Origin of the sequence: Nostoc sp. UHCC 0251 (genome assembly GCF_034932245.1) — a bacterium.
GTDB lineage: Bacteria > Cyanobacteriota > Cyanobacteriia > Cyanobacteriales > Nostocaceae > Nostoc.
This window is the reverse complement of record NZ_JAYGHD010000299.1, coordinates 1-49,493: the sequence shown is the minus strand read 5'-3', so window position 1 is coordinate 49,493 and position 49,493 is coordinate 1. Positions and strand designations below refer to the sequence as shown.

The following is a 49,493-nucleotide window of genomic DNA, read 5'->3' as shown; positions in this document are numbered from 1 at the left end:
TAACACACCCTACATATACTTAGATTTTTTCATAAATCAAATACTAGTCCTATATCAGCTACAAATTTGCTTTTGATACTTTTTCAATTTGCCCAGTAAAGTATGCTACTTCATGTTTAAGTTGTTGCGCTATTTCTAATCCTTTTTGAAAAGCTGTTAGTGCTTGAGGAAATTCTTTGCGTTCTACATACAATTGCCCAATTTGGTCATAAGCTTGCATCAGCCCGTAAAAGTTGGCGGCTTGCGTCTCTGTCTCCACAAGAATTTGGCTAGCCTGCAAAGCCTCGTCTGTTTGTCCTTGAGAACGGTACAGCCCAATTAACTTCTGCAAAGCTTCACCAGCCCGAACGTACTCTTTTAATTGCCAAGCAGTGGTATAAGCTTCTTGATAATTGTTAAAAGCTTCTAGCAGTAAGTTAGGATCTTCCTTTGCAAGCGATTCGTAATTTGAAGCGATCGCTAGCTTTAATTCTGGTATTTCAGTAAGATTATTTTCATTAACGTAAATTTCTGATAATTTATTAAGTACATTCAATGACTGCTGCGGTTGTTTTGTCTGCTCGTAAATGTAAGCCAGCCGTTTCAGATATGTTACCTCGTTTACACGGTCGCCTTGGGAAGTAGCTAAACTCAACAATTCTTCGTAGATTGGGGCGGCTTTGGGATAATCAAACCAACTCAAATGTAGTTCCCCAATTGTCCTGAGGTTTTCTAGTACTGCTGTTGTATTTTTTTGCTCTCGCACCACTAACAAAACTTGGTTGTAAGCTTCAACAGCTAGTTTAGGCGATCGCACATTTTGGTAAGCTTGACCTAGCGATCGCCACAATTCTAAATCTATTTGGGCAGTTGTTTTCTGAGATTGTGCCTGCTTTTGAATTGCCTGCAATCGCTGCGTAATATATTGTACTTCTTGTCCATCATTTTGCCTCCAAGCGATCGCCCCAACTCGTGATAGTGCTTGCACCTCTGCTAATGAACCTAAAAAGCGCCGCAAGCGAAGTTCCCGATTCCAAATTTCAAACGCCGCCACCTGATCTCCTGCTTGCAGTTTCGCTGCTGCTTCTTGATTTAATGCATCCAGCGCTGGTTCTAACTTTTGCTGTTCTTGGAGAGTTAACGACTGTTTATCCTTGGGCAAACGTGGTAGCAGTGGATCAGGTGTGGTAATTTCTAAGGGACTAGGAGGAAATTTATCCGTTGGCTTGGGCTTGTTAGTCTGTGCCAGGGTCAAAGAACTGCTAAAGAGTATAGCGGCAGTAACAATCACAATTAAGCGCCTGAGCATGGGTACTTTACCTTGCCTTGAGTTAGTTGCATGAGTTAATTATCCCCATGCCCTATTATTTTTACCTTATTCCAACAATTCTGAAGCGTCACTGATTGAAGAAAGCAGGGGAAGAAAGTAAAACCCTCCCCAATACGGTTTAGATAAGCTTTTATTCTCACCCCCTGCTCACCTACATTGCTTTATGTCTCTATCTAGTCTACGTATTCTATAAGTCAATCTAATATCAAGTTAATACAATCAAAGCTTTTTAAGTGCAATTACCGAGGTGACATATCATATTTATATGGTTTATGCAAGCGAGAATTTCTTGAAGATCCCTGAGGAATATACTGAATAATTTAATAAAAATTTTTATTTGCGTTCCTATGAGTCAGAAAATATACGCTCCCAATAATTACCTAATTATAGATATCCTTTATTAGAGCTAGTAGTCTGCCAACCCAAAAATGCTGGGTGAGGGCTGGGGAAAGGGGAAGGGTAAAGGGGTAAGGGATTTAAAACTTTCCCCCTTCCCCTTTACCCTTTACCCCGCCAAGTTCACTTGGCGAACTACTAGTTTGCTCTGAAAGTTAAGAAACTTGGTATGAGTTAGCACGACTATGACGAGTAGTACCGTGAAAAAGTTTTGGCGTTGCTGAATAAAAAGTGTGAATCAAGAGGTAGAGAAGCGATATCTCGTATCTCTACATGGGTTTTGACATTAAACAAAATCATTTTCATAGTTCTTATTTAGCAAACCAATTTTTTCATGGGTGCTGTTTGGTGGAACGAAGATATAGCCGCTTGGACTGAGGCTGCCAGTAGAGAGCGACTTTTACCCGTCTACAGTACTGAGTCTCCGTTTTTACTAATTTAGTCAGAAGCTACTTTTTCAACTAGGAAGGTAAAAAATGAAATGGGCTATTTACAAAAAGAATACAGGCAGTTTTGTAATAGCAGTGGCAATTATGGCTGGTGTTGGCGTAGTCTCATATCTTAGTTTGCTTCAGTATAGAGAAAACGCTCAATTGGTCACACATACGCGCGAGGTGTTGGAAAAGACTAAAGAAGTAATGTCACAGATCAAAGATGCAGAGACTGGACAACGGGGCTATCTTCTCACAGGCAAAGAACGGTATCTGGAACCGTATCGCGCTGCAACTGGCGAGATTGCTCAGAAACTTAAGGTTCTGCGCCAATTGACTGCGGATAACCCCAATCAACAACGGCGGCTCGATCGTCTAGAACCCATGATTGCCAAAAAACTGGTTTTGATCGAACAGGCGATTAACGCCAGGAGCAAAGATTTAGAGTCTGCGCTGCAAGTGCTTCAGACAGATCAGAGTCAGCAGATCATGGAGGATATCCGAATGCTGACTACAGCTATGGAGAAGGAAGAGAATGAGTTGTTGAAACAGCGCTCAATAGAGGCGAACGCCAGCGCTCATCAAACAACTTTGCTGACTATTTTTGGCAGCATTATAGCTTCTGTTATCGTCGGTTTAGCAGCCATGATTACCAATCAGGAACTTGCCAAACGCAAGCAGATAGAAAATTCTCTGCAAAAAGCTCGTGATGAGTTAGAAATAGAGGTTAACAAACGGACTGCCGAACTTAGAAACACTAACGAAGAATTGCAAACTGAAATTAATGAGCGCACAAAGGCGGAGTCCGAGATTCTGCGCCTGAACGTCCAGCTTGAGGGGCGAGTTGCAGAACGCACAGCACAACTCGAAGCCACTAACAAAGAGATGGAAGCATTTAGTTATTCTGTGTCTCACGATCTGCGGGCCCCCTTGCGGAGTATTGACGGCTTTAGCCAAGCACTACTAGAAGATTATGCTGACAAGCTGGACGCACTAGGCCAAAACTACCTTCAGAGAGTGCGTGCAGCTACCCAGCGAATGGCACAACTGATCGACGATTTATTGAATCTGTCACGATTGACGCGCAGTGAGATGCGATATGAAAAGGTTGATCTAAGCGCCCTAGTGGAGGCGATCGCTACAGAGTTACAGAAAACACAACCAGAACGCCAAGTAGAGTTTGCGATCGCACCGGGATTAGTTACCAATGGTGATACTCATTTGTTACGGATCGTACTAGAAAACCTGCTGGGTAATGCGTGGAAGTTTACAGGAAAACATCAAAAAGCACGGATAGAATTTGGGCTTTTGCAGCAAGATGACACCAATGTGTATTTTGTCCGTGATGATGGCACAGGCTTTGACATGGCCTATGTTGAGAAACTCTTTGGTGCTTTTCAACGCCTGCACGCCATGACTGAGTTTGAAGGCACTGGCATCGGACTAGCTACTGTACAGAGGATCATTCACCGTCATGGTGGCCGTGTCTGGGCTGAAAGTGCAGTAGAGCAAGGTGCAACATTTTACTTCACCCTTTAACTAGAGGAAAATATACAACATGATTTTACTTGTAGAAGATAATCCTGACGATGAAGCGCTAACCCTACGCGCACTCAAGAAAAACAATATTATGAACGAGGTAGTAGTGGCACGCGATGGGGTAGAAGCGCTAGATTTTCTCTTTGGTAAAGGTGGGTACACTGATCGCGACATGAGTGTTATGCCGAATCTCATCCTCCTAGATTTGAAGTTGCCTAAAATGGATGGTCTGGAAGTTTTGCGACAGCTGCGAACCGACGATAGGACAAAAATCCTTCCCGTTGTGATTCTCACTTCATCCAAGGAAGAGCAAGACTTAATCAATGGTTACAGCTTGGGTGCCAACAGCTATGTTCGCAAACCAGTAGATTTTTCCCAATTCAGTGAAGCAGTGCGACAACTAGGGTTGTATTGGTTTGTCTTAAACGAATCACCGCCAAGAGTATAAGCAGGGGGCAGGAGAAAGAAGTATGAATGAAAACTTTAGTTCTGGAAAATAAGAATTGTATCAAAGCTCAAGTGCCAGGAGATGCAAAGCTGACTTTCTTAATTACGAATTACGAATTACGAATTACGAATTACATGGGTACACCTCTGCGCGTATTACTTGTTGAGGATTCAGAAGATGACGCTTTGTTGGTGCTGCGTGAACTGCAACGTGGTGGCTATGAAGTAACATTTGAACGGGTTGATACACCCACAGCCATGAAAGCTGCGATGGGCGTTGGCGGGGCTTCTCTCCGAGAGGCTTCGCCAACGCCCAACGCAGGGCAAACATGGGATATCGTTATTTGCGATTATTCCATGCCCACCTTTAGCGCCCCTGCTGCATTGAAGCAGGTCAAGGAAAGTGGACTTGATCTGCCATTCATTATCGTCTCAGGCACTATAGGAGAAGATACCGCAGTCGCCGCCATGAAAGCTGGTGCTCATGACTACATCATCAAAGGTAATCTAGCGCGACTTATCCCTGCTGTTGCCCGCGAGTTGCGTGAGGCACTAGTGAGACGGGAGCGAAAACAAGCAGAGGAGCAAATTAAAGCATCGCTGCAAGAAAAAGAGGTGCTATTGAAAGAAATTCATCACCGGGTAAAAAATAATTTGCAGATTATTTCTAGTCTGCTCAATCTACAAGCAGAGTATCTCAAGGACAATCAAGCCCTTGAAGTATTCAAAGATAGCCAGAACCGGATTGAATCAATGGCTTTGATCCACGAGAAACTATATCAATCTCAAGACTTGGCAAGGATTAATTTTGCTGACTATATCCAAGATTTAGTAACTAATTTATTTTATTCATATAACGTTAATTCCAGCGCGATTACTTTGAAAATGAACGTTGAGGAGGTTTTTCTAGCTATTGATGCAGCTATTCCTTGCGGCTTGATTATCAATGAACTTATTTCAAATTCCCTAAAATATGCTTTTCCCGAAAGAGAACCGGGAGAAATTTGTATTGAATTTTGTTCTATAGAAGCAAATTTATTTACACTTACTATCAGCGATAATGGTGTCGGTTTTACCCAAGATTTTGACTTTCAAGCTACAGAATCATTAGGTCTGCGATTAGTAAAAGGTCTAACATATCAACTACAAGGCAATATCGATTTTATCAGCGATAACGGAGTGAAGTATAAAATTACATTTCCGGCTAAAGATTTATAAAATTATAAGTTAAAAATCATGAAACCAGTAAATATATTAATTGTTGAAGATGAAATCATCGTGGCAATGGATATACAAAATCGGCTAAGGAAATTTGGGTACACTGTTATGGGACTTGCCGATTCTGGAGAAGAAGCAATTAAGAAGGCGGCAGATGATTCTCTAGATTTAGTTTTAATGGATATTCATCTCAAAGGAAAGATGGACGGTGTGGAGGCTGCTCAGATAATTCATAATATTTTTCATATTCCAATAATATATCTTACCGCTAATGCAGATGAATCAACATTGGAGCGAGCAAAGGTAACAGAACCGTTTGGCTACATTCTCAAGCCTTTCAAAGAAAAGGAATTAAAGTTCACTATTGAAATTACCCTTTCCAAACATCAGACGGAAAAAAAATTAAAGCAAAATGAACAATGGTTGACTACTGTACTGAAAAGTATTGGAGATGCTGTGATTACTAGCGACGCATCTGGAACTGTGACTTTTATGAATCCGATCGCGGAGGTAATGACGGGTTGGAATTATTCAGATGCGTTTGGTAAAGAAGCAACAGAAGTATTCAATATTGCTCATGGAGAAACTCGTACAATAATTGAAAGTCCTGTAATGCAAGTCCTTCGGTCAGGTGTTACTGTCGGTCTACCAGAACAGACTATACTTATTGCTAAAAACGGTACAGAAACACCAATTGATGATAGCGTTGCACCTATTAAAGACGATAACGGTAACATTACAGGTGCAGTTTTGGTCTTTCAAGATATCACTGAGCGTAAGCAGATATTGGAGGCGTTAGCACGTCGCCAGCAAGAATTTAGAGCACTAGTTGAAAATGCACCTGATATTATTTCCAGATTTAACACTCAATTGCGCTACGTTTATGTTAATCCAGCTATTGAAGAGGTTACAGGCATATCAGCCGAAACATTTATCGACAAAACAAACACAGAGTTAAGTCTGCCAGAAGAATTTTGCTGGATATGCGATCGCAAGCTTCAACAAGTTTTCCAAACAAAGCAAGAAACCGAGTTTGAATGCAGTTTAGCGATCGCTTCTCAAACAAGACATTACCATATCCGTCTTGTGCCTGAATTGACTAGTGATGGTTCAGTATATTTTGTTTTGAGTATTGCTCGTAACGTTACTGCTCTAAAACTTGCGGAGGCACAATTAATTCATGATGCCTTTCACGATATACTAACCAGTTTGCCAAACCGCGCCTTATTTATGGAACGGCTACAACGTGCGCTTATGCTGGCAAAGCGACGTGCGGACTACACATTTGCTGTTCTCTTTCTAGACCTAGATCGCTTCAAAGTTGTCAACGACAGTCTCGGCCACATGATTGGCGATCAACTACTAACTGCCCTTGCTCGTAGGCTGGAGAACTGTCTGCGAGCTGGAGACACAGTTGCCCGTCTAGGGGGAGATGAGTTTACAATTCTGCTTGAGGATCTCAACAACATCAATGAGGTAACAGGCGTAGTAGAGCAAATACACGAGGCTCTAACATCTGCGTTCCAACTCAGCGGGTATGAAGTATTTACCACCGTCAGCATTGGCATCGCCCTGAGCAAGGATAGTTACAACCATCCAGAAGAACTCCTGCGCGATGCTGACATTGCAATGTATCGCGCTAAGGCATTGGGTAAGGCACGCCATGAGATATTTGACTTAACCATGTATGCCCAAGTCACGAAGCTATTAGAGTTAGAGATGGATCTACGGCGAGCAATTGAACGCCAGGAGTTCCAAGTTTACTACCAGCCAATTGTGTTGTTAGAAACTTACAAAATTATTGGCTTCGAGGCTCTCGTTCGCTGGCAGCACCCACAACACGGATTAGTTTCTCCAGACAACTTTATTCCACTAGCAGAAGAAACTGGGCTGATTATCCCTATAGGTTATTGGGTACTAAGCGAGGCTTGTCGGCAGATGCGGGCTTGGCAAATACAATATCCTAGTGACCCACCCTTGACAATCAGTGTAAATCTTTCTACGAAACAGTTCTCACAACCCGGACTCATTGAGCAAATTACCCAAATTATCCAAGCGACTGGTCTGGAAGCCAGTAGTTTAAAGCTGGAGATTACCGAAAGCGTACTGATGGAAAATATTCAATCAGCAACTTTTATGCTTTTGCAACTGCAACAGATGAATATCCAATTACACTTAGATGATTTTGGCATAGGCTATTCATCCTTGAGTTACCTGCACCGCTTTCCAAGTCATGCCTTGAAGATTGATCGTTCTTTTATTGCCAAGATTGGTGCTCACGGGGAAAACTTGGAGATTATTCAGGCGATCATCACCTTAGCAAAGAGTCTAAATATAGATGTAATCGGAGAAGGTGTAGAAACAGTAGAGCAACTGGCACAACTTAGAGCGATGAAATGCAAATACGCACAGGGATATTTTTTCTCCCAACCTCTGGATAGCAATTCGATAGAGACATTAATTGCATCTGGCATTCAGCCGAGATAAGGATAGCGTTACCTATACCACACTCAATATGGTTCGGTTAAGGTTTTTTTATGAAAATCAAAAATCACAAAGACGGCGATTTATCGCGTCTCTTCCTTTTCCCCATCTTAGTCGTGATCTCAATACCTAAAAACTGCTGTAAAAATTTAAAATCAACGAAATTCACGCGAGCTATTGACTCTCTTTTTCTCCTCTGGCTCGTTCCCGTGTCAAGCTATCAATAGCATCACCCAAGGCAGTAGTAAGGCTGTTGCGGGATTGAGCGTGGTTATCCTGCTCAGTTTTCAAAGCTTGCAAAAGGCGATCGCGTTCTTTGATTACAGCGATGAGTTTAGCTTGCAAGTCCTCCACAGATTTTAGTTGTTCTATTTCTTGTTGAATCGCTGTTACTGATGTTTCAGAAGCCAGTGTCTCGACCTCAAGACCCTGGAGTTTATGCAGATTTGCCTTGAGGGATGCGATCGCCTGTTGAGACAGTTGGGCATCTGTGCGCCGTTGTTCTGCTTCTGTGTTGTAGAGTTGACGCCATTTTTGGGCACTTTCCCAAGCCGCATCACGATCGCTCTGAAGTTCCACCATCTGTTCTTTAAGCACCCGGATTTCTGTCAACCACTCTTGTGTTAAATCTTGATTCATAAATAAATAGTCATTAGTCATTAGTCAATGGTCATTAGTCAATGGTCATTAGTCAAGAGTCATTGGGCATTGGGGACAAGGGGTGAGAACTTGAAACAAGTCTTTCCTCTTGTCCCCTTGTCCCCCTACTCCCCACTCCCCACGCGGTAAAAAGATAAATGCGATCGCTACGCAAAAATTTGGCACAGTAGTTAATAAACCAAACCAGTTTTAACTCTAAGTCATGGTAAATCCTCGTTTTTTCCGTTTCTTTCGCCACCTTAATTGGGGCACACTCAAAAAAACTTTTGCCAGGACAACCGAAAGACGACTTTTGGGACTTGCCTCGGAAATTGCCTTCAATGCTATGTTATCGCTGTTTCCAGCGATTCTTGCTGTCCTCACAGCCATCGGCTTATTGGCAGAATCTTTACAAGCGACCTTTAAACAGCTAGCAGCACAACTCAGTCAAGTCCTACCTGAAGAAGCCTTGGTTCTAATTCGTGATTTTGCTACCACAGAAATTACCAATTCTAGAAACAGTGGTTTATTTTCTCTAAGCTTTGTATTAGCAATTTGGACTGCTTCTGGGGCGATAAGTACTGCTATGACTGCCTTCGACCAAATCCATCAAATTCCTCCAGAAAAGATCCGCCCCTTTTGGAAAGCCAAACTTGTCTCTCTGGGATTAACAGTCGGTACTATGTTGCTTTTAGTGTTGGCTTCTTTCTTAGTGTTTATCAGCGACGTACTGTTGGGAATGGTAGTGCGCGGAAATGGTTCTTTGATTTTCTTGGTGCATCTTTGGCAGCTTTTACGTTGGCCTTTAGCGTTAAGTATTGTTGCTGTCGCCTTTAGCTTTGTCTATCGCTATGGGCCAAGCCAGTGGAACCCAGGTACGCCAATGATGCCTGGAGCAATTTTAGCAGCTGTTTCCTGGGCAATATTGTCTGCCCTATTTCGGCTTTATGTGGCGAATTTTGGTAATTATAATAAAGTATATGGTGCTGTAGGGGCTGTGATAGTTTTAATGCTCTGGCTGTCAATGAGCGCTGCTGTTCTGTTAATCGGCGATCAGTTGAACGTAACTGTCGGCGAAGATATGCGCCCAAAAGCACGTCAAAAACTTGTAGAAAATATTAATTTGTAAATATCGTGATCAATCCCTGAGGAAATTTTTGCAAAAGTTCAGTAGGGGAGTAGAATATCTAACGATTCAAGACAAAATTAGCGATCGCCTTCATGCCTGATTCTCCTCCTCGATTTCCGATGATTGAACCTGATGCCAAAGCACCCACCTTGAAGCGCCTGCGTCAGTTAAGTCGGCTTCTGGATAATGTTATTACCATTCCTGGCACAAAGATTGGTTTTGGTTTAGATCCAATTTTAGGATTAATACCTATTGGTGGTGATTTTTTGGGAATCATGTTTTCTAGCTACATTATTCTAGAAGCAGCACGGCTAGGCGTATCTAGAGCCACCTTAGGCAAAATGATTGTGAATGTGATCATTGATGGCTTGGTAGGCGCTGTCCCAGTTTTAGGAGACTTTTTTGATTTTGCCTGGAGAGCTAACACTAATAATATCAAGCTTTTGGAAGAATACTTAAAGTTTCCCAGCGAGCAAAAGAGTGCAGACAGATGGTTTATCTTTGCCGTTTTGGTTGGATTATTGCTAATCTCCATTGTCTTAGTAGCATTGCCTGTGATACTAATTAGAATCTTATGGAACGCCTTAACTGGCGGTTAAATTGTTTATTGATAAAAGAATGAAAGATTGGTGGCAAGCTACTTTTCCTAAAGGTCGGCAAAGTCTAATTATTACTGATGTTAAAGGGTATCCTGTACAAATTGCTTATGGCGAAAAAGGTAAAGGGAAACCGCTAATTTTATTACATGGCATGGGTAGCTGGAGCTATAATTGGCGTCACAGTATAGCTCCATTATCTAAATATTTCCGAGTTATTTGTTTTGATGCCAAAGGCTTTGGTTTTTCCGAAAAACCATTGTCTCGGAGAGAACACAATGGTCATCAAGTTATTGAGTTTCAAAGAGTTATTGAAGCATTATGTGATGAACCCGCAGTGATTGTGGCTGAATCTCTAGGGGGATTAGTTGCCCTTGCCCTTGCTCAAGAAAATCCGCAGTTAGTCGGGCAACTTGTAGTTGTAAACGTACCTGTTTTTGCCGAACGTCTACCCCATTGGGCTATGTGGTTACTTGCCCAAATGCCTTTGGAAATAATGCATACAGTTGACTCCTTACGTCTGGCATATTTGTTTGCACCTCTATTTAGAGAAATTATGGCCATAGAAAGACGCGGGGTATTATTTGATCCATCAATTTTGACACAGGAAGATGTTTATTGGATAACTTACCCATTTATTGAATTTCCTGGTACGATCGCAAAAGTCGCCGAAGAGTTACAAATAGCCGCGCGAGAAATTGAGTATTGGCAAGAAAATAAGCCTAATATGCTCACCAAAATTCAAAATAAACTGAGTGCGATTAAGTGCCCTACACTAATTTTGTGGGGTGAGCAAGATAGTTGGTTCCCTGCTACTCATGGTGAAAAATTGCATCAGCATATCCCCAATTCTAAATTACAAATTTTGTCTAACTGCTATCATGATGCCTCAACTGGTGCTTCTAAAGTGTTGAATGCAGCGATTATTGAGTTTTTACGGGATACTGACCAATAATTCATATAGTGATCCGATTTGATTTTTGAAATTATTTGCGTAGGAAGGCAATAGGCAATAGGCAAGAAGCCTCTTTGAGTTACACTGGATTTTTTCAAAAATCAAATATGAGTCTTAATAGTTCATAATTATGAATTATGAGCAGAGCAACTTTATTTATCAATGGAGAAATAAAAAGAGAGTGGGAGGAAGCATATCAGTCAGCTTTCAAACTCCCACTCTGCCATTTGCCACTGAAGTGAACAGGAATGTATACAGACGTTGCCCATTATTTTGGGGCTAATGCGTACTTAAACAACGCCCATACGCATTTAATATTCCTGTTGCAGCAAATGCCAAACCTGATTATGAATATTTATTTGCCCAGAAAATACTCTGCAAATAATTAAGATAGATAGTTTTTTATTTTTGCAAATCACAAAGAATTTGTTTACGTGGTAGCCCCTGATAACAAAACCCTTGAAGTCGTTTATCTTTGTACAATTTAACTTGGTTACTTGGAATGAGGTTGCCATTTTGGCAGGTTTTTAAATTTCCGAATTGCTCGCCTGTTACAGCACCATGACCAAATTCCTCCTCTTGATTCAACTATTATTCATGGCGAATGACAGTTAAACCCTGTATACAAATTGAATCGCAAACCCGCTATTGCTACGCCTTGGACTGAGAAGCTATTGGGATTTATAAAAAACTACTTTTGGACGATAGTATAACTGTAGATTCTTCCAATTATCTCATCTACCATGCCAAAACAGTCTATAGGTCTTGATAACCAACTCTATAATTACCTTTTATCCGTTTCGCTGCGAGAACCGGAGATTCTTTTGAAGTTGCGCCAAGAAACCGCCAGTCATCCCCGCAGTGGAATGCAGATTTCACCAGAACAAGGGCAGTTTATGAGACTTTTGGTGCAACTCATTGGGGCTAAGAAAACCCTGGAAGTTGGAGTGTTTACGGGTTATAGCTCACTTTCTGTAGCTTTGGCATTACCTGCTGATGGCAAGATTATCGCTGCTGATGTGAGTGAAGAATTTACTGCGATCGCCCGACGGTATTGGCAAGAAGCCGGGGTTGCCGATAAAATCGATTTGCGGTTGGCACCAGGTTTGGAAACTTTAGATGAACTGTTGGCAACTGGCCAAGCCGAGACATTTGATTTTGCTTTTATTGATGCTGATAAAGAAAATTATGATGGATATTATGAGCGATCGCTGCAATTATTGCGTCCAGGTGGATTGATTGCTATTGATAATGTTTTATGGTCAGGACAAGTTGTTGAGGAGCAAAATCAAGATGAAAGCACTCAAGCTATCCGGGCACTCAACCAGAAGTTACATCATGACGAACGGGTAATGCTATCCCTTATCCCCATCGCGGATGGGCTTACTTTAGCCATCAAGCGACCTTAGCTAGAATACAGTAGGCGTACACAAATGTGCATTGGTGTCAACTTAAGCTCAAACGCTTGTCCTACATACGCTTTAAGGAACTCAAAAAAATAAATTATTCCGCTTGAGGTCGTTGACTGTTAACCGTCAACGGTCAACAGTTAACAGTAGCAATGGAATATTTTTTTAGTTGGAAGCCCCTTTGTAGAGACGGCGATTTATCGCGTCTTTGTTATATTGCGGAAAACACCGAAATTAGAAAGCAAACCGGGGTTTGAGAAAGTAAAAGCTCATTTTGCTTGCGGAAAACACCAAAACGAATAAGCAAACCGGGGTTTGAGAAAGCAAAAGCTTGTTTTACTAGCAAAAAACATCAAAATGAATAAGTAAACTGGGGTTTGAGAAAGCATTTCAGTATTTTGAGAAAGTAAAATGCCATTTTAATAAAGCATTTCAGTAAACCTGGCAGGTGAGGAGCGAACCTTCCCCACTGGAACCAAAGTGCTGATACCGATGATCCTGGGGCTGTTAGACGAAAGCTTCTGGGGTTCGACAGCTTACGAGTTCAACGCTAAACGCGAGAACCTCTGCCCCTATCACATGGGCTTTCATTCTGTGGGCGATCGCAGTGCTGGGCGCATCTATCCTGGCAAGGATATTGCAATAAATATGCTTGTGTATGTCATAACTACAGTCGGTAGAGTGCGGCGCTTCTGACAATCCAACTCTCTGGCGGCAGCAGTAACTAATGCTTGAAAGTATTAAAACTGGCGATCGCAATACACGACTTAATACAATATTAGATATCTCCAAAAACAGCCGCAGAGAAGCTTTGACAGTTTTTGGAGATATTTTTAGTTAGTAATATAATCTAAAACCATTCTGGTTCATCATGAGGTGAGATTAACTACAAAAGGAAGGTGATTAAACAATGGCATATTTACTGCGAATGAAGTCTCTCGTTCTCATGCAGAGCATAGAAACGAGGAATATGAAAAATATCTGTAACTATGCATACAAATTAACTTGTTACATTCAAGCTTGAAATACATTTATTGGCTCAAACTATAAATAAACTGAAAATATTATTTGTAAAATTACAAAATTCTTAATTTTAAATTTATAATGTTGAATTTTATCTGGTGTAAATTAGAGAAAGAGATTTCTTAATATTATTTTAAAATTCGTCGGAAAAGTAGACCAGTATTATATTTTGTTAAAATTGAATTGCTGCTATAAATAAAAGAATGTATTTAAATAAAGTCTAATAAATTACTATATAAATCCGGCAGCATTTACCTAGTCGTAATTTTAAAACCGTGCAAATTCATCCTCACTCCGAATTTAACCATAACCGCGATCGCCGTAAACAGGGTTTGCAAAATTTGCTCGATCGTCTTGTTAAAACAATGCAGCGCGATGAGTTAGTCCGGCAAACAACCAATCAACTCAGAGAATCGCTTCAGGTTGATCGGGTGGTGTTGTATTATTTTTACAGTCAGTGGCAAGGACAGGTGACTTTTGAATCTTTGAGTTCTCAAGAATTCTCAATACTTGGTTCCACTGGCCCAGATGATTGTTTTAACAACGAGTATGCTGGTTTATACTTAGCAGGACGGGTAAGAGCGATCGCTGATATTGAATTAGAGCCAATCGAGCCTTGTCACCGAGATTTTCTTCGCAATTTGCAGGTTCGTGCCAACTTAGTTGTACCAATTGTTACTCCTAAAGGATTATGGGGATTGTTAGTAGCACATCACTGTCAAGAGCCTCATTATTGGTCGCCATCAGATATACAAATGATGCAAACAGGGGCACAAACTCTAGCAGCAGATAGTAATATTCTGGAGAGTTAAGTCACGGTGTATTCAAATCGCCTACAGTAAAGTAGCAGAAATCCTCGCCAGCACTGATTTTTCTAATTAAGGAGAAAAAACTGTGAAATTTGCTTACACGGTTATTTGGGTAGACGATGTAGTTAAGACCGTTGAGTTTTACGAAAAAGCTTTTGGTCTAGTTCGTCGCACTCTCGTGGATAAGGGACAATCTCTCTGGGCGGAAATCGAAACCGGAAACACCACACTAGCTTTCTCTTCTAGTAGCGAAGCACAAAAGTTATTTCCTGGTGGCTGCCATCCCAACGATGCTACACAACCACCGGCATTAATCCAAATATCATTTATTACTCCTGATGTTGGCAGCGCTTACATGAGAGCGATCGGGGCAGGCGCAAAAACCCTAGATGCTCCTAAAAGTCAGCCTGGGGGACAAATGATTGCTCGTGTCCGCGATCCCAATGGTGTACTGGTGTCGTTGGTGAGTGCCTAAAGCGATCGCTACCTTGAAATTGGTAATTCCAATACTGTCAGTTTTTCATTGATTAGGGCATAAAACAAGCAAAGCTATAATTAGCGTAGCCTCTAGCCACGTTCCATACTTCTATGACCCATCTTCTAACACTGGAACTGAACGATCAGATTTTCACTGCAATTGCGCGACAGGCTGAGGCAATTGGCATTCCTCCTGAACGGCTAGCTGCAACGCTTTTAGAGCAACAGTTTGGACAAGTTTTTAAATTGTTGTCTGAAGCAGAAAAGGAGACAGCACGAGCCAGATTTGAACGCCATTTTGGGGTACTCAATCTCGAACATCCCATTGATTTGAACAATGAAAGCATTGATGCAGATTTGGTGAGAGAGTATGCCAGTAACCACGAGGAGGGTTAATGCTCCTCGATACCTCTGGGTTGCTTTGTTTGCACTATCAGACTGAGCCTTTGCACACTGAAGCAAGTGCTGCCTATAAAAGAGCAACAATCCGATTAACCCACAGCTATATTATTGCTGAGTACGTCGCGTTAGGTACTGCAAGGCGTTTTCCGCGTTCATCCGTCCTCGCTTTTGTGGTTGACTTGCTGGATAACCCAGACATAGAAACGGTTTGGGTAGATGAGTCATTGCACCGGACAGCAGTCGATCTCCTAATAGAGCGAGAGGATAAAACTTACTCTCTATGTGATGCACTGAGTTTTGTGTTAATGCGCCAACGCGGGATTACAGAGGCATTGTCTACCGATCGGCATTTCGAGCGAGAAGGGTTTATCCGCTTACTGCGAGCAGCAGGCTAACACGACAATGAAAGATTTTATGGATTCCAATTCTTTGCTGTGTGCAGCGATCGCCAATCACATTACCACTAGTCCCCAACAACGAATTACTTTTGCCCAATTCATGGACATGGCATTATACCACCCTGAATACGGCTACTATTCCAGCGATGCAGTCAAAATAGGCTTTAAAGATAGTGATTTTTTTACATCTCCCAACCTCTGTTCTGACTTTGGCGAGTTACTCGCGGAACAATTTTTGCAAATGTGGGAGATTCTAGGAAAACCTGTACCGTTTTCTCTAGTAGAAATGGGAGCAGGTCAAGGATTACTAGCTTTGCATATCCTTAAATATCATCAGCTAAACTACCCAGATTTTTTTGCGGCGCTGGAGTACATCATTGTTGAAAAGTCGCCAACTTTAAGACAAGAACAGCAGCAACGTTTGCAAGATTTCCCTGTGCGTTGGTTCAATTTAGAGGAGATACCACCAAATGCGATCGCAGGCTGCTTTTTTTCCAACGAGTTAGTAGATGCTTTCCCCGTCCATCAATTCACTTTAGAAGCGGGAGAACTCCGAGAAATTTATGTAACCACAGATAAGAATGAGAAAGAAACTAATGCCCCATGCCCACCATTTGTGGAAGTTACAGGAGAACCTTCAACGCCCGAACTAGCTGAACATTTGGATTTAGTAGGAATTGATTTAACCCAAAGTGTATATCTAGATGGCTACCGTAGTGAAATCAATTTAGCTGCTCTAGACTGGTTGAGTATAGTAGCAGACCGCTTGCAGCGCGGCTATGTGTTAACAATTGATTATGGCTACCCCGCCAATCGTTACTACAATCCCAGGCGATCGCAGGGAACGCTACAGTGCTATTATCAGCACCGTTTCCATGACAACCCTTATATCAATATTGGGCGACAAGATATCACTGCCCATGTTGACTTTACGGCTTTGGAACGCTGGGGTGAGAAGTGCAATTTAAAGAATGTTGGTTTTATCCAGCAGGGATTATTTTTGATGGCGTTGGGGTTAGGCGATCGAATTGCAGCCCTTTCTTATCAAAAGCAATCCCTCTCGCAGTTATTACAGCGCCGAGACCCACTACACCAGCTTATAGATCCCACAGGACTCGGCGGTTTTGGAGTCTTAATTCAGAGCAAAGGTCTGGACAACACAGAAACTTCTCAACCACTAAAAGGATTGACCGTGCCAGAGTAAACGTCAATTTGAAAAGTTAAAACTCTATTTAAGAATGCAGTATTAGTCTTATTTAGACTAGCATAACAGTGATTACTGTAAAGTTAAACACACTACCAAAGTAATAATTATGTCCACTCATGATCTGTTAATGCTAGTAACCTTACTTACTCCAGGGATTTTACTTTCAGTGATAATTATGGTGACTTTTGCGGCTGGTGGCTAATCGCCAGAGTCGTTAATCACTAGTACCACCAGGCGGAAGTCAAGGTTGAGCGCAGTCGTACCACTTCCCTACGGGACGCTACGCGAACGTGGAAGCAAGCTACGCGTAGCGTCTCGCAGAGAAGGGTCAAAAGTTACCCATGATTTAATTTTGGGCTTTCTGGCTGTAATGAAATGGTAGGTTTATTTCCGCCGGTCTGTACTAGTCAGTGAACAGTTATCAGTATTTAGAGATAACTGTTCACTGATAACTAATATTAAAATCTAACGATGGAAACGCGATGTCTACAAAAGGCTACGCCTACGCTGTACCAAAGGAACGTGAAAAATGAAGGTGGCATTTCTGGGAACTGGACTGATGGGACTACCAATGGCTCAAAGGTTATTAGCCGCAGATATACAGCTAGTTGCCTATAATCGTACCCCAGAAAAATTAGCACCGCTACAAGCAGCTGGGGCTGAAATTGCTACACATCCCCGCCACGCTATTCGTGCTGCTGAGTGCATAATTCTTATGCTGACTAATGCCCCAGCCATTTATAACGTGTTGCTTTCAGATACTGCTTGGCAAACTCTGGAAGGGCGCACAATCATCCAAATGGGAACAATTACTCCCACAGAAAGCCAAGAAATTAGAGATGCAGTTGTTGCAGGTGGTGGTGAGTATTTAGAAGCACCCGTTTTAGGGAGTATCCCGGAAGCAGAAGCTGGCAAGTTGAGTGTTATGGTAGGGGCAGAGCCAGAACAATATCAACGCCATTTAAAGTTACTCCAAAATTTTGGGACAGAACCTTTACTTATAGGCCCAGTGGGATCTGCGGCGGCACTCAAATTGGCACTAAATCAACTAATAGCTTCTCTAACAACTAGCTTTGCTCTGAGTTTAGCTTTTGTCCAGCGTCAGGGTGTCGATGTGGATGTATTTATGCAAATATTGCGCGACAGTCTATTTTATGCACCTACCTTTGACAAAAAGCTACAACGCATGTTGGATGGCAATTATGCCGATCCGAATTTCCCCACAAAACACCTGCTCAAAGATACAGAATTATTTATCTCGGAAGCGAAATCTCAGAGTTTGGATCTCAGCAGTATTAAAGGTGTGCGGCAAATCTTGCAAACAGCCGTGAGAATGTCATTTGCTGATGATGATTACTCATCACTATTTTCTGTCATTAAGGAATGGGGAGAAGCGATCGGGGAATAAATTTTCGTAGGGGCACACAGATGTGCGCCCCTAATCCGTGGTTTATTTACTTGAAAATGTTGTAAGTTGAGACACATTGAAGCAAGCTTCTCCTTACATCCCGACATCCCTGGTATACACTTTAAAAATCCTGAATCAAAAGGTTTTAACTAAACGGTTATAAGGATATTACTGCCCATTAGTAGTTGATTGAGGAAATGGTAGAGATTCCGGCTGAGGCTGAAGTTGCGGTTGAGGCTTAGGTTCTGGTTGAGGATTAAGAAATTCCTGCCAAGCCCTAATTTGCTCTTGCGCCGCACTGTAAGCAGCACTACCGCGTGGAACCGATTTAGCAATGTCAATCCCTCTGGCAATATCAGACTGACCTTGAGAGCGTGCTATTTCTAACAATTGCTGACTCCACTGGTCAATAGCCAGATTCGCATCCATACGTAAGATGCTATTGTTTGAAACCCGATCTGCCAGCCGTATTGCTTCAACTAATGCTTCTGGAGTACCAGCCGCGCCGACTTCCTGGGCTTTTCTCCAGTTTTCTCTGGTGCGGATTTGCCCTTCCCAATCATTTATCGCAGCTTGTGCTTCCCCAGAAAGCGCCCTTCCCGACGAGGCAATTTGTTGAGCTGCGCTGATGGCGGCAGTAAGATTTCCACTCTGAGCCAGTTCTTGTGCCTGATCTAAGTAGGGTTGGTCTTGAATTCGCTGAATTTTTCCTATCCAAGTGCGAATTTTTTTCCGTGCTTCTGGATATAATGCTCGACCTCTACGAATTTCGCTGGCCTGGGCGATCGCAGCTTGCAAAGAGTTAATATCATCGAATATTGCTATCTGTTCAGCGCGTTCTAAGTAAGGTTGGTCTTCAATTGTCTCCACTTGGGCACGCCAGCGGCTCATTTCTTGCCTAGCTTCTGTGGCGCGGGGGTTACTAGCAGGGATTAATTGCACTTGGGCGATCGCTGCTGTTAAATTATTGACTGTTCCTTGGCTAGCTAATATTCTCGCTTTTTCTAGATTGGCAACATCTTCAATTTCCAACTGCCAACGAGCAATTAGTTGCTGCGCTTCGTTATACACTGGTCTGGAAGGATCAATTTGCTGTGCTTGAGCGATCGCAGCCTCTAAACCAGAAACGTTACCTATCCAAGCACTCCTTTTCGCGTCAGCTATGGCGATAAAGTCATCTGTTTCGCCCTGTAGTTTCGCAATCTCTGGAATTTGTCTAGCAATATTCAGTGCTTCATCAGCATCCTGTTTATCTAGTTTTGCCTTGGCCAATTCCAACATTTTGCGTCCAAATGCGGGAATAGCTTCCTGAGCTTTTTGGTAAATGTAACTTTCTTGCCCAATGGACTGGGCTAACTTGATAGCTTCTAATAAATTATCAACAACTTTGCTGTTTGCTAAGTTTTCAGCTTTTCCTAATTTATCGCCATCTTCCCGCGCTGTCGCAATTAGACGATTCAATTGGTCGTATTTAGTACTTGCCCAGTATTGATTGTCTACGCGCAGCATTTTGGCAGATAACATAAACGCCGATTGCCAGCGCCGTTCTTTTACTTCAGCGATCGCACCGTTGTATGTTTCTTCTGCCTTTGACCAAATTGACTGCCATTTGCCAATTTGCTCATCGACTAATTTATAAGCTGCCACATCTTCAGGTATTTTCTGAGCAGTAGCGATCGCTTCCTCTAAATTCCCTGTTTGGAAACTTTGATCAGCTAGCTTCAAAATATCCCGCGACCATTCTTCGATGAAACGATCAATTTCTCCATGCAACGGGTGATTTTGTGGTAATTGCTTCACCAGAGCGATCGCTTGCAATAGGTCGTTTACTGTCTGTTTAGAAGCCGCCAACTGAGCGCAGTGCAACCGCACAGAAGCACTAGCTAGCGGCCAGAAAATTGAGGGGCAATTAGGGGCAGTTGGCAACTTCAGCAGCATTGCCACTGACAAGAATCCTACACTGCCCGGAATTAACATTAACAGTACTGACCACAATACCCAGCTTTTCATCCAGCGGGGCAATTTACCAGGATTATTACTGAGTTTGGCAGTTTTTTCTGAATTACTATTTATAGGTAATCCTTCCCTATGGTTTTTTTTTCGCCGCTTCACTGACTTGGAAGTAGAACCAGTAGCTGGGACATCAAATGGCTGAGTTTCACCGAATTGATCTGTTCGGGATAATCTTTTGTTTTGATCTGGCTCTCTTCCACTGGCTGAAGACCAACTGTCTGGAATATCCCGCTCTGTCATCTCTCACACCAAAATAATTGAATAGCGCTCTGTTTTAGGTCGATAATTCCATTGTTGACATAGTAACTTTCTCATGATTAAAAAGCTACTTTTTTGAGTCTCTCTCTCCACAGAGTACCATTAGCAATCTAAAAAATCAGTGCCCTTTTATACTTTATCCTGAAACGGTAGATTCAGCTTGCAAATCGGCAATTAATTGAGCTAACTGATCGCTACTTGCCTGGTAGACGTTGCCGCAAAACTCGCAAATTGCTTCAGCACCATCATCTTTAACAATCATATCTTGCAGTTCGGCTTCTCCCAAAATCTTCAGTGCCCCCAAAACGCGATCGAAAGAACAACCACAGTGGAAGCGCAGCATTTGCCGTTCGGAAAAGATTTCCAGTCCCATGTCTCCCAGCAAGTCGTTAAAGATTTCAGGTAACGTCTTACCAGCTTGCAACAACGGCGTAAATCCTGCTAGGCCAGCTACCCGTGATTCCAACGTTTCTACTAGGGCTTCGTCTCTAGCAGCCTTGGGCAATACTTGTACGAGTAATCCTCCAGCCGCCGTTACTCCACCTGCTCCCACAAACACACCTAAAACTAAAGCTGAAGGTGTTTGTTCGGAATTTACTAGATAATGAGCCACATCATCGCCAATTTCGCCAGAGACTAGTTCTACCGTACTAGAGTAAGGATAACCATAACCGATATCCCGGACAACGTAGAGGTAGCCGTCACCCACTGCACCACCAACATCTAGCTTACCTTTGGCATTGGGAGGCAATTCCACTGATGGATTTGCCACATACCCGCGTACCGTACCATCTAAACCAGCATCTACCAAGATGCCACCCAAAGGCCCATCGCCCTTCACCCGGACATTGACCCTTGACCCAGTTCGCTTCATGCTAGAAGCCATTAATAAGCCTGCTGCCATAGTCCGACCCAGTGCTGCCGTTGCCACATAAGAAAGCTTGTGTCGCCCCCGTGCTTCTTCTGTTAAACGTGTGGTGATCACACCTACGGCACGAATTCCACCTTCGGCTGCTGTTGCACGAATTAACTGATCCGCCATGAATAACCTTACATTTCTTAACAAGTTCACTTTTTCTATTCTAAGTTCTCTGCTGCAAGAAAAGTAACGTAGCACTGGTCATTGGTCATTGGTCATTAGTCATTGGTCATTAGTTATTTACAAAGGACTAAGGACTAATGACTAATGACAAAAACTATTTGCAATATTAGAAATAGCGATGTCTCACCTTTAGGTAATCCTATAAAAATGCTGGGTAATTTTCAACAAAGCCAACTGCGGATCGAAATTGAAGCACCAACAGATGCAATTCGTGACAGTCTGCTGCATCCCGCACAACTAGAAAAATGGCTCTTAGGGCAACGCTTTGCACCAGGAATGCCAGAAGAACTGCTTCCAGGATTCCAGTTTACTACCTGGACTGGGCCAGTCCCGATTCATCATCAAGTAGATGTTGTCAAATCCAACTGTCTCCGCTTGGTACTCAGCGGAGGCATTGACGGGTTCCACGAATGGTACTGGGGAGAAGGTTGGGTACAGTCCCACTTGGAAGGAGTTTCACTTTTGCCCTTGAATTTGGGTCAAACTTTGAGTTTGTTGAGCTTGCGTCAGTTTTTGGCAACTCAGGGACGTTGATTCGATTGATGTAGAGGGATTGGGCATTGGTTATTCTTTGCGTCCGCAGTCAATACGGTTCGGATAAGATCCCCCCGCCTGTGGCGACCCCCTTAAAAAGGGGGTAAATGAGGAAATTAGCCCCCCTTTTTAAGCTATCCATTAGTCACATCTTTCTTTACAATCTTGAAACGCTTGTTTTGTCGGCATCTTGAACACTGAGGTTTCAAACATACTTGACAGATTGGCTCTTAATCTTCTCGCTAAAATTAGGTTTTTATTGAGAATTGACGACGAACGAATAAGGGTTAGAAAAAGCGTGAGTCAATACTCTCGTAAATGTTGAGAAAGATCCGGGTAATGGATAGCTTTTTAAGGGGGGTTGGGGGGATCTCCGCTCGATAAACAAGCTAACCGAACCATATTGCATCCCCAATCCCCAATTTATGAACCAGAAATAATGCCTACAATAATTTTTACCAGCACAGATAAATCTTCTGGAACTTGATAGCGTTTCTGGTCTTGAATCACCTGACGATTCGCACGAAGGTAAACCCCAAAGCGCCAATCTTCACCAGTCGTAACTGCACCATATAGAAGTTCGGATGTGGATTTAGTCCATTGATCAAGTGCTATTAATTCAACAGCAAGTTGAGTAAATCCTCGCACTAAATCTGATTGTTTGGCTTCGATTACTAATAAATTTTGAGGTGCTGCAATATAGTAGTCGAGAGTTCCTTTCAGATAATTGTTGACAGCAATAGAATATTCTATATTGAGTCTCTGGTTAGTTAAAGCACATACTTCAAACAAAATTGGGCCAATTAGAGCTTCGCGTCTAGTAGTTTCATTAACTAAATCAATATGAGATAAATTACGGCGAAGTTGTTGCTGTAAAAATTGGATGTCTAAAATGTCTGATGATTCAGGTAATGTTATATTTTTCCTTTCAATAGTGCAATTTAATTCGGCTAAAATATCATCAATTGTGAAAGGTAGTTCAAAATATCGGCTGAAAGTATAAGATTCACCAACTTGGAGAATGCGGCGGGAACTCATAAAAAATTTAAGCCAAATTTATCCTCCTATTTTATATAAACTTGGTCATCTCACATCTTGCACCAGAGTAAGGAATTGGGCGCTAATATTTCAAGCTATTGTTAAGAAATTTAACTATAGGGTGTGTTGTCGCCAAGCGCCGCACCGTCAAGAATTCAAGATGCATTAGTCTTGATACGCCATTGCGGACTTAATTTGGAGAATAGCGATCGCCCTCGTATTTCCCATCTACTGATATTGGTTCATAGATGCGATCGCCTGTGGTATTGCATTGGACTCAGTAGCCATTTGAATTTTTAGCGCCTGGAGTTGTGCATCGATTTGCGATCGCTGTAACTGATTCTGCTGGGTATTACCGTCTTTTCTTTAAATGAGCTTTTTTGCCAAACTCCCATAATTTGGCGTTTTCGCTCTGGAGGGTGAAAGCGATCGCTTTTGCTTTTATTACTGATAAGTTGCCTTGCCTATACATATAGTAGCTTGATTTCCGCCAGACTGTACTAAGTCTAAAGAGCAATTAGCGCATTAGAGCAATTAGCGCATTTTAGTAGAAACACCAAATCTTTATAATTTTTATGAAAAACTTGATTTTTTCTTTATTTATTTGCAAAACATTTGTTATAGTCAATACAAAGCTTTTTTCAAATTAATATAAATATTTCAGGGAAGCTCAACGTTTCTATATTAAAAGAAGTTATATCAATTAAAATTCCAGTTGTATAAAATTATTTACTGCAAAAATATTTGCACATAAAAATACTTATTCAAAAATGCAGAATCCAGTTTTGATTTTTATAGATTTATTTAAATGCAATTTGTATAAAAATGTTATTTGGTTTACTTGATTATATCTTTAAATTCTGCGAATTTTCGCTAATTTATAAGTATTAATACTTAATCAGCTTAATTTATCCATTTATTTTTTGACAAAATTAAGCTTATAGATCCACGTACCTATCGTACTTATATTGATGGCTGCGATTTTTGATAAATCCGAACTTATTTTTAATTAAATTTGTATAGATATAAACTATGTATTGTCTGTGTTGAAGACGTATAATACATGTTTTTTCACGACTTAGGTGCTTGACCTTGTAAGCAAGAGTAGTATAATACTTCTAGAGAATCAAAAAAGCAACTAAATATACACTTTATGTGTATATCTATTACTTTTGCTTTTGCGATGACTCTAATCCCAACAATCAACTGAGGAGAACTAAAAATATGCAGACCAACATACTATTTAGCAAACTGACCACTTGTGAAGAAGCCAACCTCTCTGGTGGTCACTATGCATATAAGAAAGAATACGAGAAAAAAGAGGAGAAAAAATACGAGAAAAAATACGAGAAAAAACACGGCAAAAAATACGAGAAAGACGATGATAAGAAAGACTATGGATACGGTAAATACTACATTGACATTGCAAAATATCTTGATTGGGCTTTAAAGCATTAGTATTACCCCTGGTAGTTTTTGATTTCCGAGAATAGGCAAAACTCTGAAGTTTAGGAGAAGGAAAATTGTAAACGTAAAGATACGATTAGCTGTTTATGTTTCGCAAGCTATTCTAGCATACGTTTATTGACATCCATTTCCTTTTCTTCAACAAACTTAACTTTGACGGTTGCCCGCCAGCAACCGTCAGCAGCGCTTTTACATTAAACATACTGTTCACCTTTGAGTAGTGCAATAGTAAAACAAGCGCTAGTGTATACAGGGATAAAACCCTGTTATTTTTTTAGGTTTTGTCACCGAATTTTAGATTTTAAATTTTGGATTGAAGATCCAAAATTTAAAAATACATGAATTAGACGGATAAGATAGTGTCCATCCAATTAGCCCGATTAAAAGACCACTAATACCTGATTCTAATTCGGTTTTACCACCAACACAGAACAATTAGCCTCTTCCACAACTTGACTACTAACAGAACCTTGCACAATTCGCTTCATCCCCATCAATCCCCGACTGCCAATTATAATTAAGTCAGTTTTGTAAATATTGGCAAGGCGAATAATCTCTTCAGCAGGATCACCAGTTGCCAATTCTAACTCACTTGGGACTGATAACTTTTCCTGATACGATTGCAACTGTTTTTCAACATGAAAATAAGAAAATGTTGGTGACTCTGGCTGAGGACGATCAGCGGGTAGTTCCATTTCTGACTCTGGTGTAAGAAAGACATGACAAAGAATAACCTTGGCATCTTTTGATAATGCCAAATTATCTAAAGTCTGAATTACTCGTTCTCCAATTTCCGAACCGTCCAGAGCTACCAAAATATTGTTTAGCACCGCTCTCGTCTCCTAAAAAGTAGACCCCTTACATAAGTATGTAGCAAAACTTGTTGGCAGCTACACTAAATTATTTTTCTATCTGCCTAGTTACAGCAGAATTCAGGAGTCAGAATTCAGAATTCAAAAGTAAAATAGGCTTTATATCATATTGCCCCGTACCCTTGTGGTCGGGATCTCCAAAATTTAAAATCCAAAATCAGTTGACTTCCGCCTTGCGGTACTAGTTCCCAGCCCCTAATTTGGTGTGTCGTTAATTTAGAAAATGAGTTAAAATGAGGTACATCAAATAAAATAGTAAGCCTAACTCATCACCCGGTTAAGCAATGTGATTGCCAATATAATTCATCTGTCCCTAAAGGGGTGTATGAGTATCAAAAAAATCCAGGTTAAGCTAGATAAGAGAATTAGAGTCAGCTTGCACACCCCAGTGGGTCAAGAGCAATACTAAATCTCAGGTGTGAATATTATAATTTTGGCATTGTCCTTACTCCATGCTGCGAATCATTACTCAGCAGGCAGACGTCAGAGCCGAACTACAACGGATCTGCGATCGCACCCATGACGAACAGGTGCTTCACAAAGAAGCAACGGTGCGGGAAGTTTTGCAAGCAGTGAAGCGCCAAGGCGACAAAGCTGTTTTGCATTACACAGCCGAATTTGACAAACAAACCCTGAAAGCAGAAGAACTCCGAGTTACAGGCTCGGAATTAGATGCAGCCTATCAGCAGGTGTCAAAAGAGTTGTTGGGCGCGATTCGGCTAGCTTGCCGCCAAATTGAAGCGTTTCATCGTCAGCGAGTCCCAAAAAGCTGGGTACATTTTAGCGACGATGAAATAGTCTTGGGCAAACGTTACACTCCCGTAGATCGAGCGGGGTTGTATGTACCTGGTGGCCGCGCCGCCTATCCCAGTACAGTCATCATGAATGCAATTCCGGCTCATGTTGCTGCTGTACCTCATGTGGTGATGGTGACACCACCAGGACCAGGGGGTGCAATTAACCCAGCAGTTTTGGTAGCTGCCCAAGAAGCCGGAGTCCAAGAAATTTATCGCATTGGGGGCGCACAAGCGATCGCTGCTTTAGCCTATGGCACAGAAACGATTCCAAAAGTGAATGTAATTACTGGCCCTGGTAACATTTATGTCACCCTAGCGAAAAAACTTGTATATGGCACCGTCGGCATTGATTCTTTGGCAGGCCCCAGTGAAGTCTTGGTGATTGCCGATGAAACCGCAAATCCGGTGCATGTAGCTGCTGACTTGCTAGCCCAAGCCGAACACGATCCAATGGCGGCAGCAATCTTGCTGACGACAGATGCTGCTTTAGCGAAAAACGTGCAAGTAGCCTTAGAAAGACAGCTAGTAGATCACCCACGGCGAATAGACACAGAAAAAGCGATCGCTCACTACGGCTTGATTGTCCTTGTGGAATCACTCCAAGCGGCAGCAGAACTCTCAAATGAATTTGCCCCCGAACACCTGGAATTAGAAGTTAAAGACCCTTGGGCACTCCTACCACAGATTCGTCATGCTGGCGCAATCTTTTTGGGTTACTCCACACCAGAAGCGGTAGGAGACTATTTGGCAGGGCCGAACCATACCTTGCCAACTTCTGGTGCTGCCCGCTATGCTTCGGCATTAGGGGTGGAAACTTTCCTCAAACACTCCAGTATTATTCAATACTCCCAAACCGCGCTGCAAAATGTCGCTAGTGCTATTGATGTGCTAGCAACAGCAGAAGGCTTACCTTCCCATGCTGATTCAGTCCGACGCCGAATTCAGCAAGAAGAGTAATTTGGAATGGTTAATTTTTTATTAATACTGTTGGCGAAAGTCACTTGATAGGTTCCAGATAAAAGTCTGGATGGCGATGTCTGACGACAAGCCGCTATGCGTCTACGCACACTAGTACCGCATGGCGGAAGTCAACTGATTTTGGATTTTAAATTTTGGATTTTGGATTGACGATTTGTTCCGCCCACTTTCTTACGGAGCATGAACTGCAAATTTTCTAAAATCTAAAATTGGCACGGTCAAAAGTCAAAGGAATTATATTCCGAGCTTCTTGTGGCATTTGAAATGGTTTGTTTCTTTACAAAACTCAGTGCTGAGTACCTCGCCTAACAGTTAAAATTTACTAAGTGCTTACTTGTGTTTATATACACGTTAAGTATTAAGACCGCCCCTTGTAGGCGGTCTTTTAAGTTAGCACTCTTCATGCGCCCGCTGGACTAGGGACTAAATTCTTCGCCAATCTCCAGTACCGAATTGATAATAAGAGATTTTTTTAGGAAGTTATAACATTGGCAATTTGAATGCTATATTAGTAAGTCTAGTAGTGTGTGTACATATTAATAGTATTTTTGGAATTGACTGTGGCGAATACAAAGTCTGCTCTCAAGCGTGCCGAAATCGCAGAACGTAACCGACTGCGTAACAAAGCTTACAAATCAGCAGTCAAGACGCTGATGAAGAAATACATTAATGCTGTAGCCGTCTATACAGCTAATCCTACCCCAGAATTAAAACAGGAAGCACAGGCTCGCTTATCCGAGGCTTACGCCAAAATCGATAAAGCGACCAAGCGGGGTGTCCTTCACCCAAATAATGGGGCAAGGAAAAAGTCAAGATTGGCTAATAAACTAAAACCCCCAACTCAAGCAGTTGCTCAATAGTTATTCATGAGTCAGTGCCCTCTTCTGAATAGAGGGAGACACAATGTTACAAAGCTTACTAAAGTTTTTGTAAGTGGTGTGAAACGCGAAAGGTAATGGCAAGCCAGTGCAGTCTTGAGGGTTTCCACACCCCTTACTCTATCTCTCTCAACCCGTCCACCGCAGGGCTGTCTCATGAGCGAATTAAAGTAGCGGGCGTGGTTTTCTTCTTGAATAGTTTAGCGATCGCAAAAGAAAAATTCACCTGACGGTCATTTGTCCTTAGTCGTGATCAGGGCTAATAATTTATGACCAATGACAAAGGGTAAAGAATGCAGCTGATAGACACGCATGTTCATCTAAACTTTGATAGTTTCCAGCCGGATTTAGCAACAGTGCGATCGCGGTGGCAAGAAGCAGGAGTAGTACGTTTAGTACATTCCTGTGTTCACCCAGAGGAATTTTCCAGCATTCAATCCATAGTGCACGAGTTTCCCGAAATCAGCTTTGCCGTAGGATTACATCCTTTAGATGCTGATAAATGGAATAACGAGACAGCCGAGAAAATCAAAACTTTAGCGAGTTCTGACTCTCATGTGGTAGCAATTGGAGAAATGGGGCTGGATTTTTACAAAGCTGATAACTATGAGCATCAACTGATGGTGTTTGAGTCGCAGTTAGCAATCGCAGCTGAACTCAACTTACCAGTAATTATCCACTGCCGCGACGCTGCTGCGGCAACCAGAGAAGTGTTGCAGAAATGGCGGGAACTTAAAGGAGAAAGAGTGCGGGGCGTCATGCATTGCTGGGGAGGAACACCAGAAGAAACTCAATGGTTTCTTGATTTAGGCTTCTATATCAGCTTTAGCGGGACGGTAACGTTCAAAAATGCCAAAGCGATCCAATCCTCAGCTGCGATGGTGAATAGCGATCGCCTACTGATTGAAACAGACTGCCCATTTCTCGCCCCAGTTCCGAAACGAGGCGAGAGGCGCAACGAGCCTGCCTACGTGCAATATGTAGCCGAGCAAGTAGCCAAACTACGTCAGGAATCGGTAGAAGCGATCGCTCATCAAACCACCCAGAATGCCTGTGAATTATTTGGTCTGTCAATATAAAGTGTGCCTTAATCTCTTTTATTCCGTTGTGCTAAAAAAAATAAAACTCTAGAGAGGGAAAATATGCTAATATTGTTCCCTCAAAAACATTTTGCTTGCGCCATAATGATAAAGGAAGGAACCTAAAATTTCTGAGCCTAATTTTCCGTGCTGTTATCGGCTTGGCCATCCTCCAAATCTCTACAAGCGGATGCTCTCCACACATGACTAAGCGTGCCAACCCAGGTTGAGCTAGACTGCACAACATCGGCTTGGTGTGTATCTAAACCTATACAAAATCGTTAAACGAAATTGCCTTGTGAGTACAATCCAGCAAAATGAAGTAATTCTGATTCAAAGCCGACAAGGTGCGGATCATTCCCTCAATCTTAGGATATCTAAAATATCACTGAGAGTATAAATAGCGTGGTCAATTTCAGACACACCAGATAGGGCTGCGTCAGCAAATTACGCGCTTTTTGGAGGAGAAATGAAGAAAATAGATAAAACTCAGGAATATCTCAACTGTATATTCTTGTCAAATCAAGACTATAGTGGGTTTTTGGCGTCTAATCCCCCGCTTTTGGGCGATTACCCCCTTGTCCAAATTTCTCATTCCAGCTTTAATCGCTGCGTTTGCCAACACCTGCGATCTACAGGTGTATAAGAAGAAGCTCCCAAACAGCTATGGACACTGGCTAGCAGTGGGAAGCGTTAAACAGCAGTGTCTAAGTAAAAATTTAACCAGGTTGACAAAGGTAGAGGCATGACCAAAGAAACATATATGGAACCCGCCTTTCTGTTGCCCGACTTGATTGAAATCCAGCGCTCAAGCTTTCGCTGGTTTTTGGAAGAAGGGCTAATAGAAGAACTTAACTCCTTTAGTCCTATTACAGATTATACGGGCAAACTAGAACTCCACTTTTTGGGTCATAACTACAAACTCAAGGAGCCAAAGTACAGCGTCGAAGAAGCCAAACGGCGGGATAGTACCTATGCCGTTCAAATGTATGTTCCCACACGGTTGATTAATAAGGAAACCGGGGAAATCAAAGAGCAAGAGGTATTCATTGGGGATTTGCCTTTGATGACCGATCGCGGCACGTTTATTATTAACGGAGCCGAGCGGGTAATTGTCAACCAAATCGTGCGATCGCCAGGCGTTTATTACAAATCAGAAATCGACAAAAACGGGCGACGTACTTATTCAGCTAGCTTAATTCCTAACCGGGGAGCATGGCTGAAATTTGAAACAGACCGTAACGATTTGGTGTGGGTACGCATCGACAAAACCCGCAAACTGTCAGCACAGGTACTTCTAAAGGCTTTAGGTTTATCAGACAACGAAATCTTTGACGCCTTACGCCACCCAGAGTATTTCCAAAAAACCATCGAAAAAGAAGGGCAATTCTCTGAAGAAGAAGCTCTGATGGAGTTATATCGGAAACTGCGTCCTGGTGAACCACCCACAGTATTAGGTGGACAACAACTCCTAGATTCTCGTTTCTTTGACCCGAAACGTTATGACCTTGGTCGCGTTGGACGGTACAAACTCAACAAGAAATTGCGCCTTTCTGTTCCCGACACAATGCGCGTGTTGACTGCTGGCGATATCTTGGCAGCCGTAGATTACCTGATCAATCTAGAATATGACATCGGTAATATAGATGACATTGACCACTTAGGCAACCGTCGGGTGAGAAGCGTCGGGGAATTGCTGCAAAACCAAGTGCGGGTCGGTTTAAACCGCTTAGAGAGAATTATTCGGGAACGGATGACTGTATCCGATGCTGAAGTGCTAACTCCCGCTTCCTTGGTTAACCCCAAACCATTGGTAGCAGCGATTAAAGAATTCTTTGGTTCCAGCCAATTAAGTCAGTTCATGGATCAAACCAATCCTCTGGCAGAACTGACCCACAAACGCCGTCTGAGTGCTCTTGGTCCCGGTGGTTTAACCCGCGAACGCGCTGGTTTTGCCGTGCGGGATATTCATCCTAGTCACTATGGACGTATTTGCCCCATTGAGACACCAGAAGGCCCTAACGCCGGATTGATTGGCTCCTTAGCAACCCATGCGCGGGTTAACCTATACGGCTTCCTCGAAACACCATTTAGACCTGTAGAAAATGGGCGAGTCAGATTTGATCTGCCTCCAGCCTACATGACAGCCGATGAAGAAGACGATCTACGGGTTGCTCCGGGAGATATTCCTGTAGATGAAACCGGGCACATTATTGGGCCACTAGTGCCAGTCCGTTATCGTCAAGAATTTTCCACCACAACACCAGAACAGGTGGACTACGTAGCAGTATCTCCCGTACAGATTGTGTCGGTAGCAACCAGCATGATTCCCTTCTTGGAGCATGATGACGCTAACCGAGCGCTGATGGGATCGAACATGCAACGGCAAGCAGTCCCCCTGCTTAAGCCAGAACGCCCTCTGGTGGGTACTGGTTTGGAAGCGCAAGGAGCAAGAGACTCGGGGATGGTGATTGTATCGCGTACTGATGGTGATGTCACTTATGTGGATGCTACAGAAATTCGCGTCCGTCCTAAACCTAATACCTCAGAAATTAAGTACACCCTTTCCAAGTACCAACGTTCCAACCAAGACACCTGTTTAAATCAGAAACCTCTCGTCCGCATTGGTGAACGGGTTGTTGCTGGTCAAGTCTTGGCTGATGGCTCCTCCACCGAAGGCGGTGAATTGGCGCTAGGACAAAATATCGTCGTTGCCTATATGCCTTGGGAAGGCTACAACTACGAAGATGCGATTTTAATCTCTGAAAGACTGGTGCAGGATGATGTTTACACCTCAATTCACATTGAAAAATATGAAATTGAAGCTAGACAAACCAAACTGGGGCCAGAAGAAATTACCAGAGAAATTCCCAATGTCGGGGAAGATGCCTTGCGTCAGTTGGATGAACAGGGGATCATTCGCATAGGGGCGTGGGTAGAAGCTGGGGATATCTTGGTAGGAAAAGTCACACCCAAGGGTGAATCTGACCAACCGCCAGAAGAAAAACTCTTACGTGCCATCTTTGGTGAGAAAGCACGGGATGTGCGAGACAATTCCCTGCGAGTACCAAACGGTGAAAAAGGCCGCGTAGTTGATGTGCGCTTGTTTACTCGTGAACAAGGCGATGAACTGCCACCAGGAGCCAATATGGTAGTCCGGGTGTATGTCGCTCAAAAACGCAAAATCCAAGTTGGAGACAAAATGGCAGGACGCCACGGTAATAAAGGGATTATTTCTCGGATATTACCGGCGGAAGATATGCCTTATTTGCCCGATGGTTCACCAGTGGACATTGTACTTAACCCCTTGGGTGTACCCAGTCGGATGAACGTCGGACAAGTATTTGAGTGCCTCTTAGGTTGGGCTGGTCAGACCTTGGGAGTGCGATTTAAGATTACTCCCTTTGATGAAATGTACGGTGAAGAGTCATCTCGCCGAATCGTGCATGGCAAATTGCAAGAAGCACGAGACGAAACAGGGAAAGACTGGGTATATAACCCAGATAACCCAGGCAAAATCATGGTGTATGACGGTCGTACCGGTGAACCCTTTGACCGAGCAATTACCATCGGTGTGGCTTACATGCTGAAGCTGGTGCATTTAGTGGATGATAAGATCCACGCCCGTTCCACAGGCCCATACTCACTCGTGACTCAGCAACCCTTGGGTGGTAAAGCACAACAAGGTGGTCAGAGGTTTGGAGAAATGGAAGTGTGGGCATTGGAAGCCTTTGGTGCAGCTTACACCTTACAGGAATTGCTCACAGTTAAATCTGACGATATGCAAGGACGGAATGAAGCGTTAAATGCGATCGTTAAAGGTAAGGCAATTCCTCGACCTGGAACCCCAGAGTCCTTTAAGGTGCTAATGCGCGAGCTGCAATCATTGGGGTTAGACATTGCCGTACACAAGGTAGAAACCCAAACAGACGGCAGTTCCCTAGATGTAGAAGTCGATTTGATGGCAGACCAATCAGCCCGGCGCACACCTCCTCGACCCACCTATGAATCTCTTTCCCGCGAATCGTTGGAAGAAGACGAGTAAATAATTCGTAATTGATAATTCGTAATTCGTAATTGAAGAATTAATTACGGATTACGAATTAGAAATTGTTAATTACGAATTAAAAATTGTTAATTACGAATTACGAATTAGAAATTAGAAAGATGAGACCTGCCCAAACTAATCAGTTTGACTACGTAAAAATCGGCTTGGCTTCCCCGGAACGCATTCGCCAATGGGGCGAGAGAACATTACCCAATGGTCAAGTAGTCGGTGAAGTTACCAAGCCAGAAACGATTAATTACCGAACTCTCAAGCCAGAAATGGATGGCTTATTTTGTGAGCGCATCTTTGGCCCCGCAAAAGATTGGGAATGCCATTGTGGTAAGTATAAAAGAGTTCGTCATAGAGGTATTGTCTGTGAACGCTGTGGGGTAGAAGTCACTGAGTCACGGGTGCGTCGTCACCGCATGGGCTATATTAAACTTGCCGCACCAGTAGCTCACGTTTGGTATCTCAAGGGTATTCCTAGCTATATTTCCATCCTGTTGGATATGCCCTTGCGGGATGTCGAGCAGATTGTCTATTTCAACTCTTATGTTGTCCTGAGTCCTGGTAATGCCGAAACTTTAACTTACAAACAGCTACTGAGTGAAGACCAGTGGTTGGAAATAGAAGACCAAATTTATAGCGAAGATTCTGTGCTGCAAGGCGTAGAGGTAGGTATTGGGGCTGAAGCGCTGTTGCGTTTGCTTGCCGATATCAATTTAGAACAAGAAGCCGAAAGCCTACGCGAAGAAATTGGCAACGCCAAGGGACAAAAGAGAGCCAAGCTAATTAAGCGACTGCGGGTGATTGACAACTTTATCGCTACTGGTTCCAAACCAGAGTGGATGGTAATGGCAGTTATTCCCGTGATTCCGCCCGACTTGCGCCCAATGGTGCAACTAGATGGCGGACGGTTTGCCACGAGCGATTTAAATGATTTGTATCGGCGGGTAATTAACCGCAACAATCGTTTAGCACGCTTGCAGGAAATTTTGGCACCAGAAATTATTGTGCGGAACGAAAAGCGGATGCTGCAAGAAGCAGTGGATGCTTTGATTGACAATGGTCGTCGGGGGCGCACTGTGGTAGGGGCAAATAACCGACCACTGAAATCTTTGTCCGACATTATTGAGGGTAAGCAAGGACGCTTCCGACAAAATTTGTTAGGTAAACGGGTTGACTACTCTGGACGTTCGGTAATTGTGGTCGGACCAAAGCTGAAAATTCACCAGTGCGGTTTGCCAAGAGAAATGGCGATTGAGCTATTTCAACCATTTGTAATTAACCGCCTGATTCGCAGCGGTATGGTAAATAACATCAAAGCTGCGAAAAAGCTGATATCGCGTAATGATCCCAGTGTTTGGGATGTGCTGGAAGAGGTGATTGAAGGACACCCTGTAATGCTAAACCGGGCACCAACATTGCACCGTTTGGGTATTCAGTCTTTTGAACCGATTTTAGTAGAAGGTAGAGCTATTCAACTGCATCCTCTGGTGTGCCCAGCGTTTAACGCCGACTTTGACGGCGACCAAATGGCGGTACACGTCCCTCTGTCATTAGAAAGTCAGGCTGAGGCACGGTTGTTGATGTTGGCTTCTAACAATATTTTGTCACCAGCCACGGGTAGACCGATCATCACACCTAGCCAAGATATGGTGCTGGGAGCCTATTACTTAACAGCAGAAAATCCCGGTGCGACAAAAGGAGCAGGAAAGTACTTTTCTTCGCTAGAGGATGTAATTATGGCTTTCCAGCAAGAGGAAATTGACTTGCACGCTTATATCTATGTGCGGTTTGACGGTGAAATAGAATCAGACCAACCGGATACAGAACCCGTGAAGGTGACGGAAAACGAGGATGGTAGCCGAACATTACTCTATAAGTTCCGCCGAGTCAGACAAGACGCTAAAGGCAATGTACTCTCCCAGTATATATACACAACTCCTGGTCGCGTTATTTACAATAATGCCATTCAGGAAGCACTAGCAAGTTAATTCGTAATTTCTAATGACGCTCGCGGACTCGCTCTAAGCGAAGCCATGCCGTTGGCGCAGCCTCTCGTAGAGAAGGCTTTACGCTGCGCTAACGTAATTCGTAATTAATTCTTCAATTACGAACTACGAATTACGAATTACGAATTATTAATTATTGATGACTCAGGACTAATGACTAATGACTAACGAAAAAATGATTTTTCGCAATCGGGTGGTTGATAAGGGTCAACTGAGAAATTTAATTTCTTGGGCCTTTACGCATTATGGTACGGCGCGAACCGCAGTGATGGCGGACAAACTGAAAGATTTGGGATTTCGCTACGCTACCAAAGCAGGGGTTTCCATCAGTGTAGATGACTTGATGATACCACCAACTAAGCGATTGCTCTTAGAGGCAGCCGAGGAAGAAATTCGCGCTACTGAAACCCGTTATCAACGGGGAGAAATTACTGAAGTAGAACGCTTCCAAAAGGTAATCGATACCTGGAACGGTACTAGTGAAGCCTTGAAAGATGAAGTAGTCGTTCACTTCAAGAAGACTAATCCCCTCAACTCCGTATACATGATGGCATTCTCCGGGGCACGGGGTAACATCTCCCAAGTCCGGCAATTGGTGGGGATGCGGGGACTGATGGCAGATCCTCAAGGGGAAATTATCGATTTGCCTATCAAAACCAACTTCCGTGAAGGGCTGACTGTGACGGAATATATTATTTCGTCTTACGGTGCCAGAAAGGGATTGGTGGATACTGCGTTGCGGACGGCTGACTCTGGTTATCTCACCCGCCGTTTGGTGGACGTATCCCAGGATGTGATTATTCGGGAATTTGACTGCGGCACCACCAGAGGAATTCCCATTCGACCGATGACAGAAGGTGCCAAAACCTTGATCCCTCTTGGAACCCGCTTGATGGGACGGGTAATTGGCGAAGATGTGCTGCATCCGGTAACAAAAGAAGTAATTGCACCACGCAATACCCCAGTTTCTGAGGACTTGGCGAAGAAAATCGAAAAATCTGGGGTAGCAGAAGTTATGCTGCGATCGCCCCTAACTTGTGAAGCTGCACGTTCTGTCTGTCAACATTGCTACGGCTGGAGTTTGGCCCACGCCAAAATGGTGGACTTGGGCGAAGCTGTGGGGATTATTGCTGCCCAAAGTATCGGTGAACCTGGTACTCAGCTAACCATGCGGACATTCCACACAGGTGGTGTGTTTACTGGAGAAGTGGCGCAACAAGTTCGTTCCAAAATTGATGGAACTGTCAAGCTTCCCCGCAAACTGAAGACTAGAACATATCGTACCCGCCACGGAGAAGATGCCCTCTATGTTGAGGCTAATGGCATCATGCTTTTGGAGCCAACAAAAGTAGGTGATGTTACCCCAGAGAACCAAGAGGTTCATCTTACCCAAGGTTCAACACTATATGTATTTGATGGAAATAAGGTAAAACAAGGTCAGTTGTTGGCAGAGGTTGCCCTTGGTGGACGCACAACTCGGACTAATACAGAAAAAGCAGTTAAAGATGTCGCCTCTGACTTAGCAGGGGAAGTGCAATTTGCCGAAGTTGTTCCAGAACAAAAAACTGACCGTCAGGGTAATACCACAACCACAGCCGCACGCGGTGGCTTGATTTGGATTTTGTCTGGGGAAGTTTATAACTTGCCCCCTGGTGCAGAATTGGTGGTGAAAAATGGTGATGCGATCGCTTCTAACGGAGTTTTAGCAGAAACCAAGTTAGCCAGTTTGCACGGTGGTGTGGTGCGCTTGCCAGAAGCTACCCCAGGTAAGAGTACCAGGGAAATTGAAATTATCACTGCTTCTGTGGTACTAGACCAAGCAACGGTGACAGTCCAAAGTTCCCAAGGGCGCAATAACTACTTAGTCTCCACTGGCAACAACCAAGTCTTTAACCTCCGAGCTACACCAGGCACAAAAGTGCAAAATGGTCAAGTGGTAGCTGAGTTAATTGATGACCGCTATCGGACAACCACCGGTGGTTTCCTGAAATTCGCGGGTGTAGAAGTCCAGAAAAAAGGCAAAGCCAAGCTGGGTTATGAAGTCGTGCAGGGCGGTACCCTTTTATGGATTCCTGAAGAAAGCCACGAAGTTAATAAAGATATCTCCTTGCTGTTGGTAGAAGACGGTCAGTTTGTAGAAGCTGGCACTGAGGTAGTAAAAGATATCTTCTGCCAAAACAGTGGTGTGATAGAAGTCACCCAGAAAAACGACATCCTGCGGGAAGTTGTGGTTAAGCCTGGAGAACTGCTGATGGTGGATGATCCCGAATCAGTTATCGGGCGAGATAACACCTTCATCCAACCAGGTGAGGAATTCCAAGGCAATGTCGCCACGGAATTGCGCTATATCCAGTATGTGGAGACACCAGAAGGGCCTGCCCTGTTGAGTCGTCCAGTAGTTGAGTTTGCCGTACCTGATAATCCAGATGTGCCATCAACGACATCGGTGAGTCAACAAACTGGGCGATCGATCCAGTTGCGGGCTGTGCAGCGACTACCTTACAAAGATTCAGAACGCGTCAAATCTGTTGAAGGCGTGGAACTGCTGCGAACCCAGCTAGTGCTGGAAATTGAACAAGAAGGGGAACAAGACCATAATGCTTCACCCCTTGCAGCAGATATTGAATTAGTAGAGGATACTGAAGACCCAGAAGTTCAGCGTTTACAACTGGTAATTTTAGAATCCTTAGTAATTCGTCGAGACATTACCGCCGATGCCACTCAAGGTAGCACCCAAACCACACTTGAGGTACACGATGGTCTTACCATCGCCCCTGGAGCTGTGGTCGCACGTACCCAAATCTTGTGTAAAGAAGGTGGGGAAGTGCGAGGCGTCCGCAAAGGAACCGAAAACGTGCGTCGCTGCTTAGTGTTGCGTGACGCTGACAGGCTGACCATTAATACTAGTACTCAGCCAAAGGTAAAAGTTGGTGACTTGCTAGTAGAAGGTACAGAAGTTGCTCCTGGAGTTTTTGCCCCAGAATCAGGACAAGTAGTGGATATCAAAAGTGCCGCTGCTGCATCTGGTGGGGAATCAGCCCTGAGTACTAAAAACTACGTTGTTACTACCCGTATCGGTCGCCCTTATCGAGTCAGCCCTGGTGCTGTGTTGCAGATAGAAGACGGCGATTTGGTACAACGGGGTGATAACTTGGTGCTGTTGGTGTTTGAACGCGCCAAAACCGGAGATATTATTCAAGGTTTGCCCCGGATTGAAGAACTGCTTGAAGCTCGTAAACCCAAAGAAGCGTGCATCTTATGTCGCCGGGGGGGTGAAGTTAAGGTAGTTTACGCTGAAAGTGGTGATGAAGCGATCGCTATCAAGGTCGTAGAGTCAAATGGCGTGGTAACAGATTATCCTCTAGGCCCAGGACAAAATTTGATTGTGCCAGATGGATCGATTGTGTTAGCGGGACAACCATTAACTGATGGCCCATCCAATCCCCACGAAATTTTGGAAATCTTCTTTAGCTTGGGTTCCGAAGATGGAATCTATGCTTGTGCTAGTCATGCTTTGCAGAAGGTACAGTCATTCTTGGTGAATGAAGTGCAAATGGTGTATCAATCTCAAGGGATTGATATTTCCGATAAGCACATTGAAGTCATTGTTCGCCAGATGACCAACAAAGTCAGGATTGATGATGGTGGTGACACCACAATGCTTCCTGGTGAATTGGTGGAACTGCGCCAAGTTGAGCAGGTGAACGAAGCGATGGCAATTACAGGCGGTGCTAGGGCGCAGTATACCCCAGTATTGTTGGGGATCACCAAAGCATCGTTGAATACCGACAGCTTTATCTCCGCCGCATCCTTCCAAGAGACAACACGGGTACTTACCGAAGCAGCTATCGAAGGTAAATCCGATTGGCTGCGCGGCTTGAAGGAAAACGTGATTATCGGGCGATTGATTCCGGCTGGTACTGGCTACAATACCTATGAAGAACCCGGTGCGATCGATGATTATGCTGCTGAGATTAGCAGTAGTGTTTTGGATGAGGTTGACGATCCCTTGGATATGGTCTTAGACGACCGCACAGCTCGCACCTATAATTTAGATTCTCCTACTCTTGGGGAATCTGGTTTTGGTAGCAGACGTGCAGAAAGGTCAGTTCTAGATGACGAAGATGAATTAATCGCCGATGAAGTCGCAGACGACGACGATTACGAGGAAGAAGAGGAAGACGACGACGATTTCGACGATGAATAGAGACTTGAAATTTCCCGTCTCTGTTAAAAGGTAAAAACTAATAAAGGCAAAAGAAGATTTTCTTTTGCCTTTTTTTTGCTCTCTAAAAACATATTTTTAAATCCTCAATATTCCAATACGCTTGGGTTAAGGGCTAATTGTACAAAATTGTGGGTTTTCGAGACGCAATAAATCGCCGTCTCTACAAGTGTTTTGATCTTATCAGAACTGTATTGCTCAATATTCTGGTTTCTACTTTTCAATCTAGTAGTCTGTCAATTACGGGGATTCAAAAGTAACATCCTCATATAAATCTGCAACAGCACACCGAAAATCTACACTTGCCAAATGAATGATATCTTCTTGCCCATAGGGATAAAGTACCCATTGTTTTTCTGAGTTGCGGCGAAAACACTCAACATTTAACCGAGTTTGACTCACAAGTACATATTCCTGAAGTGACTCCATCTGTCGGTAGTCAGCAAATTTATCACCTCGGTCAAAGGCTTCTGTTGTCGGAGATAGCACTTCTACAATTAACGAAGGATAACGCAGAAAGTTGTTAAAAGCTTTGTCTCGTTGGTCACAACTTACTATAACATCGGGATAGTAATAAATATTAATTGACTCAATATGTGCTTTGGTGTCTGAGATATAAGCCTGACAACCACTCCCACGCAAATGATTTCTTAGCATAGCAAACAGATTGCCGCTAATAATTACATGCGTATTACTTGCTCCTGCCATTGCATAAACATGTCCCTGTCTATATTCATGCTTGATAGGACTGGTTTCTTCTTCTTTGAGATAGTCTTCTGGAGAAATATAGCTAGAATTTGGAGTTGCAACCATCTGTAATGACCTTTTGTGATAACTTGTATCTAGTTTAAAAGTAGCTTTACGGCTAAATCCGCATAAATCTAGCAATAGCTAGATGCTGTAATTTTCTCAAGAGCTATAATCTACATCTGTTGCACCGAGAGATTAACTTGTGGATGTCATATTAGAACGATCGCACCAATTAAAACAAGCCTTAGTTGATTTTGTCCTTGATGCTGAAGGCGAACTGGCAGAAGCACTGGAAACTTATGCAGCAGCACAGTTGCGCCGTGGAAGTGGGGATAGTACACAGCAGGACTTAACTATCGATAGCTTTCTGACAGCCGGGAAAGTCGGTGATAAGTCACCATTAGAGTTGTTTATCGAAAGCAATCCAGATTTAGAAGAAAGCGATCGCAACCTGATCAACAGCTGGCATCATACTTTTATTGGCTTATTTGCCATTACCAACATCCTAACTGATGGCTTTGAATTGACGAACTGGTTGACAGATAAACACTACATCGTCAAGCCAAGTAATACTCAAACATTACAGGCAATATCTCGGTTGAAAGTAGGAGAAATCTTACTAACTCGCATTTCACCTGTTACTGATAGCTACTGGATGTTTTCTGGCCCTTATACAATAATGGGTAAATTAGGTAAACCAAAACTTGCTGTAGCAATTGGTAATTTCAAAGAGAACTATAAAAGTAATCTTTACAGCGATGCCCCAGACTTGCTAGAAGAAGCTTGGCAGTCAGTAGGACAATATCATCAGCAGTTTGTAGACTTTTTTGGTACTGATGAAATCACACTATCTGGATACCATCTGAATAAAAAAATAGCGGAATTTCAAGAAGTAATTACTGAAAAAACCTTTGCAGCCGCAGGAATTGATACTTCTAAATCCTTGACGGAAGTGGCAGAAGTGGCTGGTATCACAGATGAGGAAATCAAAGCAGCAGCACAAGAATTTGGTGCTGACTCGAATGCAGTTTCTCAGATGTTTAACAGCAAAAGCAGTAATAGCAAAATGGTTATGCCAAAAGTTGATTTGCCTGCCGAACTCAAGAAAGCAGAACAGGTAACGGCTCTTTCTCATCCTCGTTGGGGACAAATGTTTTTACCAACATATAGTAAGGTACAAGCAATTTTATCGGCAGAGGACTGGCAAAGTGTTCAAGGGGCTGAAAAACTAGTTCGTTACTACCTTGAAGATAAAAGTATTAATGCTTTTATTTGGTATCGATTAGCGCAACAGTATCCAAGTAAATTAGAAAATGTGTTGCAAACAGTACTGCAACGTCCAGAGTTTCGTCTTGAAAGTGACTTGAATACACTTTTGGAAGAATTCAACAAATCTATTGAGCCAGAGTTACCAGAAATTGCTAGCGTCCCCATACATCTACACAACTTATTTCAAGAAGCTTTAGGAGAAGTTAACAAATCTAAGCCCAAGGGTAAGGGACAAAAAAAGTCAGCAAAAGGTTTTCAATAAGGTTAACAAATATATCCAACATTTCACTCTACCCACTAAGGGTTTGATTTCCAAGCTAGAGTCGTTTGTTGGAGCGTACAGCTACTGTACGCTCCAAGTGCCTATTGAGTAAAATCAGTGTCCAAAACGAGATGAAACCCAGATAGTTAGATTTAAACATCGGTAGATAGCAGGTGAACAATCTCATCTACGATTTCATCTGGACTCTCAAGCTTGACTAGAAATCGATTAAAGCCAGCATTCAAAGCCTTATGACTTGAGACTTCTCGTGTATAAGAAGTAATAGCGATCGCAGGTAACTGTCTTAAGGATAGGCAAGAATGCACTCGAATTTGTTTAATTAACCAATTTCCATCATGATCGGGCAACTTCACATTGCACAGCAGAATATCGGGATGAAGCGATTCTACCAAGGCAAGGGCTGCTTCTGCATCGGTTAAAGCGATCACCTCTGCACCATCTGCTTCCAAAATGAAGGTGAGTAATTCTGCAATATCTGGCTCATCCTCTACCAGTAAAATTAAGGTTCCAATCAGATGCTGGAGCGAATTTAACTCAGTTTCTTGGGTGATTTTTTGATCTGTTGCCATGCTGTCCCTTTATTGCCTGCTATAGTCTGCTATGTCTATTGCAACCCATAGAGCGGAATAAGTATTCACCCTAAATACACAAACTTGGGGTGAAAAGTTTTATCAACATGAAGAAGTTAATTCATAGATCAATATTGACTGCTCTGTTAGTTAAGCGATCGCCCCGAACAAGTTATCTATGACCACAGGTTTTTAAACACTGTCTGTTTAATAGGAATTGTTGATTATATGTATGAATCTGGGTGTAGAGACGTTGCAATGCAACATCTCTACAAAAGTTTTGAAATCACGCAAAATCATTTTCATACCTGAATCAGCAAATAAATACTATGTCGGCTATAGGACTCCTATTTGAGTATGATGTGGCCGTAGGTAAGAGCAAGAACTGCTCTTTTGCCTCAAGTTCAAGCAGTTTGAGACTTAACTGTTTAACCAAATGCTTTAGCGTCCTTTTGCTCAAATATCTCCACAGAATCGCCGCATCGAACCATGCGTTTTCCCAGATGTGGGAAATCAGCGATTTCCACATCAAGATTTTCTCCTCCCATTAAGTAAACTAAATTTTCGTCCCCTATATTCCTGAGATGGTGGGCTACTGAAGGAGTTGGGAATGCCATAAAGTCCCCTGGGAAAACCTCAAATTCTTCCCCGTCGATTTCTGCGATCGCTTGCCCCGATAGAATATAAATCCATTCTTCCTCGCAGTGGTGGGAATGGTAAACAAAAGATTCTTTCCCCGCAGGAATAACAGCAAAGTTGACCCCAGTACGCTTTAGCCCAACCGTGCGTCCCATGTATGTCCCCGATATTTCCGAGTTTGGATTCCAAGGGTGAGAGAAGGTCTGCATACTGTCGGCAATTTCTTTAGCACGCAAAATCAAAGATTTTTTGTTTGTCATATTTACTAACTTCCTATATCAGTAAACATTGTAAGACGTTACCTTAACTGGGTGCTTAATAGATGTGCCTTTGAACCGCGCCAAGTTGGTAAAGAGTAGAGCTTTGTGAATCAGCTGACTAATAAGTTATGGGTAATAGGTAATAGGAGAAAAGCTATTACCCACTACCCATAACTTATTACCGAGGTTCAGCTTGAGTTGAAACTGTTAAAACTTGTGGAGGTGTAGCATCTGGCGGATAGAGGAAGTCAACTTCTACTAAAGAGCGATCGCCTGGTTTCATATTTAATAAAACTAACGGTTCCCCTGGTTGACCTCTCTTTTGCACTAAATGCACAAATTGAGTTTGTGGTTGATTTTGGTCATTTCTGTAACGTAGCCGCACTGTCCCTCGGAAGAATACTTGACGGGCTGGTGTACTAAAAAAGCGTAACCCTGGTTTGACTAACTGATCCTCCTTGAGTGGTGTTTGTATGGATACACTCACAGTTTGAGGACTTTGAGTATTGTTGTATAGCGGCAACTTGAGATTATATTGAATTCCATAGTTGCCATGAGCGCGATATGCGGTGTCAGGATAGCGCACCAGCATAGTAGCACTTTGAATTTGACCAGTTCCTAATGTGCCGCCATGCAGGCTACTTAGAGCGTAAGAAAATGCTTGACCAGGCTGGGGAATAGTTAGATACCTGGCTTTAGGATTATCTACTAATAAGGCTCTCCATCGTGAACCAGCAGCCACTCCAGCAACACGCCCATAAATTCTTGGCTTGCCAGTTTCTTCTAAAGGAGTGGGGATTTTATCGCGTGGCCCAGACACATCACTATTATTGAGTAAATTTTGCCACTCTTCTAAAGTAGGCGATCGCTCACTGCCATCAGGATTTACACGCGCAAACATGGCTAGGCTAGCTGCATAGACAGTGCCATTACTTTGCAGTCGCATAAACGTAGACCGACCATTAAGAGGTGGTGTCAATCCCTGCACCGGAATTGGTAAATTTAGTAACATCTGACTTTGCCCTGCTGGAATCTCAATTTGGGCAGGGAAAATCTCTTGTCGCCGTCCCCTCAGCACATCAGACATGACGCGATCGCCTGGACCGGCAAAAACTTTACCTAAAAGATTTTGACTTAAAGATGGTAATTGAATAAATGGTGCATCCGGTTGACTCAAATAACTCGCCGCCTGCCAAATATTCACCTTCACTGGTTCAGAACTAGGGTTGTGCAAAATTATTCCTAGATAGAGCGATGTCTCCGACGGGCTACGCCTACGCAAATTCTCTGGTGGTTCAGCTTTCGCAACGTGATGGGCAAAAATATCAAATCGTCCTCGAAACGGAAAATTCAGATGCGCTGTTGGCACTTTTTTGCCATCTGGTGGGAAGGTGGAGAGTAAAATTCCTTCTTTTAACACCAATTCTGGACTATTGCTGTTAAAGGTTGGCACTGTATCCAACTGACCTGGTAAAGGACGCACTTCTTGTGGTTGCACGACTTCTTCTGGTGGTGGCGTGACAGGAGTTGATTGGGCAATTGGAAAAATTAGTAACAATGGCAACATATACTTAGATATTTCTTTCACCATACAGACACTCATAACTTTATGAAAGTGCCAGTTTGTTAATAATTAATACGAAATCTGCAAGAATCCTAAGTTTGTTTTGGCTTCAGTAGTCCAACACTGAATAGTAAAGACCTGCAAGACGCTACGCGAACACAGACAAATTTCCCGCAGTCGTGGCTACTCTGAATTGCCGCTGCTCTCACCACTAATTCCTCTAAATTCACTTCTGTCTGCAAAACAATTTCTTTCCATCTAGCACCTGCTTCCACACTTAATTTTGTAAGGCTCAATGACACAACAGAATGATGAGATCAGGTTAGATTGCATTGATTTTTTCCATTACCTGATTACTGGCAAGTTCAACATCGAGGGGTAACTGGCGTAAAAAACTTAAGTCATCTGGTATCAACAACTCAAGTTTGGTAACTTCAAATAATAAATCATCAGAAGAATTTGACTGTTGATCGTTTAGCCAAATGTCAAAAGAAGTTAATAGAATTCTTTTCTTCATAACAAATATTATTTAGAATAGAAAAACCCTCCATAATAAATTTACAAGGAGCAGGTAAATGCCAGTAATTGCGGTCGTAGACTACGAGATGGGAAATTTGCATTCAGTCTGCAAAGGCTTGGAAAAAGCTGGGGCAACTCCTAATGTTACTTATTCTCCAAAGGAATTAGAGCAGGCAGATGCAATAGTCCTGCCAGGAGTGGGAGCATTTGATCCAGCAGTGCAACACCTGCGAGCGCGTGGTTTGGAAGAACCTATTAAAGAAGCGATCGCATCTGGTAAACCTTTCTTAGGAATTTGTCTAGGATTGCAAATTCTCTTTGAATCAAGTGCAGAAGGCACCCAACCAGGACTAGGAATTATTAAAGGAAAAGTGCGGCGGTTTCGTCCAGAAACTGACATCACTATTCCTCACATGGGTTGGAATCAACTGGAAATGACTCAGACAAAAAGTATTTTGTGGGAGCATTTACCGTCCGCTCCGTGGGTATATTTTGTCCATTCTTACTATGTTGACCCAATAGACCCGCAAATCCGTGCAGCAACTGTCACCCACGGTACTCAAACCGTCACAGCTGCGATCGCTCACGAAAACCTGATGGCAGTTCAATTTCACCCCGAAAAATCCTCTAATATCGGATTGCAAATACTGTCTAATTTTGTTGCTCAAGTCCGCGAAAAAATTCCTGCCTAATATTCTTTTTGTCATTTGTTTTTTGTCCTTCGTCTAAAATTAATGACTAATGACCAATGACTAATGACTAATGACTAATAACCAATGAGTCTGAGAATTTACGGCAATCGCCAGCTAAAAACTTTACCAGGAAAAGAAACTAGACCCACCAGTGCGCGGGTCAGGGAGGCAGTGTTTAATATTTGGCAGGGAGAAATTGCAGGTTGTTACTGGCTAGATTTGTGCGCTGGGACTGGTTCAATGGGTGCAGAGGCTTTGTGTAGAGGAGCCAGCCTAGTCGTGGGAATTGAACAATCAAGCCGAGCCTGTGCCACCATCCAACAAAATTGGCAGCAGGTAGCTAATGCCGAGCAAGAACTTCGGGTATTGCGGGGAGATATTTTCCAGCAGTTAAAGACTTTATCAGGCAAGCAATTCGATAGAATTTACTTTGATCCACCTTATGCCAGTGGATTGTACCAGCCAGTTTTAGAAGCGATCGCTCACTATCAACTTTTAGATCCTAAGGGTGAAATCGCAGTTGAACACGCCTCACAAGGTTGGATACCGCCAGAGATTCACGGTTGGGAAATTTGCCGTGAGAAAGTTTACGGTAACACATCACTTACTTTCTACAGAATTGTGGAATGAGAAAAGAGGGGGCAGATAAAGGAGCAGGAGGAGAAAATTTTACTTTGTCCCCCTCATCCCCCTCATTTTCCCACTCAAAACTCAGCACTGGCTCAACGCCCCGCTAGCGCTAACAAAACTCAGCACTGCTTACCCGCCTAACTGATTGGGGCGCTTGTATTGCTTATAGGCGGCGTAAAACAGCCCAGCAAGGGTGACGAAAACTAGACCAAGGACAATACCTGATAGCAGGGGTTCAACCACTGTAAATCTCCTCTTTGTAATTATGAAATATTCGTTGCCTGATTTTGATTTTACCAAATTTGGTATGAATCCTGCGCCCTACAGCCTTTTTGCAGGGCAACTGCCCACAAGAAAATAGTCTTCTGTGCTTGCAGACACAATCAAGAACTTTTAAGCTATGTGTAGGAAATGAAAACTTTTTAGCACACCTAGACTTTCACAGCAAACCTTTTGAATAACCAGATTAGCAAACCTGAAATTTTGATTCAGCGGATCGTTTTATTGACGCTGGCTATACTGCTAGCAGTCCCTTTGGGCTTTTTTGGTGTTCAGTTGGTTCAAGCCTCCGATCCATACGTCAAGAGTGTTCTATCCTTAACAGGAAACCCAGTTCAAGGACACGCGATCTTTCAAATTAACTGTGCTGGTTGTCATGGCTTGGAAGCAGACGGACGAGTAGGCCCCAGTTTGCAAGCTGTCTCAAAGCACAAGTCTCGATATGGACTGATTCACCAGGTGATTAGTGGGGAAACGCCGCCAATGCCAAAATTCCAACCTAGTGCCCAAGAAATGGCGGATCTTTTGAACTATTTAGAGTCGTTGTAAATGTTAAAATTTTTGGTTGCAGGATACATAAATCCCTGATGGAAAAAGGTAGCATAGGATGTGCTGCTTTTTTCCATCTCTGACAACTTTATAATAGACAACGAGAATTTATAGATGTGCAAAGCAAGCACGGCTTGTTACTAGCAAGTCCAGTCCATGTACCGGAGGCACCTTCAGAATACAATAAATCTAGAGTTAGAGTGAGTATTTCTAGTTAACTAAAAACACCTTACGTTTATTAAAAGAGGATTATCTCCAAGCACCCTACCTCAGTCTGATAACTTCGTCTTTTAAGTTGCAGTGTCGAGAAGTATGATTATTCATTTTTACGTAGAATCTTTGATAAAAACTCATATAAACTGTATATTTTAAAGTATGTTAAAGCCACTATTTAATTATTACGAAAGTGAGGTTAGTGTAACTAAATCGGTAAGATTAAGACAAAAGCTCCCTGTGAATGGGCTAAGGTTTAGCTTCTTTAACAAATTAGATATTTTGAGATGCCCTAAAGCTAATGACTGAAGCGATCCAAATCGGTAATCGTACAATCACAGCTAGTGAACTGATTTCCTTACTGGCAAGTTACCAAATGCTGCCACAGTTGCAGCGCGAATTAATCATCGATGAGGCAATAGAGCAAAACTCACGGTCTGCAAACGTAGTAATAGAATGTACACCTGAGGAAGTAGCCCAAGCTAAACAGCAGTTTTACGCTGAAAAACAGTTCAAAAATGAAGAAGACATTCAGGCTTGGATGGCACATCAAGGGCTGACTGCCGAACAACTAGAAGTTATTATCACTCGTAAGCTTAAAATTGAAAAATTCAAGCAAGCCACTTGGGGTAATAAACTGGAATCCTACTTTTTTCAGTCCAAAGCAAAACTAGACAAAGTAATTTATTCCCTACTACGAACCCAAGATGTGGGAATTGCCCAAGAACTTTACTTCCGCATTCAGGCAAAAGAAAACTCTTTTGCTGACTTGGCGCGTGAATATTCACTCGGACCAGAAGCCCAAACTGGGGGCTTAGTAGGCCCGATTGAACTGAATGCACTACATCCTATAATGGTCCAAATGCTCTCTAGCAGTCAACCAGGTCAGATATTGCCCCCTACCCGCATCGCCGACTGGTTCGTGATTTTGCGGTTGGAAAAATTTATCCCCGCACAACTGGATGAATTTATAAAAGTGCGACTACTAAATGAACTATTTGAAACCTGGTTACAAGAACAGCAAAAGCAAATCATGTCTGCACCACGACCAGAGGCGGGGACGGGACGACAGGGAGAGGGGGTGATCAACCTCTAACCTAAGTATGGGATCTGACTGTTATACTTGGCTTCAAAACCGAAGGTGGTGATCGCTCTGTTAGTTTTTCAGGCTGGACGAGCGATCGCTTTTGATGTTGTTCATACAAATTGAAGATTTAATTGAAGTAGTGTAAGAGTAGGCAATTATGAAATGCAGTGTGTTAAATTGCAGGAATGGCACGAAATAAACTTAGAACTACTAGAATAGAAAGTTGGTATAAAAAAAATTCTAAGATTCCACGTCATCCCATCCATAATTATCTGTTCCAATGTGCTTTTCGAGTAACTGAACTAATTTATTAAGATAAACGTAGTTATAGCCATACTTACTGATAATTTTTTCAGCGTCTGCATCTGCAATCCCCTTGAGGTTATACCAATTTAATATGAAGCTGCATAGAAAAGAGCTTCTAAAATAAAGTTATACGAGGAGATAGACATTACCTGCTCAAACGTTAATTGCTCGAACAACTGTTGTATGCGAATGCGTAAGTCTTGCAAACTTTGAAGAAGGCAGGAGGCAGGAGGCAGAGGGCAGAAGGTCCAATGTTTTGTAGGGGATTCAACACCGTACTTAATTGGGGCCACAAAACAAGAAA

46 protein-coding genes are annotated in these 49,493 nt (G+C 42.8%); 30 read left to right on the top strand and 16 right to left on the bottom strand.

What is annotated here, in order from left to right:
* Positions 1-58 precede the first annotated feature (58 nt).
* The gene (locus tag VB740_RS22430) at positions 59-1,288 is read right to left on the bottom strand and encodes a hypothetical protein (RefSeq protein ID WP_323202111.1); all 1,230 of its coding nucleotides are present in this window, start codon (positions 1,286-1,288) and stop codon (positions 59-61) included.
* A gap of 893 nt (positions 1,289-2,181) precedes the next feature.
* Here VB740_RS22430 and VB740_RS22425 point away from each other — a divergent pair.
* The 4 genes from VB740_RS22425 to VB740_RS22410 are packed head-to-tail and all read left to right on the top strand — an operon-like array spanning position 2,182 to position 7,827.
* Positions 2,182-3,675 carry a sensor histidine kinase gene (locus VB740_RS22425; protein ID WP_323202110.1) on the top strand — a complete coding sequence of 498 codons (1,494 nt, stop codon included), beginning with the start codon at positions 2,182-2,184 and terminating at the stop codon, positions 3,673-3,675.
* Between the two features lie 19 nt (positions 3,676-3,694).
* Positions 3,695-4,123: a response regulator gene (locus tag VB740_RS22420; protein ID WP_323202109.1), complete on the top strand. Its 429-nt coding sequence runs from the start codon at positions 3,695-3,697 to the stop codon at positions 4,121-4,123.
* Between the two features lie 26 nt (positions 4,124-4,149).
* Positions 4,150-5,340: a sensor histidine kinase gene (locus VB740_RS22415; protein ID WP_323202108.1), complete on the top strand. Its 1,191-nt coding sequence runs from the start codon at positions 4,150-4,152 to the stop codon at positions 5,338-5,340.
* Between the two features lie 18 nt (positions 5,341-5,358).
* Positions 5,359-7,827, top strand: coding sequence for an EAL domain-containing protein (locus tag VB740_RS22410; protein WP_323202107.1), 2,469 nt, complete (start codon positions 5,359-5,361; stop codon positions 7,825-7,827).
* A 171-nt stretch (positions 7,828-7,998) separates the two neighbouring features.
* On the opposite strand, the gene VB740_RS22405 is transcribed toward VB740_RS22410, so the two are convergent.
* Together VB740_RS22405 and VB740_RS22400 are read right to left on the bottom strand one after the other, a co-directional pair.
* Complete coding sequence (locus tag VB740_RS22405) at positions 7,999-8,463, bottom strand: hypothetical protein (protein WP_323202114.1); 465 nt, start codon at positions 8,461-8,463, stop codon at positions 7,999-8,001.
* Positions 8,464-8,511: 48 nt separating this feature from the next.
* Entirely contained in the window at positions 8,512-8,649 is a 138-nt protein-coding gene (locus VB740_RS22400) for a hypothetical protein (protein ID WP_323202106.1), read from the bottom strand.
* A gap of 37 nt (positions 8,650-8,686) precedes the next feature.
* Here VB740_RS22400 and VB740_RS22395 point away from each other — a divergent pair, with 37 nt between their 5' ends.
* From VB740_RS22395 to VB740_RS22385, 3 genes are all read left to right on the top strand, one after another.
* A complete protein-coding gene (locus VB740_RS22395; protein ID WP_323202105.1) occupies positions 8,687-9,592 on the top strand; it encodes a YihY/virulence factor BrkB family protein in 906 nt (301 codons plus the stop codon).
* A 92-nt stretch (positions 9,593-9,684) separates the two neighbouring features.
* Positions 9,685-10,191, top strand: a complete 507-nt coding sequence (locus VB740_RS22390; RefSeq protein WP_323202104.1) for a DUF4112 domain-containing protein — start codon at positions 9,685-9,687, stop codon at positions 10,189-10,191.
* Between the two features lie 19 nt (positions 10,192-10,210).
* On the top strand, positions 10,211-11,143 hold the full coding sequence (locus VB740_RS22385; protein ID WP_323202103.1) for an alpha/beta hydrolase: 933 nt from the start codon (positions 10,211-10,213) through the stop codon (positions 11,141-11,143).
* Positions 11,144-11,545: 402 nt separating this feature from the next.
* Here the strand turns inward: VB740_RS22385 and VB740_RS22380 are convergent, their stop codons facing one another.
* Positions 11,546-11,731, bottom strand: coding sequence for a hypothetical protein (locus VB740_RS22380; RefSeq protein ID WP_323202102.1), 186 nt, complete (start codon positions 11,729-11,731; stop codon positions 11,546-11,548).
* 155 nt (positions 11,732-11,886) lie between these two features.
* Here VB740_RS22380 and VB740_RS22375 point away from each other — a divergent pair, with 155 nt between their 5' ends.
* From VB740_RS22375 to VB740_RS22335, 9 genes are all read left to right on the top strand, one after another.
* Entirely contained in the window at positions 11,887-12,552 is a 666-nt protein-coding gene (locus VB740_RS22375) for a class I SAM-dependent methyltransferase (RefSeq protein ID WP_323202101.1), read from the top strand.
* 480 nt (positions 12,553-13,032) lie between these two features.
* Entirely contained in the window at positions 13,033-13,248 is a 216-nt protein-coding gene (locus VB740_RS22370; protein WP_323202100.1) for a hypothetical protein, read from the top strand.
* A 602-nt stretch (positions 13,249-13,850) separates the two neighbouring features.
* The gene (locus VB740_RS22365) at positions 13,851-14,387 is read left to right on the top strand and encodes a GAF domain-containing protein (protein WP_323202099.1); all 537 of its coding nucleotides are present in this window, start codon (positions 13,851-13,853) and stop codon (positions 14,385-14,387) included.
* Between the two features lie 82 nt (positions 14,388-14,469).
* A complete protein-coding gene (locus tag VB740_RS22360) occupies positions 14,470-14,859 on the top strand; it encodes a VOC family protein (protein ID WP_323202098.1) in 390 nt (129 codons plus the stop codon).
* Between the two features lie 113 nt (positions 14,860-14,972).
* Positions 14,973-15,257: a hypothetical protein gene (locus VB740_RS22355; protein WP_190913334.1), complete on the top strand. Its 285-nt coding sequence runs from the start codon at positions 14,973-14,975 to the stop codon at positions 15,255-15,257.
* Positions 15,257-15,658 carry a PIN domain-containing protein gene (locus VB740_RS22350; protein ID WP_323202097.1) on the top strand — a complete coding sequence of 134 codons (402 nt, stop codon included), beginning with the start codon at positions 15,257-15,259 and terminating at the stop codon, positions 15,656-15,658. The genes VB740_RS22355 and VB740_RS22350 overlap by 1 nt, the downstream gene beginning before the upstream one ends.
* A gap of 19 nt (positions 15,659-15,677) precedes the next feature.
* Positions 15,678-16,865, top strand: a complete 1,188-nt coding sequence (locus VB740_RS22345) for a class I SAM-dependent methyltransferase (protein ID WP_323202096.1) — start codon at positions 15,678-15,680, stop codon at positions 16,863-16,865.
* Positions 16,866-17,115: 250 nt separating this feature from the next.
* Positions 17,116-17,250, top strand: a complete 135-nt coding sequence (locus tag VB740_RS22340; protein WP_323202095.1) for a hypothetical protein — start codon at positions 17,116-17,118, stop codon at positions 17,248-17,250.
* A 147-nt stretch (positions 17,251-17,397) separates the two neighbouring features.
* Positions 17,398-18,276 carry an NAD(P)-dependent oxidoreductase gene (locus VB740_RS22335; protein WP_323202094.1) on the top strand — a complete coding sequence of 293 codons (879 nt, stop codon included), beginning with the start codon at positions 17,398-17,400 and terminating at the stop codon, positions 18,274-18,276.
* Between the two features lie 168 nt (positions 18,277-18,444).
* Here the strand turns inward: VB740_RS22335 and VB740_RS22330 are convergent, their stop codons facing one another.
* Both VB740_RS22330 and hslO read right to left on the bottom strand, forming a co-directional pair.
* Positions 18,445-20,529 (bottom strand): chromosome segregation ATPase, encoded by a 2,085-nt coding sequence (locus VB740_RS22330; protein ID WP_323202093.1) that lies wholly within the window; start codon positions 20,527-20,529, stop codon positions 18,445-18,447.
* A 154-nt stretch (positions 20,530-20,683) separates the two neighbouring features.
* Positions 20,684-21,589 carry an Hsp33 family molecular chaperone HslO gene (gene hslO, locus VB740_RS22325; RefSeq protein ID WP_323202092.1) on the bottom strand — a complete coding sequence of 302 codons (906 nt, stop codon included), beginning with the start codon at positions 21,587-21,589 and terminating at the stop codon, positions 20,684-20,686.
* 207 nt (positions 21,590-21,796) lie between these two features.
* Between hslO and VB740_RS22320 the strand changes: the two genes are divergently transcribed.
* A complete protein-coding gene (locus tag VB740_RS22320; protein WP_323202113.1) occupies positions 21,797-22,183 on the top strand; it encodes a hypothetical protein in 387 nt (128 codons plus the stop codon).
* A 423-nt stretch (positions 22,184-22,606) separates the two neighbouring features.
* Here the strand turns inward: VB740_RS22320 and VB740_RS22315 are convergent, their stop codons facing one another.
* Entirely contained in the window at positions 22,607-23,221 is a 615-nt protein-coding gene (locus VB740_RS22315) for a hypothetical protein (RefSeq protein ID WP_323202091.1), read from the bottom strand.
* Between the two features lie 1,224 nt (positions 23,222-24,445).
* On the opposite strand from VB740_RS22315, the gene VB740_RS22310 reads away from it, so the two are divergent.
* Positions 24,446-24,679, top strand: coding sequence for a hypothetical protein (locus tag VB740_RS22310; RefSeq protein WP_323202090.1), 234 nt, complete (start codon positions 24,446-24,448; stop codon positions 24,677-24,679).
* Between the two features lie 413 nt (positions 24,680-25,092).
* Here VB740_RS22310 and VB740_RS22305 read toward each other — a convergent pair whose 3' ends face one another.
* Entirely contained in the window at positions 25,093-25,518 is a 426-nt protein-coding gene (locus tag VB740_RS22305) for a universal stress protein (protein ID WP_323202089.1), read from the bottom strand.
* 494 nt (positions 25,519-26,012) lie between these two features.
* Here VB740_RS22305 and hisD point away from each other — a divergent pair, with 494 nt between their 5' ends.
* From hisD to VB740_RS22270, 7 genes are all read left to right on the top strand, one after another.
* Positions 26,013-27,314, top strand: a complete 1,302-nt coding sequence (gene hisD / locus VB740_RS22300) for a histidinol dehydrogenase (protein ID WP_323202088.1) — start codon at positions 26,013-26,015, stop codon at positions 27,312-27,314.
* Positions 27,315-27,895: 581 nt separating this feature from the next.
* Positions 27,896-28,195 (top strand): 30S ribosomal protein S20, encoded by a 300-nt coding sequence (rpsT, locus tag VB740_RS22295; protein WP_323202087.1) that lies wholly within the window; start codon positions 27,896-27,898, stop codon positions 28,193-28,195.
* Positions 28,196-28,290: 95 nt separating this feature from the next.
* Positions 28,291-28,443 (top strand): hypothetical protein, encoded by a 153-nt coding sequence (locus VB740_RS22290; RefSeq protein ID WP_323202086.1) that lies wholly within the window; start codon positions 28,291-28,293, stop codon positions 28,441-28,443.
* Positions 28,444-28,506: 63 nt separating this feature from the next.
* A complete protein-coding gene (locus VB740_RS22285) occupies positions 28,507-29,292 on the top strand; it encodes a TatD family hydrolase (RefSeq protein WP_323202085.1) in 786 nt (261 codons plus the stop codon).
* A 745-nt stretch (positions 29,293-30,037) separates the two neighbouring features.
* On the top strand, positions 30,038-33,337 hold the full coding sequence (gene rpoB, locus VB740_RS22280; RefSeq protein WP_323202084.1) for a DNA-directed RNA polymerase subunit beta: 3,300 nt from the start codon (positions 30,038-30,040) through the stop codon (positions 33,335-33,337).
* Positions 33,338-33,459: 122 nt separating this feature from the next.
* Entirely contained in the window at positions 33,460-35,337 is a 1,878-nt protein-coding gene (locus tag VB740_RS22275) for a DNA-directed RNA polymerase subunit gamma (RefSeq protein ID WP_323202083.1), read from the top strand.
* Positions 35,338-35,515: 178 nt separating this feature from the next.
* Positions 35,516-39,562 (top strand): DNA-directed RNA polymerase subunit beta'', encoded by a 4,047-nt coding sequence (locus VB740_RS22270; RefSeq protein WP_323202082.1) that lies wholly within the window; start codon positions 35,516-35,518, stop codon positions 39,560-39,562.
* A 258-nt stretch (positions 39,563-39,820) separates the two neighbouring features.
* On the opposite strand, the gene VB740_RS22265 is transcribed toward VB740_RS22270, so the two are convergent.
* Entirely contained in the window at positions 39,821-40,393 is a 573-nt protein-coding gene (locus tag VB740_RS22265; protein WP_323202081.1) for a Uma2 family endonuclease, read from the bottom strand.
* A 139-nt stretch (positions 40,394-40,532) separates the two neighbouring features.
* Between VB740_RS22265 and VB740_RS22260 the strand changes: the two genes are divergently transcribed.
* Positions 40,533-41,861 carry a hypothetical protein gene (locus VB740_RS22260; RefSeq protein WP_323202080.1) on the top strand — a complete coding sequence of 443 codons (1,329 nt, stop codon included), beginning with the start codon at positions 40,533-40,535 and terminating at the stop codon, positions 41,859-41,861.
* Between the two features lie 152 nt (positions 41,862-42,013).
* Here VB740_RS22260 and VB740_RS22255 read toward each other — a convergent pair whose 3' ends face one another.
* From VB740_RS22255 to VB740_RS36845, 5 genes are all read right to left on the bottom strand, one after another.
* Positions 42,014-42,451, bottom strand: coding sequence for a response regulator (locus VB740_RS22255; protein ID WP_323202079.1), 438 nt, complete (start codon positions 42,449-42,451; stop codon positions 42,014-42,016).
* A 428-nt stretch (positions 42,452-42,879) separates the two neighbouring features.
* Entirely contained in the window at positions 42,880-43,350 is a 471-nt protein-coding gene (locus VB740_RS22250; RefSeq protein WP_323202078.1) for a cupin domain-containing protein, read from the bottom strand.
* Between the two features lie 178 nt (positions 43,351-43,528).
* Positions 43,529-44,917: a DUF3370 domain-containing protein gene (locus tag VB740_RS22245; protein ID WP_323202112.1), complete on the bottom strand. Its 1,389-nt coding sequence runs from the start codon at positions 44,915-44,917 to the stop codon at positions 43,529-43,531.
* Positions 44,918-45,006: 89 nt separating this feature from the next.
* Complete coding sequence (locus VB740_RS36850; RefSeq protein WP_416290399.1) at positions 45,007-45,216, bottom strand: hypothetical protein; 210 nt, start codon at positions 45,214-45,216, stop codon at positions 45,007-45,009.
* A gap of 20 nt (positions 45,217-45,236) precedes the next feature.
* Entirely contained in the window at positions 45,237-45,431 is a 195-nt protein-coding gene (locus VB740_RS36845; RefSeq protein WP_416290397.1) for a hypothetical protein, read from the bottom strand.
* A gap of 58 nt (positions 45,432-45,489) precedes the next feature.
* Between VB740_RS36845 and hisH the strand changes: the two genes are divergently transcribed.
* Positions 45,490-46,125 (top strand): imidazole glycerol phosphate synthase subunit HisH, encoded by a 636-nt coding sequence (gene hisH / locus VB740_RS22235; protein ID WP_323202077.1) that lies wholly within the window; start codon positions 45,490-45,492, stop codon positions 46,123-46,125.
* An 84-nt stretch (positions 46,126-46,209) separates the two neighbouring features.
* On the top strand, positions 46,210-46,755 hold the full coding sequence (rsmD, locus tag VB740_RS22230) for a 16S rRNA (guanine(966)-N(2))-methyltransferase RsmD (RefSeq protein WP_323202076.1): 546 nt from the start codon (positions 46,210-46,212) through the stop codon (positions 46,753-46,755).
* A 129-nt stretch (positions 46,756-46,884) separates the two neighbouring features.
* Here rsmD and petG read toward each other — a convergent pair whose 3' ends face one another.
* Positions 46,885-46,998 (bottom strand): cytochrome b6-f complex subunit V, encoded by a 114-nt coding sequence (gene petG / locus VB740_RS22225; RefSeq protein ID WP_063721252.1) that lies wholly within the window; start codon positions 46,996-46,998, stop codon positions 46,885-46,887.
* A 210-nt stretch (positions 46,999-47,208) separates the two neighbouring features.
* Here petG and VB740_RS22220 point away from each other — a divergent pair, with 210 nt between their 5' ends.
* On the top strand, positions 47,209-47,583 hold the full coding sequence (locus VB740_RS22220) for a cytochrome c (protein ID WP_323202075.1): 375 nt from the start codon (positions 47,209-47,211) through the stop codon (positions 47,581-47,583).
* A gap of 514 nt (positions 47,584-48,097) precedes the next feature.
* Positions 48,098-48,892 carry a peptidylprolyl isomerase gene (locus VB740_RS22215; RefSeq protein ID WP_323202074.1) on the top strand — a complete coding sequence of 265 codons (795 nt, stop codon included), beginning with the start codon at positions 48,098-48,100 and terminating at the stop codon, positions 48,890-48,892.
* A 383-nt stretch (positions 48,893-49,275) separates the two neighbouring features.
* Here the strand turns inward: VB740_RS22215 and VB740_RS22210 are convergent.
* A partial coding sequence (locus tag VB740_RS22210; RefSeq protein WP_323202073.1) for a hypothetical protein occupies positions 49,276-49,493 on the bottom strand: 218 nt, incomplete at its 5' end.

Bases quoted from the DNA above. Each gene is read 5' to 3' on its own strand.
- VB740_RS22430 (WP_323202111.1), bottom strand. From the start codon at position 1,288: ATGCTCAGGCGCTTAATTGTGATTGTTACTGCCGCTATACTCTTTAGC.
- VB740_RS22425 (WP_323202110.1), top strand. From the start codon at position 2,182: ATGAAATGGGCTATTTACAAAAAGAATACAGGCAGTTTTGTAATAGCA.
- VB740_RS22420 (WP_323202109.1), top strand. From the start codon at position 3,695: ATGATTTTACTTGTAGAAGATAATCCTGACGATGAAGCGCTAACCCTA.
- VB740_RS22415 (WP_323202108.1), top strand. From the start codon at position 4,150: ATGAAAACTTTAGTTCTGGAAAATAAGAATTGTATCAAAGCTCAAGTG.
- VB740_RS22410 (WP_323202107.1), top strand. From the start codon at position 5,359: ATGAAACCAGTAAATATATTAATTGTTGAAGATGAAATCATCGTGGCA.
- VB740_RS22405 (WP_323202114.1), bottom strand. From the start codon at position 8,463: ATGAATCAAGATTTAACACAAGAGTGGTTGACAGAAATCCGGGTGCTT.
- VB740_RS22395 (WP_323202105.1), top strand. From the start codon at position 8,687: ATGGTAAATCCTCGTTTTTTCCGTTTCTTTCGCCACCTTAATTGGGGC.
- VB740_RS22390 (WP_323202104.1), top strand. From the start codon at position 9,685: ATGCCTGATTCTCCTCCTCGATTTCCGATGATTGAACCTGATGCCAAA.
- VB740_RS22385 (WP_323202103.1), top strand. From the start codon at position 10,211: ATGAAAGATTGGTGGCAAGCTACTTTTCCTAAAGGTCGGCAAAGTCTA.
- VB740_RS22375 (WP_323202101.1), top strand. From the start codon at position 11,887: ATGCCAAAACAGTCTATAGGTCTTGATAACCAACTCTATAATTACCTT.
- VB740_RS22355 (WP_190913334.1), top strand. From the start codon at position 14,973: ATGACCCATCTTCTAACACTGGAACTGAACGATCAGATTTTCACTGCA.
- VB740_RS22350 (WP_323202097.1), top strand. From the start codon at position 15,257: ATGCTCCTCGATACCTCTGGGTTGCTTTGTTTGCACTATCAGACTGAG.
- VB740_RS22345 (WP_323202096.1), top strand. From the start codon at position 15,678: ATGGATTCCAATTCTTTGCTGTGTGCAGCGATCGCCAATCACATTACC.
- VB740_RS22335 (WP_323202094.1), top strand. From the start codon at position 17,398: ATGAAGGTGGCATTTCTGGGAACTGGACTGATGGGACTACCAATGGCT.
- VB740_RS22330 (WP_323202093.1), bottom strand. From the start codon at position 20,529: ATGACAGAGCGGGATATTCCAGACAGTTGGTCTTCAGCCAGTGGAAGA.
- hslO (WP_323202092.1), bottom strand. From the start codon at position 21,589: ATGGCGGATCAGTTAATTCGTGCAACAGCAGCCGAAGGTGGAATTCGT.
- VB740_RS22320 (WP_323202113.1), top strand. From the start codon at position 21,797: ATGCTGGGTAATTTTCAACAAAGCCAACTGCGGATCGAAATTGAAGCA.
- VB740_RS22315 (WP_323202091.1), bottom strand. From the start codon at position 23,221: ATGAGTTCCCGCCGCATTCTCCAAGTTGGTGAATCTTATACTTTCAGC.
- VB740_RS22310 (WP_323202090.1), top strand. From the start codon at position 24,446: ATGCAGACCAACATACTATTTAGCAAACTGACCACTTGTGAAGAAGCC.
- hisD (WP_323202088.1), top strand. From the start codon at position 26,013: ATGCTGCGAATCATTACTCAGCAGGCAGACGTCAGAGCCGAACTACAA.
- VB740_RS22290 (WP_323202086.1), top strand. From the start codon at position 28,291: ATGGCAAGCCAGTGCAGTCTTGAGGGTTTCCACACCCCTTACTCTATC.
- VB740_RS22285 (WP_323202085.1), top strand. From the start codon at position 28,507: ATGCAGCTGATAGACACGCATGTTCATCTAAACTTTGATAGTTTCCAG.
- rpoB (WP_323202084.1), top strand. From the start codon at position 30,038: ATGACCAAAGAAACATATATGGAACCCGCCTTTCTGTTGCCCGACTTG.
- VB740_RS22275 (WP_323202083.1), top strand. From the start codon at position 33,460: ATGAGACCTGCCCAAACTAATCAGTTTGACTACGTAAAAATCGGCTTG.
- VB740_RS22270 (WP_323202082.1), top strand. From the start codon at position 35,516: ATGACTAACGAAAAAATGATTTTTCGCAATCGGGTGGTTGATAAGGGT.
- VB740_RS22265 (WP_323202081.1), bottom strand. From the start codon at position 40,393: ATGGTTGCAACTCCAAATTCTAGCTATATTTCTCCAGAAGACTATCTC.
- VB740_RS22255 (WP_323202079.1), bottom strand. From the start codon at position 42,451: ATGGCAACAGATCAAAAAATCACCCAAGAAACTGAGTTAAATTCGCTC.
- VB740_RS22250 (WP_323202078.1), bottom strand. From the start codon at position 43,350: ATGACAAACAAAAAATCTTTGATTTTGCGTGCTAAAGAAATTGCCGAC.
- VB740_RS22245 (WP_323202112.1), bottom strand. From the start codon at position 44,917: ATGTTGCCATTGTTACTAATTTTTCCAATTGCCCAATCAACTCCTGTC.
- VB740_RS36845 (WP_416290397.1), bottom strand. From the start codon at position 45,431: ATGAAGAAAAGAATTCTATTAACTTCTTTTGACATTTGGCTAAACGAT.
- hisH (WP_323202077.1), top strand. From the start codon at position 45,490: ATGCCAGTAATTGCGGTCGTAGACTACGAGATGGGAAATTTGCATTCA.
- rsmD (WP_323202076.1), top strand. From the start codon at position 46,210: ATGAGTCTGAGAATTTACGGCAATCGCCAGCTAAAAACTTTACCAGGA.
- VB740_RS22215 (WP_323202074.1), top strand. From the start codon at position 48,098: ATGACTGAAGCGATCCAAATCGGTAATCGTACAATCACAGCTAGTGAA.